General features: G+C 65.0%; 61 protein-coding genes, 3 tRNA genes and 2 pseudogenes (2 of these 66 cut by a window edge). 37 read left to right on the forward strand and 29 right to left on the reverse strand.

The features are described from left to right. Positions 1-131, forward strand: partial view of a histone deacetylase gene (locus SynWH8101_RS10455; protein ID WP_130129717.1) — the 3' end only. The gene continues 784 nt to the left of window position 1, outside the view; the window shows 131 of its 915 coding nt (coding positions 785-915); the start codon falls outside the window, past its left edge; its stop codon occupies positions 129-131. A 9-nt stretch (positions 132-140) separates the two neighbouring features. Here the strand turns inward: SynWH8101_RS10455 and SynWH8101_RS10460 are convergent, their stop codons facing one another. Then, positions 141-386, reverse strand: coding sequence for a hypothetical protein (locus tag SynWH8101_RS10460; RefSeq protein WP_130129718.1), 246 nt, complete (start codon positions 384-386; stop codon positions 141-143). A 56-nt stretch (positions 387-442) separates the two neighbouring features. On the opposite strand from SynWH8101_RS10460, the gene SynWH8101_RS10465 reads away from it, so the two are divergent. From SynWH8101_RS10465 to SynWH8101_RS10480, 5 genes are all read left to right on the forward strand, one after another. Next, positions 443-733, forward strand: coding sequence for a 4a-hydroxytetrahydrobiopterin dehydratase (locus tag SynWH8101_RS10465; protein WP_130129719.1), 291 nt, complete (start codon positions 443-445; stop codon positions 731-733). 47 nt (positions 734-780) lie between these two features. Next, positions 781-1,866 carry a GTP-binding protein gene (locus SynWH8101_RS10470; protein ID WP_254427946.1) on the forward strand — a complete coding sequence of 362 codons (1,086 nt, stop codon included), beginning with the start codon at positions 781-783 and terminating at the stop codon, positions 1,864-1,866. Between the two features lie 70 nt (positions 1,867-1,936). After that, positions 1,937-2,086 carry a hypothetical protein gene (locus SynWH8101_RS14185; protein ID WP_165380983.1) on the forward strand — a complete coding sequence of 50 codons (150 nt, stop codon included), beginning with the start codon at positions 1,937-1,939 and terminating at the stop codon, positions 2,084-2,086. A 104-nt stretch (positions 2,087-2,190) separates the two neighbouring features. Continuing rightward, entirely contained in the window at positions 2,191-3,228 is a 1,038-nt protein-coding gene (locus SynWH8101_RS10475) for an extracellular solute-binding protein (RefSeq protein ID WP_130129721.1), read from the forward strand. Further along, on the forward strand, positions 3,225-4,793 hold the full coding sequence (locus SynWH8101_RS10480) for an iron ABC transporter permease (protein WP_130129722.1): 1,569 nt from the start codon (positions 3,225-3,227) through the stop codon (positions 4,791-4,793). Before SynWH8101_RS10475 ends, SynWH8101_RS10480 begins: the two co-directional genes overlap by 4 nt. Here the strand turns inward: SynWH8101_RS10480 and SynWH8101_RS10485 are convergent. Both SynWH8101_RS10485 and SynWH8101_RS10490 read right to left on the reverse strand, forming a co-directional pair. After that, on the reverse strand, positions 4,772-6,913 hold the full coding sequence (locus SynWH8101_RS10485; RefSeq protein WP_130129723.1) for a PhoX family phosphatase: 2,142 nt from the start codon (positions 6,911-6,913) through the stop codon (positions 4,772-4,774). The two genes, SynWH8101_RS10480 and SynWH8101_RS10485, sit on opposite strands and share 22 nt — an antisense overlap. A 28-nt stretch (positions 6,914-6,941) precedes the next feature. Continuing rightward, positions 6,942-7,946 carry an esterase-like activity of phytase family protein gene (locus SynWH8101_RS10490; RefSeq protein ID WP_254427947.1) on the reverse strand — a complete coding sequence of 335 codons (1,005 nt, stop codon included), beginning with the start codon at positions 7,944-7,946 and terminating at the stop codon, positions 6,942-6,944. Between the two features lie 23 nt (positions 7,947-7,969). Between SynWH8101_RS10490 and SynWH8101_RS10495 the strand changes: the two genes are divergently transcribed. Next, entirely contained in the window at positions 7,970-8,830 is an 861-nt protein-coding gene (locus SynWH8101_RS10495) for a cation diffusion facilitator family transporter (RefSeq protein ID WP_130129725.1), read from the forward strand. A gap of 15 nt (positions 8,831-8,845) precedes the next feature. Here SynWH8101_RS10495 and SynWH8101_RS10500 read toward each other — a convergent pair whose 3' ends face one another. The 5 genes from SynWH8101_RS10500 to SynWH8101_RS10520 are packed head-to-tail and all read right to left on the reverse strand — an operon-like array spanning position 8,846 to position 13,785. Beyond that, positions 8,846-10,288 carry an MFS transporter gene (locus SynWH8101_RS10500; RefSeq protein WP_130129726.1) on the reverse strand — a complete coding sequence of 481 codons (1,443 nt, stop codon included), beginning with the start codon at positions 10,286-10,288 and terminating at the stop codon, positions 8,846-8,848. A gap of 30 nt (positions 10,289-10,318) precedes the next feature. Next, positions 10,319-11,293, reverse strand: coding sequence for a lysylphosphatidylglycerol synthase domain-containing protein (locus SynWH8101_RS10505; RefSeq protein WP_130129727.1), 975 nt, complete (start codon positions 11,291-11,293; stop codon positions 10,319-10,321). Further along, entirely contained in the window at positions 11,287-12,531 is a 1,245-nt protein-coding gene (larC, locus tag SynWH8101_RS10510) for a nickel pincer cofactor biosynthesis protein LarC (RefSeq protein ID WP_130129728.1), read from the reverse strand. The genes SynWH8101_RS10505 and larC overlap by 7 nt, the downstream gene beginning before the upstream one ends. Further along, the gene (locus SynWH8101_RS10515) at positions 12,524-13,156 is read right to left on the reverse strand and encodes a hypothetical protein (RefSeq protein ID WP_130129729.1); all 633 of its coding nucleotides are present in this window, start codon (positions 13,154-13,156) and stop codon (positions 12,524-12,526) included. Before SynWH8101_RS10515 ends, larC begins: the two co-directional genes overlap by 8 nt. After that, positions 13,156-13,785, reverse strand: coding sequence for a hypothetical protein (locus tag SynWH8101_RS10520; RefSeq protein ID WP_130130486.1), 630 nt, complete (start codon positions 13,783-13,785; stop codon positions 13,156-13,158). Before SynWH8101_RS10520 ends, SynWH8101_RS10515 begins: the two co-directional genes overlap by 1 nt. A gap of 94 nt (positions 13,786-13,879) precedes the next feature. Here SynWH8101_RS10520 and SynWH8101_RS10525 point away from each other — a divergent pair, with 94 nt between their 5' ends. After that, a complete protein-coding gene (locus SynWH8101_RS10525) occupies positions 13,880-14,725 on the forward strand; it encodes a hypothetical protein (RefSeq protein ID WP_130129730.1) in 846 nt (281 codons plus the stop codon). Here SynWH8101_RS10525 and SynWH8101_RS10530 read toward each other — a convergent pair. Next, complete coding sequence (locus tag SynWH8101_RS10530; protein WP_370586993.1) at positions 14,670-14,996, reverse strand: hypothetical protein; 327 nt, start codon at positions 14,994-14,996, stop codon at positions 14,670-14,672. The two genes, SynWH8101_RS10525 and SynWH8101_RS10530, sit on opposite strands and share 56 nt — an antisense overlap. 58 nt (positions 14,997-15,054) lie before the next feature. Between SynWH8101_RS10530 and xth the strand changes: the two genes are divergently transcribed. Next, entirely contained in the window at positions 15,055-15,885 is an 831-nt protein-coding gene (xth, locus tag SynWH8101_RS10535; protein ID WP_130129731.1) for an exodeoxyribonuclease III, read from the forward strand. An 11-nt stretch (positions 15,886-15,896) separates the two neighbouring features. Here the strand turns inward: xth and SynWH8101_RS10540 are convergent, their stop codons facing one another. Next, positions 15,897-17,357, reverse strand: coding sequence for an FAD-linked oxidase C-terminal domain-containing protein (locus SynWH8101_RS10540; protein WP_130130488.1), 1,461 nt, complete (start codon positions 17,355-17,357; stop codon positions 15,897-15,899). 136 nt (positions 17,358-17,493) lie between these two features. Between SynWH8101_RS10540 and hemL the strand changes: the two genes are divergently transcribed. Together hemL and SynWH8101_RS10550 are read left to right on the forward strand one after the other, a co-directional pair. Further along, positions 17,494-18,795 carry a glutamate-1-semialdehyde 2,1-aminomutase gene (gene hemL / locus SynWH8101_RS10545; RefSeq protein WP_130129732.1) on the forward strand — a complete coding sequence of 434 codons (1,302 nt, stop codon included), beginning with the start codon at positions 17,494-17,496 and terminating at the stop codon, positions 18,793-18,795. Positions 18,796-18,833: 38 nt separating this feature from the next. Further along, a complete protein-coding gene (locus SynWH8101_RS10550; RefSeq protein WP_130129733.1) occupies positions 18,834-20,087 on the forward strand; it encodes a carbohydrate porin in 1,254 nt (417 codons plus the stop codon). Between the two features lie 9 nt (positions 20,088-20,096). Here the strand turns inward: SynWH8101_RS10550 and SynWH8101_RS10555 are convergent, their stop codons facing one another. Then, a complete protein-coding gene (locus SynWH8101_RS10555; RefSeq protein WP_130129734.1) occupies positions 20,097-20,594 on the reverse strand; it encodes a YajQ family cyclic di-GMP-binding protein in 498 nt (165 codons plus the stop codon). 54 nt (positions 20,595-20,648) lie between these two features. On the opposite strand from SynWH8101_RS10555, the gene SynWH8101_RS10560 reads away from it, so the two are divergent. Beyond that, complete coding sequence (locus SynWH8101_RS10560; protein WP_130129735.1) at positions 20,649-21,101, forward strand: MAPEG family protein; 453 nt, start codon at positions 20,649-20,651, stop codon at positions 21,099-21,101. On the opposite strand, the gene SynWH8101_RS10565 is transcribed toward SynWH8101_RS10560, so the two are convergent. After that, positions 21,098-22,012, reverse strand: a complete 915-nt coding sequence (locus SynWH8101_RS10565) for an SPFH domain-containing protein (protein ID WP_130129736.1) — start codon at positions 22,010-22,012, stop codon at positions 21,098-21,100. The two genes, SynWH8101_RS10560 and SynWH8101_RS10565, sit on opposite strands and share 4 nt — an antisense overlap. A gap of 107 nt (positions 22,013-22,119) precedes the next feature. On the opposite strand from SynWH8101_RS10565, the gene SynWH8101_RS10570 reads away from it, so the two are divergent. Continuing rightward, on the forward strand, positions 22,120-22,572 hold the full coding sequence (locus tag SynWH8101_RS10570; RefSeq protein ID WP_130129737.1) for an NfeD family protein: 453 nt from the start codon (positions 22,120-22,122) through the stop codon (positions 22,570-22,572). A gap of 1 nt (position 22,573) precedes the next feature. Here the strand turns inward: SynWH8101_RS10570 and SynWH8101_RS10575 are convergent, their stop codons facing one another. The 3 genes from SynWH8101_RS10575 to ebsA are packed head-to-tail and all read right to left on the reverse strand — an operon-like array spanning position 22,574 to position 24,682. After that, entirely contained in the window at positions 22,574-23,086 is a 513-nt protein-coding gene (locus tag SynWH8101_RS10575) for a DNA recombination-mediator protein A (RefSeq protein ID WP_130129738.1), read from the reverse strand. Positions 23,087-23,122: 36 nt separating this feature from the next. Then, the gene (locus SynWH8101_RS10580; protein ID WP_130129739.1) at positions 23,123-24,217 is read right to left on the reverse strand and encodes a phosphotransacetylase family protein; all 1,095 of its coding nucleotides are present in this window, start codon (positions 24,215-24,217) and stop codon (positions 23,123-23,125) included. Positions 24,218-24,250: 33 nt separating this feature from the next. After that, positions 24,251-24,682, reverse strand: coding sequence for a type IV pilus biogenesis protein EbsA (gene ebsA, locus SynWH8101_RS10585; RefSeq protein WP_174719512.1), 432 nt, complete (start codon positions 24,680-24,682; stop codon positions 24,251-24,253). A gap of 11 nt (positions 24,683-24,693) precedes the next feature. On the opposite strand from ebsA, the gene SynWH8101_RS10590 reads away from it, so the two are divergent. Further along, positions 24,694-25,458 (forward strand): SDR family oxidoreductase, encoded by a 765-nt coding sequence (locus SynWH8101_RS10590; protein WP_130129740.1) that lies wholly within the window; start codon positions 24,694-24,696, stop codon positions 25,456-25,458. On the opposite strand, the gene map is transcribed toward SynWH8101_RS10590, so the two are convergent. Continuing rightward, entirely contained in the window at positions 25,436-26,296 is an 861-nt protein-coding gene (gene map / locus SynWH8101_RS10595) for a type I methionyl aminopeptidase (RefSeq protein WP_130130489.1), read from the reverse strand. The genes SynWH8101_RS10590 and map overlap by 23 nt on opposite strands. 77 nt (positions 26,297-26,373) lie before the next feature. Between map and SynWH8101_RS10600 the strand changes: the two genes are divergently transcribed. The 6 genes from SynWH8101_RS10600 to gltX all read left to right on the forward strand — a co-directional run bounded on the left by SynWH8101_RS10600 (position 26,374) and on the right by gltX (position 29,426). Continuing rightward, complete coding sequence (locus SynWH8101_RS10600) at positions 26,374-26,691, forward strand: PepSY domain-containing protein (protein ID WP_130129741.1); 318 nt, start codon at positions 26,374-26,376, stop codon at positions 26,689-26,691. 33 nt (positions 26,692-26,724) lie between these two features. Next, on the forward strand, positions 26,725-27,234 hold the full coding sequence (rplS, locus tag SynWH8101_RS10605) for a 50S ribosomal protein L19 (RefSeq protein ID WP_130129742.1): 510 nt from the start codon (positions 26,725-26,727) through the stop codon (positions 27,232-27,234). Between the two features lie 62 nt (positions 27,235-27,296). After that, positions 27,297-27,369: transfer RNA gene (locus tag SynWH8101_RS10610), tRNA-Trp, on the forward strand. 36 nt (positions 27,370-27,405) lie between these two features. Continuing rightward, on the forward strand, positions 27,406-27,594 hold the full coding sequence (locus SynWH8101_RS10615) for a hyperconserved protein Hcp (protein ID WP_006043540.1): 189 nt from the start codon (positions 27,406-27,408) through the stop codon (positions 27,592-27,594). A 301-nt stretch (positions 27,595-27,895) separates the two neighbouring features. Next, positions 27,896-27,969 (forward strand) — tRNA-Asp (locus SynWH8101_RS10620). 20 nt (positions 27,970-27,989) lie between these two features. After that, a complete protein-coding gene (gltX, locus tag SynWH8101_RS10625; protein ID WP_130129743.1) occupies positions 27,990-29,426 on the forward strand; it encodes a glutamate--tRNA ligase in 1,437 nt (478 codons plus the stop codon). On the opposite strand, the gene SynWH8101_RS10630 is transcribed toward gltX, so the two are convergent. Genes SynWH8101_RS10630 through wecB form a run of 3 tightly spaced genes read right to left on the reverse strand, consistent with a single transcriptional unit; the run spans position 29,376 to position 32,070 of the window. Further along, complete coding sequence (locus SynWH8101_RS10630; RefSeq protein ID WP_130129744.1) at positions 29,376-30,662, reverse strand: sodium:proton antiporter; 1,287 nt, start codon at positions 30,660-30,662, stop codon at positions 29,376-29,378. The two genes, gltX and SynWH8101_RS10630, sit on opposite strands and share 51 nt — an antisense overlap. Continuing rightward, entirely contained in the window at positions 30,652-30,897 is a 246-nt protein-coding gene (locus SynWH8101_RS10635) for a hypothetical protein (RefSeq protein WP_130129745.1), read from the reverse strand. Before SynWH8101_RS10635 ends, SynWH8101_RS10630 begins: the two co-directional genes overlap by 11 nt. Positions 30,898-30,957: 60 nt before the next feature. Continuing rightward, on the reverse strand, positions 30,958-32,070 hold the full coding sequence (gene wecB / locus SynWH8101_RS10640; protein WP_130129746.1) for a non-hydrolyzing UDP-N-acetylglucosamine 2-epimerase: 1,113 nt from the start codon (positions 32,068-32,070) through the stop codon (positions 30,958-30,960). Positions 32,071-32,190: 120 nt separating this feature from the next. Between wecB and SynWH8101_RS10645 the strand changes: the two genes are divergently transcribed. Continuing rightward, positions 32,191-33,363 carry a type IV pilus twitching motility protein PilT gene (locus SynWH8101_RS10645; RefSeq protein WP_370586994.1) on the forward strand — a complete coding sequence of 391 codons (1,173 nt, stop codon included), beginning with the start codon at positions 32,191-32,193 and terminating at the stop codon, positions 33,361-33,363. 15 nt (positions 33,364-33,378) lie between these two features. On the opposite strand, the gene SynWH8101_RS10650 is transcribed toward SynWH8101_RS10645, so the two are convergent. After that, positions 33,379-33,603, reverse strand: a complete 225-nt coding sequence (locus SynWH8101_RS10650; protein ID WP_130129747.1) for a high light inducible protein — start codon at positions 33,601-33,603, stop codon at positions 33,379-33,381. 41 nt (positions 33,604-33,644) lie between these two features. Beyond that, positions 33,645-34,730, reverse strand: a complete 1,086-nt coding sequence (gene tsaD, locus SynWH8101_RS10655; protein WP_130129748.1) for a tRNA (adenosine(37)-N6)-threonylcarbamoyltransferase complex transferase subunit TsaD — start codon at positions 34,728-34,730, stop codon at positions 33,645-33,647. 76 nt (positions 34,731-34,806) lie between these two features. On the opposite strand from tsaD, the gene SynWH8101_RS10660 reads away from it, so the two are divergent. Together SynWH8101_RS10660 and psaJ are read left to right on the forward strand one after the other, a co-directional pair. Continuing rightward, a complete protein-coding gene (locus SynWH8101_RS10660) occupies positions 34,807-35,286 on the forward strand; it encodes a Photosystem I reaction center subunit III (RefSeq protein ID WP_130129749.1) in 480 nt (159 codons plus the stop codon). 35 nt (positions 35,287-35,321) lie between these two features. Beyond that, complete coding sequence (gene psaJ / locus SynWH8101_RS10665) at positions 35,322-35,441, forward strand: photosystem I reaction center subunit IX (protein ID WP_007101790.1); 120 nt, start codon at positions 35,322-35,324, stop codon at positions 35,439-35,441. A 53-nt stretch (positions 35,442-35,494) separates the two neighbouring features. Here the strand turns inward: psaJ and gmk are convergent, their stop codons facing one another. Continuing rightward, the gene (gene gmk, locus SynWH8101_RS10670; protein ID WP_130129750.1) at positions 35,495-36,064 is read right to left on the reverse strand and encodes a guanylate kinase; all 570 of its coding nucleotides are present in this window, start codon (positions 36,062-36,064) and stop codon (positions 35,495-35,497) included. Between the two features lie 61 nt (positions 36,065-36,125). Here gmk and SynWH8101_RS14655 point away from each other — a divergent pair. Both SynWH8101_RS14655 and tatC read left to right on the forward strand, forming a co-directional pair. Then, positions 36,126-37,873, forward strand: a pseudogene (locus SynWH8101_RS14655) (NFACT family protein). 102 nt (positions 37,874-37,975) lie between these two features. Further along, the gene (gene tatC / locus SynWH8101_RS10680) at positions 37,976-38,710 is read left to right on the forward strand and encodes a twin-arginine translocase subunit TatC (RefSeq protein ID WP_130130491.1); all 735 of its coding nucleotides are present in this window, start codon (positions 37,976-37,978) and stop codon (positions 38,708-38,710) included. Here tatC and SynWH8101_RS10685 read toward each other — a convergent pair. Continuing rightward, the gene (locus tag SynWH8101_RS10685) at positions 38,661-38,981 is read right to left on the reverse strand and encodes a DUF3067 family protein (protein WP_370586995.1); all 321 of its coding nucleotides are present in this window, start codon (positions 38,979-38,981) and stop codon (positions 38,661-38,663) included. The two genes, tatC and SynWH8101_RS10685, sit on opposite strands and share 50 nt — an antisense overlap. A 126-nt stretch (positions 38,982-39,107) precedes the next feature. On the opposite strand from SynWH8101_RS10685, the gene petC reads away from it, so the two are divergent. The 6 genes from petC to SynWH8101_RS10715 all read left to right on the forward strand — a co-directional run bounded on the left by petC (position 39,108) and on the right by SynWH8101_RS10715 (position 43,312). After that, entirely contained in the window at positions 39,108-39,644 is a 537-nt protein-coding gene (petC, locus tag SynWH8101_RS10690) for a cytochrome b6-f complex iron-sulfur subunit (protein ID WP_130129751.1), read from the forward strand. Positions 39,645-39,688: 44 nt separating this feature from the next. Next, a complete protein-coding gene (petA, locus tag SynWH8101_RS10695) occupies positions 39,689-40,621 on the forward strand; it encodes a cytochrome f (protein WP_130129752.1) in 933 nt (310 codons plus the stop codon). 4 nt (positions 40,622-40,625) lie between these two features. Further along, a complete protein-coding gene (lgt, locus tag SynWH8101_RS10700) occupies positions 40,626-41,492 on the forward strand; it encodes a prolipoprotein diacylglyceryl transferase (protein ID WP_130129753.1) in 867 nt (288 codons plus the stop codon). Continuing rightward, entirely contained in the window at positions 41,489-42,256 is a 768-nt protein-coding gene (cobM, locus tag SynWH8101_RS10705; protein ID WP_130129754.1) for a precorrin-4 C(11)-methyltransferase, read from the forward strand. The genes lgt and cobM overlap by 4 nt, the downstream gene beginning before the upstream one ends. Positions 42,257-42,299: 43 nt before the next feature. Beyond that, positions 42,300-42,371: transfer RNA gene (locus SynWH8101_RS10710), tRNA-Val, on the forward strand. Positions 42,372-42,481: 110 nt separating this feature from the next. Beyond that, on the forward strand, positions 42,482-43,312 hold the full coding sequence (locus SynWH8101_RS10715) for a helix-turn-helix domain-containing protein (protein WP_254427948.1): 831 nt from the start codon (positions 42,482-42,484) through the stop codon (positions 43,310-43,312). Here SynWH8101_RS10715 and SynWH8101_RS10720 read toward each other — a convergent pair. Next, positions 43,275-44,936 carry a Ppx/GppA phosphatase family protein gene (locus tag SynWH8101_RS10720; RefSeq protein ID WP_130129755.1) on the reverse strand — a complete coding sequence of 554 codons (1,662 nt, stop codon included), beginning with the start codon at positions 44,934-44,936 and terminating at the stop codon, positions 43,275-43,277. The genes SynWH8101_RS10715 and SynWH8101_RS10720 overlap by 38 nt on opposite strands. Before the next feature lie 75 nt (positions 44,937-45,011). Here SynWH8101_RS10720 and SynWH8101_RS10725 point away from each other — a divergent pair, with 75 nt between their 5' ends. Together SynWH8101_RS10725 and SynWH8101_RS10730 are read left to right on the forward strand one after the other, a co-directional pair. Beyond that, positions 45,012-45,938, forward strand: coding sequence for a 4-hydroxybenzoate polyprenyltransferase (locus SynWH8101_RS10725; protein WP_254427949.1), 927 nt, complete (start codon positions 45,012-45,014; stop codon positions 45,936-45,938). 25 nt (positions 45,939-45,963) lie between these two features. Next, a pseudogene (locus SynWH8101_RS10730) lies at positions 45,964-46,869 on the forward strand (LD-carboxypeptidase). Here SynWH8101_RS10730 and ispD read toward each other — a convergent pair. Continuing rightward, positions 46,856-47,533 (reverse strand): 2-C-methyl-D-erythritol 4-phosphate cytidylyltransferase, encoded by a 678-nt coding sequence (ispD, locus tag SynWH8101_RS10735; protein ID WP_130130495.1) that lies wholly within the window; start codon positions 47,531-47,533, stop codon positions 46,856-46,858. The pseudogene SynWH8101_RS10730 and the gene ispD sit on opposite strands and share 14 nt — an antisense overlap. 73 nt (positions 47,534-47,606) lie before the next feature. Between ispD and SynWH8101_RS10740 the strand changes: the two genes are divergently transcribed. From SynWH8101_RS10740 to fabG, 3 genes are read left to right on the forward strand one after another with little or no spacing between them, the layout of a single operon-like run. Continuing rightward, the gene (locus SynWH8101_RS10740) at positions 47,607-48,443 is read left to right on the forward strand and encodes a glycosyltransferase family 9 protein (protein ID WP_130129756.1); all 837 of its coding nucleotides are present in this window, start codon (positions 47,607-47,609) and stop codon (positions 48,441-48,443) included. After that, positions 48,443-49,555 (forward strand): TrkA family potassium uptake protein, encoded by a 1,113-nt coding sequence (locus SynWH8101_RS10745; protein WP_130129757.1) that lies wholly within the window; start codon positions 48,443-48,445, stop codon positions 49,553-49,555. The genes SynWH8101_RS10740 and SynWH8101_RS10745 overlap by 1 nt, the downstream gene beginning before the upstream one ends. Positions 49,556-49,601: 46 nt before the next feature. Further along, positions 49,602-50,354, forward strand: a complete 753-nt coding sequence (gene fabG, locus SynWH8101_RS10750) for a 3-oxoacyl-[acyl-carrier-protein] reductase (protein WP_130129758.1) — start codon at positions 49,602-49,604, stop codon at positions 50,352-50,354. 16 nt (positions 50,355-50,370) lie between these two features. Here fabG and SynWH8101_RS10755 read toward each other — a convergent pair whose 3' ends face one another. After that, a complete protein-coding gene (locus tag SynWH8101_RS10755) occupies positions 50,371-50,547 on the reverse strand; it encodes a hypothetical protein (RefSeq protein ID WP_130129759.1) in 177 nt (58 codons plus the stop codon). A gap of 129 nt (positions 50,548-50,676) precedes the next feature. Between SynWH8101_RS10755 and groL the strand changes: the two genes are divergently transcribed. Then, positions 50,677-52,356, forward strand: coding sequence for a chaperonin GroEL (groL, locus tag SynWH8101_RS10760; protein ID WP_130129760.1), 1,680 nt, complete (start codon positions 50,677-50,679; stop codon positions 52,354-52,356). A gap of 29 nt (positions 52,357-52,385) precedes the next feature. On the opposite strand, the gene SynWH8101_RS10765 is transcribed toward groL, so the two are convergent. The 3 genes in view from SynWH8101_RS10765 to SynWH8101_RS10775 are tightly spaced (at most 48 nt apart) and all read right to left on the reverse strand, a layout consistent with a single transcriptional unit that may run on beyond the window. After that, positions 52,386-52,568, reverse strand: coding sequence for a hypothetical protein (locus SynWH8101_RS10765; protein ID WP_130129761.1), 183 nt, complete (start codon positions 52,566-52,568; stop codon positions 52,386-52,388). A gap of 48 nt (positions 52,569-52,616) precedes the next feature. Next, a complete protein-coding gene (locus SynWH8101_RS10770; protein ID WP_130129762.1) occupies positions 52,617-53,339 on the reverse strand; it encodes an N-acetylmannosamine-6-phosphate 2-epimerase in 723 nt (240 codons plus the stop codon). Between the two features lie 3 nt (positions 53,340-53,342). Continuing rightward, positions 53,343-53,367: the 3' portion of a hypothetical protein gene (locus SynWH8101_RS10775; protein ID WP_130129763.1), read on the reverse strand. It continues 302 nt past the right edge of the window; only the last 25 of its 327 coding nucleotides appear in the window; its start codon lies off the right edge, out of view; the stop codon is at positions 53,343-53,345.

The following is a 53,367-nucleotide window of genomic DNA, read 5'->3' on the forward strand; positions in this document are numbered from 1 at the left end:
CCTGCCTGCGCCGCAACATTCCAGTGGCGACGGTGATCGGTGGTGGATACGACGCACTCGAGCCTCTGGTGCAACGACACGCCCTGATCATTCGCGCCGCACTCGAGCAGGCCCGTTTGTATGGACTCTGAAGGCTGCGGTCATTTTTTGCGGCAATAGCCGCCTCCCACATTCATCCAGCCACTCGGACAGGCTTTGCCGTTGGTGGGCTGCACCGTGTAGCTCATCACACCCAGGGTGCTGCACTTGCCGTTGAAGGTGTCGACATACCCCATGGGGCAGAGGTCGGCGATCTTGGGAACCACCCGCTGCGCCCGCGCCGACGCAGGAACAGAGGCAAGGCCGACGCCGACCAGCACAAGAGCGAGACTGCTTGGGCTCTTCACACCAGGCTGGGCGCAACGGCTTCAAGATTAAGGCTGAGATCCCGACAGACACAGCCATGCCTGCCACCCTGCTGAGCCCCGAGGAGCGTGCGGCCCTGAGCACGGAGCTGCCCCTCTGGGCAGTGGTGGACGGACAGCTGGAACGGCGCTGGCAGTTCAAGGACTTCAATGAAGCCTGGGGCTTCATGAGCCGGGTGGCGCTCCTGGCTGAGGCGATGAACCACCACCCCGATTGGAGCAATGTGTATGCCACGGTGACCATTCGGCTCCAGACCCACGATCTGGGAGGGCTCTCAAACCTGGATCGCACACTGGCTCAGGCGATCGATCAAATCCAAAGGGAGTAATACCTGCCAGCATGGAGGGCTGTGGCCTGGCCTTCCCCAACGCGACCATGACAGTCTCAACGACCAGCGGCGTTCCGGTGACCATCCTCACCGGTTTTCTTGGGGCCGGCAAAACCACCCTTCTGAACCACATCCTCAGCAACCAGGACGGCGTCAAGACCGCCGTTCTCGTGAATGAATTCGGCGAGATCGGCATCGACAACGACCTGGTGGTGAGCACCGGTGACGACATGGTGGAGCTGAGCAACGGCTGCATCTGTTGCTCGATCAACGGAGAACTACTGGAGGCAGTGGACCGCATCCTGGAGCGTCCGGACCCCATCGATTACCTGGTTGTCGAAACCACGGGCCTGGCAGATCCACTCCCCGTGGCCATGACGTTTCTTGGCAGCGAGCTGCGGGATCAGACCCGGCTCGACTCAATCATCACGCTCATCGACGCCGAGAATTTCGGTGCAGAAGTGCTCGAGACCGAAGTGGGCCGCTCGCAGGTGATCTACGGCGACATCCTCCTGCTCAACAAAACCGATCTGGTAAGTGAAGACCGGCTGCAAGCGATTGAAGCCAGTTTGAAAGAGGTCAAAAATGATGCCCGCATTTTGCGCGCTGTGAAAGGTGGCGTGCCGCTGCCCCTGCTCCTGAGCGTGGGACTGTTCGAATCCGATCGAGTGGTGAACACTGCCGATGATCCAAGCCTCGATCACAGCGACTGCGACCACGACCATGGTCACTGCAGCCATGACCATGACAACGATCATGGGCACAGCCATCACCACGGGCACAGCCATGACCATGGACACAGCCATGACGCTGGTGACCATCTAGCAATCGAGGGATTCACCTCTTTGTCCTTCAGCAGTGATGGGCCCTTCGCCCTGCGCAAATTTCAGAATTTCCTCGACAACCAGCTGCCGGCCTCCGTATTTCGGGCCAAGGGCATCCTCTGGTTCAACGAAAGTGAACGCCGCCACGTGTTTCATCTGGCCGGCAAACGCTTCTCGATCGATGACAGTGACTGGCCTGGCGCCCGCAAGAATCAACTGGTGCTGATCGGCCGTGATCTGGATCACGCCACCCTGCGCCGGCAACTCCAGGCCTGCGTGGCCAAGGACGCCGGCAAAGGATTCGCCTGAGATTCCGATGCAACAGGCACAGGCGAAAGGGCTCGGACGTGATTAGGGTGACGGTTCAACGGGAGAGGGCATGGTTGAAGTTCTCGCGGCAAGCACGCTTCTAACCGTGCTGGGGCTTGCCCTTTGGTTCCTGGCAGATTCCGATGACGACAACAGCGGCGGCGGCCTGATGGAACCCGCCCTGGTGCCCATCCCCGTACGACACCAGCGTCGCTCCTGACCAGGCCTTCATGACTCCGCAACCCCGCGAAAGCGGGGTTTTTTCATGCCCGCCCACAGACGCCAAGCTATTGCGTATCATTCTCAGCCAGTCACCGCTCGCAAATGCGGATCACTCGCAAAACAGCCGGTCGGAATGCCGGCCTGCTCGCCCTGCTCCTGGCATCATCCGGGCTGCTCGCCGCCTGCAACACATCGGGCCGCCAAGAGATCGGCGTCTACTCCGGACGGCACTACAACACCGATCAGGAGCTCTACGACCGCTTCACTGCCGAGACCGGCATCAAGGTGAAACTCCTGGAGGCCAAGGATGATGCCCTGATTCAGCGTCTCCGCTCCGAAGGCTCCAACTCCCCCGCCGATGTGCTGATCCTGGCCGACGCCGCCCGCTTGGACCGCGCCGCCCATCTCGATCTGTTTCAGTCCGTGGATTCGGCCGCGCTTGAGGCCGCCGTTCCCGCCGATCTGCGCGATCCCAACAACCGCTGGTTCGGGCTGACGCGCCGGCTGCGTGCACCGATGGTCAATCCAGCCCAGGTGCAACCAACCGAGGTGAACAGCTACCGCAAGCTGGCGGATCCAGCCCTCAAGGGCCGGCTCTGCCTGCGCAATCGCCGCAGCGTTTACAACCAGTCACTGGTGGCGTTCATGCTCGACCGGGAAGGGGAGGCAGCGACCGCGGCCTGGATCCGCGGCATGGTCGCCAACCTGGCCCAGCCCGTCTACGGCAGCGACACGCCGATGATCCGTGCGGTCGCCCAGGGCCGTTGCGGTGTGGCGCTTGCCAACAGCTACTACCTCGGACGCCTACAGGCCGGCGACAAAGGCGCCGATGACCAGAAGCTGTCCGCTGCGGTGCAGGTGGTCTGGCCTGACCCCGTCCACGTCAACATCACGGGCGGCGGCATCACCCGCCACAGCCAGCACCCCAAAGAAGCGCGTCGCTTCCTCGAATTCCTCGCCTCCAACCAGGCCCAGGGTGGCTATGCGGCCGCCAACCATGAATACCCAATCCGCGGCTTCGGCAATGATCCGGTGTTGAGCGCCTGGGGGCCGTTCCGGCAAGCTGATGTGTCCGCCGCCCGGCTCGGCGAACTGAATGGCAAGGCCCTCGATCTGATGACAGCCAACGGCTGGCAATGAGTATGTCCCCCCTGGCCGCCGGCGACCGCCCGACCTGGCAACCGGGGCGCCGCCTGCTCAGCAGCGGCGCCCTGCTGCTCGCCCTGCTCGCTCTCTGGCCGATCGGAGGGCTTCTGGGCGAAGGCCTTCAGGGACTGCTGACTGGCTCTGCCCAACTGGGGCCTGACGGCGGTGCCCAGCTGCGCGGCACGACCCTGCTGCTGCTGGGCACCGCCCTACTCGGTGGTACACTCGGCACCGCCAACGGCTGGCTTCTGGCCAACTGCCGCTTCCCGGGCCGGCGCCTGCTCCGCGTTGCCCAGCTGCTACCCCTGGCCAGTCCCTCCTATCTGCTGGCCGCCACACTGGTCGACCTCGGCAGCCGTCAGGGGCTGCGCATTCACGGCCTGGGCTGGGGGGTGCTGGTGATGGCCGTGAGCACCTACCCCTATGTGTTCCTGTTGAGCACCGAAAGTTTCACCATTTGCGGCAGGCGGCAGCTGGAAGCGTGCCGCTGCCTCGGCGTGGGTCCCTGGAACAGCTTTCGGCGCATCGCCCTGCCCCTGGCTCTGCCTGCGATCGGTGCCGGCATCGCCCTGATGGGGATGGAAGTGGTGAATGAACTCGGCGCCGTGCAGTTGCTCGGCATCCCCAGTCTGTCGGCCGGCATCCTCCAGGCCTGGCAGGCCGAAGGCAATCCCGCCGGTGCCGTCGGCCTCGCCCTGATCACGCTGTGCATCGTGATGGTGCTGCTGGTGGGGGAACGCCGGCTGCGCCGGCGCAGCCGGCGCTGGACTGAGGGGGTAGCCGGGGGTGAATCGCCTGCCTGGCCGCTGCAGGGGCAACGGGCTCTTGGCGCCCAGGTCCTTGGCCTCGTGCCGCCTCTGCTCAGCCTCGGCATTCCCCTGCTCTGGACCGCCCGCAACTTGGATCAACTCCGGGCCGGATTCAGCGGGGAATTGCTGCAGCTCACCGGCCGCAGCCTCGGACTCGGCCTGGCGGCCGCGGGACTTGCGGTGGCCGCCGCACTTGTGCTGGCGATCGCCAAACGCTGGAGCAGCGCAGCCTGGTTGCGCAGCCTCACCTTTTTGGCCGGAATGGGCTATGCCGTTCCCGGCGCGGTACTCGCCCTGGCCCTGCTCTTGCTCGGCTCCCCCTGGCGGCTGGCCCCCTTGCTGCTGCTGCTTTGGGGCTACAGCGATCGCTTCCTCGCCGTGGCCAAGGGGGGCTTGGACGCCGCACTGGAGCGTTTGTCACCGAGCCTGGATGAGGCGGCCACCGGCCTGGGTTGCCGTTGGCCCGCCGTGCTGCAACGCATCCACCTTCCCCTGCTGCGCGGCCCCCTGGCGGTGGGCGCCCTGCTGGTGTTCGTCGACACCGTGAAGGAACTACCCCTCACCTTCGCCCTGCGTCCCTTCGACTTCGACACCCTGTCGGTTCGGGTGTTCCAGTACGCCAGTGATGAACGCCTGGCCGCCGCACTCTGGCCAGCGCTGATGATCCTGACGCTTGGACTGATCGCCGCCCTGGCCCTGATCCCTGGTCTGGAGCGACAGGGCCAGGATCAGGCACCCAGCAGGGGCTGACCATTGCGCCGCTGCACCGCCACCACACCCGGTCGTGGTGGCCGTCCTGGCGCCTGGGACGGCCAGTTCGACCCCAGCGGCACCCGGCGCAACTGCTCGATCGTGCCCCCCTGCCGATCCTGCAGACGATGGGCCTGAAACTCCTCGGAGCCCAGTTGGCGCCGGCCCTGCACCTCGCCGGGATGCTGCACCGCCAGGAACAGGGCCCGCTCCTGCTGATCGAGGCTCACCCCGCAGAGCTCGCATTCCATCGGACCGGTTGCAAAACAGGCGGCTGTCTCCCCATCCCCAGCACGGGGAACGAACCAGCAACTGTTGTTGCCGAACTGATCGCTGGCCGCTGACTTGGCGGAACGATCCGTGACGATCCAGAGGTTGCCCTGCCGGTCGATCGCCAGGTTGTCGGGATTGGTGAAACCGAGCCCTCCAGCCCAGGGCTCACCACCGGTGACAGCCATACGCCAACGAAAACCACGGCCTGGGGCTGGATCGTCACCCAGGCGCATGACCCAGCCGTGCTCCCAGCTGGCTTCACCCGTAGGGCCACGGAAAATCGCCGGATCCGCTCCCCCTCGGCTGCCAGGTGCCCCGGAGGTGAACGCCACCAAAAGGTCACCGCTCACCGGATCAATCTCAGTGTCCTCCGGTCGGGCCGTGGGAGTCGCGCCAGCGGCGGAGGCCGCCAGATGGGCATCGATCAGGATCGCCCCCTGCAACGCTTCTCCGTCTCCCCGATACAGGGCCGCCAAGGTTGGGAAGCGCTTGGCGTAGGCCATCACGGCCGCATCGTCGCGAAACAGTTCCCCTCCCGCCTGAAGTCGATCGGAATGGGGCAAATCCACCGGGCAGGTGAGCCCGGCCGCCTGATAGCGGCCAGGACGGAACGGCTGCACGGGGGTCTCAGGACGCAGGGGCAACCACTCACCCGTGCCATCGGCGGCGAAACGGGCCACCTGCAGCTCACCGACTTCGAGCAGCTGGGAATTGGCGGGATCTTCCGGCCGGCTCACCCGGCCGGAACTGACGAATCGATAGAGATGGCCGCCGCGACGGTCGCAGCCGGAATACACCACGAGGGGCTCACCAGCGACCGCGCGCACAGCCACCGCCTCATGGCGAAAACGGCCGAGGGCGCTGTGCTTCCGCACCGGGGCCGCCGGATCCTTCGGATCGATTTCCACCATCCAGCCGTATTTATTTCCGGCAAGCCCATAGGGATTGCCGAGACCGGCCAGGGTCGTGGCCCGGCAAACGAAGGGCATGGTCGAAGGTGGCGCAGCACTGCCATCGGCAAACACCGCCTCCGGCACCTGCGACTGGTAGTTCTCCTCGGCGCTGAGCACCGTGCCCCAGGGGGTGGTGCCGCCGGCACAGTTGGCGAATGTGCCCACCGCTGCCGCCCCCAGGCCATCGTCGTAGCCCAAACACTGCGGCGCCATGAACACCGCCGTGGCGGGACCTGTGATCGGCAGACGCGCCCCGGGGTCGCGCCAACCGGCCAGACCATCCACGCGACGCTCGCGCCGGTCGGGTGTCCGCTGCCAGATCCCGCCCTGGCGTTGCAGGTGAATCACACCAAGCCCGAGATCGGCCATGGCCTGATCGCTGACGGCCCGGATCGTTGCCAGCAGAGGATCGCTGGCCGCCAGGGTGCTGCAGTCGATCACGCCCTGGCGTGACGCCAGGGCCGCCACAAGCTCGCCCCAGGGCAGGGGCTGACCCACCACCTCCGCGAAACCGTCGCTCCAGGGGATCGGACTGATGTATTCGAAATTGACGCTGAGCAGAGCCTCGTTCAAGCCGAGGGGAACGAAGCCGAGGTAATCGTTGTTGAAGCCGAAACGCCCCGTCGCCAGGGGATCCCCCCAGGCGGCCAGCAGGTCACTGCGGAAGCCCTCCGGAACGACCAGCCGATCCTCCACCGCCACCTCCCGATAGGCACGCTGCTGCTGGGCCGCCGACAGGCCATCGCTGTTGACGGGCAGCGGTGTGGCCACGGGGTCAAACGGCCAGGGTCGTCCTGTCTCCTGGGCTGAAGCCGCCAGCCCATCGGCGGCGCGGCTGGCGATCCAACCGGCGCCGCCAAGACCGAGGAGGCTGAGCACAGAGCGGCGGCGCATGGGAAGCGAAGGAGCGGGGAGCGGAGGGTCAGGACGGGTTCGGAGCCGGAGTGGTCTGATCCCGGCACCTGGCTTGACGACGTGGCGCCAGCACCGCCACCCAGCTTCGCTGAAGCGGATTGAAGTTGTCGTCGCTCACGAGCACAAGCGTCGAACGTCCATCCGCCAGCCCTGGCCCCCAGGTCATGCCCTCCCAGTTGTCGGCCGGCAGCCCGACCTGAAGCAGATCCCAGCCGGCCAGAGGACGCAACGGCGGCTGCGCGCTTCCCTCGGGCCAGGGCAGCCACTGGAGTTGAGCCGTCCACTCCCCTGGCGGGGTATAGCTGCGGAGCAGCGCCAGCACACCGCGGGAGGGCGCCAGGCTGAGCAACTCGGTGAGGCCCTGGGAGCGGGCCAGGGCGCTACCAGCCGGACCGATCGCCAGCCGCCCGACCTCCCGGATCGTGCCATCGGCAGCCCGCAGGGCCAGCCTCACCAGATCACCATTGGCCCCGGAGGCGTCCTGACGCAGGGGCGCTTCCGCCGCCAACAGCAGACTGCCGGCAGGCCCGGCACTGAGCGATTCCGGCCCCTTGTTCGACTCCAGACCGCGACCGGGGCCAAAACGCCAAGCCGGAGGCAGCGGTTGCTCGGCCTGCTGACGACCACTGCGCAGCGAAAAGCGGAGCAGCTGGGGCGGCCGTTGGGATCCCAACCGCCGATTGCGCCGTCCTTCACTCACGATCCAGGCCTGATCGCCATTGAGCACCAGACCCTCGCCGTCGAAGCGAGCCGGCAGGAGCTGCCCGGCTCCATCCCGCAGGAGCAGCCGGGGCCCAGGCGCAAGCGGCGCCATTCCCCTCAGCCATGGCGTCACACCCGCTAGAGGCACGAGATGCCCCTGGGGAGAATCGCTGAGCAACCAGAGCCGGTCGGTCGACTGCTCATAGGCCACAGCCGAAAAGCCCCCGAGCGGACGGCCATCCTCGGCTCGGCGCGGCAGCTCCTGACGGCGGATCAGCTCCCAGCCGGCATCTGGCGGACAGGGAACCATCATGAAAGCAACGGCCGGCGAACGTGAGCCATCATCACCACCACTCCAGCCACGCCTTTCGCTGGACCGTGCTGCTCAACGCCGGCCTCAGCGGCCTGCAGATCGTCGTGGGAAGCGCCTTCGGATCGATCGCCCTGATTGGTGATGCCCTGCACAACCTCGGCGATGTGGCAGGACTGCTGCTCGGCTGGGGGGCGGACCATCTCAGCCGCAGGCCAGCCACGGCTCGCTTCACCTATGGCTTTGGCCGCTCCACCCAGCTGGCGGCCATCAGCAATGCGGTCTTGATCCTGATGGCCTCGGCCGTGGTGTGCGTGGAAGCACTGCAACGCTTCCAGCGGCCGGAACCCCTGGTGGCCGGACCGGTGGCCTGGGCGGCAGCGGCGGGGCTGGTGGTGAATCTGCTGTCGGCCCGGTTGTTCGGCCATGGGCATCAACACGACCTCAACCGCCGTGCTGCCGTGCTGCATCTGCTGAGCGATGCAGCAGTCTCGGCCGCGGTGCTGATCAGCGCCCTGCTGGCGGCCGCCACCGGTTGGCTCTGGCTCGATCCACTCACAGGCCTGGGGGTCGGGCTGAGCGTGGCCTGGCTTGGCGTGGAGCTCCTGAAGGACGGCCTGGCCGAAAGCCTCGATGCGATCCCCCAACGAATCGATCCCGATGCCGTGCGCTCGGGCTTGCTTGGCCTGGATGGAGTGGACGACGTGCATCACCTGCATGTGTGGTCGATGGGAACCTCCCGGGTGGCCCTGACCGTCCATCTGGTGCGGGCACCTGAAAGCGCGGACAACGACGCGACGCTGCTGATGGAAGCGAATCGGGCGATGGCCACCCTGGGCATCGATCACTGCACGTTCCAGCTGGAGTGCCGCTCCTGCGATTGACGAGCGGCGCTGAATTCAGATGCTCTCCATGTCGCGGCCCTTGGGCTCGATTCGGTAGATCCAGGTGACCACGGCACCCAATAGAGACGTCACCACCAGCACCATCAACAGCTTCTCCGTACCCCACACCTGCAGCAGAGTGGGGAAAAAGAAGGCGGTCAACACGGCTCCCACCTTGCCGCTGGCCGCGGCAAAACCAGCGCCGAGGCCACGGATCTTGGTGGGAAACACCTCGCCCGCCAACAGATAGGTGGTGGCGTTGGGGCCGAAGTTGGTCATGAACTGGAAGAGCAGGAAACCGGCGACCACCAGCGGCAGGTTGATGCTGGAGCCGCTGCCGCCAAGGCCGGCGATGAACAGTCCGGCCGCACAACCGATAAACCCTGTCACCTGCAGCGGGATGCGACCCCAGCGATCGGCCAGCACGATCGCCACGGCGATGCCCACCAGGAAGCCCACATCGATCAATGCGGTGCCCCGGGCCCCGATCATGTCGTTGTGGATCAGGGCCGCCACCGTGTGCTCATGGCTCTGGGCGCCGAAGGCGGTGGCGATGATCACCGGCGTGAAGATGCCGATCCCATAGGTGGAGAGATCCTGCAGGAACCAGGGCACCGAGGTGAGGATCGTGGAGCGGAGATATTTGCCACGAAACAGCTTCGACCAGTCATTGCTGCGCTGCTCAGCATCGATTTCCTGCAGCCGATCCACACCAGCCAAGGTCAGGTTCTGCCGGTTGAGCAGTTTGCGCAACTGCTTCTCCGCCTTCTCCGGCAGACCGCGACTCACCAACCAATGACTGCTTTCCGGCAGGAAGAGCCGTCCCCAGATCACGGCAGCCACCGGCACCACCGGCACTAGGAAGAAGATCCGCCAGGCATCGAGCGCATCCGGGGAGGAGGCCATGCTGCTCAACACCACCGAAGCAATCGCCGTGCCCAGCACGGCCCCGATCGCCTGGAAGCTGAAGGCACCCAACACCAGTCGGCCTCGGATCGCGGCCGGGATGCTCTCGGAGATCACCAAATGGGCCGTGGGGTAGTCGGCCCCCAGCGCCAGACCGATCACGAACAGGCTCACGATCAAGACCCCCTTGGAGGGGGCGGCTGCCGCCACCAGCAGAGCCACCAACAGCAGCACCATCTCGCCGATGAACACCGGCTTGCGTCCGAGCCGATCGGCCAGACCACCGAGAAAAAGGGCACCGAAGAGAATGCCGGCCAGGGTGGCCGCGGTCACCAGTCCTTTGTCGAAGTCGGTGAGGGAGAACTCGCGGGTGATGAGAGGGAGGCCCACCCCCTGCATGAACACGATCATGCCCTCGAAGAACTTGCCGGCGGTGGCCAGGCCCCACACCAACCACTGCATGCCCGACAGCGGTGGATTGGCGAGGGGAGAGCCGTCATCCCAGACCGGAACGTCTTCGATGTAGGCCTGGACGGAGTGCTTGTGCTTCACAAGGTGCGAAACAGATCACCCGAATCCTGATCACACACCGCCGGGCTGTCGGAAACGGACGGTTAAGGCTTGGCGTCGATCCAGAACCACGGCACCGGCGGCAAGGGCATCGGCGCCCGTGACGATCAACCGATAGGTGAGTGCCACCGCCAGCAGGGGCGCTTCCGGCACCAGCGCACCGAGCCGCAGGATCAGCACCGCTTCAAACACCCCGAGGCCTCCTGGCGCGGCGGGCACCACCAAACCAACGGCCCAGGCGAGCGCAAAGCCGGCCAACCAGAAGCCAGGCGCATGACTGAAGCCCAGACCGAAGGCCTGCACGCAACACCAGAAACCGGCGAAACGGCAAAACACAAACAGCATTTCCATGCCCAGGGGCGCCCAGGGGTAGCCACTGCGGCCACTGCCCAGATGCTCAGGATCAGGAGCCTCCAGGCCTTCAGCACCAAAAAAACGCTGCAACCGCTTCCACTTCCCCCGCTCCAGACGCTGGAGCAGCGGCTCCCGCCAACGGGGCAGCAGCAGCAGGGCGGGGAGGGGCGCCAGCAGGCCCAGTCCTGCCTGCCAGCCACCGGCGGGCAGCCAGAGCAGGGCGGCCACGGCCATCAGCAGGGGCTCCAGCAGCACCGAGACAAGAGCCCGATTCGTGCCGATCCGTGGCTGCAGCGCGCGCAGGCGATCCACGAAATGCCAGACACCGCCGGGGAGGTATTTGAGGAGGTTGCTGCGCAGATGCAAGGCCACCAGATCCACAGACTCGGCGCCATGGCCAAGCCAGGCGACCAGGACGCACCAGGCCAGGGCATTGACCACCAGGCTGGCCCAGCTGAGCCCCAGACCAAGCAGGAGCCACCACCAACCGCGCCCATCGATCGAAAGCTGCTGAAGCCCGCTGAGATGGCCCGCCAGCGCCCAGGTCACGAAGGTCAGGCTCGCCAGGGTGATCCACAGGCGCAGCCCGCCCGGAAGCGCCGGCTTCCAATCCCGCAGCTTCCACCTCACCATCGCCACGCCTCCGTGGCTTCAAACCGCGCCGCCTCAGCCAGCACGGTCAGGCGCACCTGATCGATCGACTGACCGGCTGTCTTGCTCAGGCGCTGCAACTCGTCGTGTTCCACCTTCACGGTGCACTCGCCCCCCGGGCGCCGCACCTGCTTGACGCGCACCGGGCCCCAGGGGGAAGGGCAATGCCCACCGCGGCGCGGCAGTACCCAACGGCCCTGGCGACGCTCCCGCATCCCAAGGGTGGGACTACGAGCCAGCCAGATTCTCCGCAGGGCCTCGGCATCCTGCGGCCAAAGCAAAGCCGCCAGTGCCAAGCCCGGACGCCCCTTCTGCATCAGCGCCGGGGTGGTGGTCACCTCCAGGGCCCCAGCCTGACGCAGCGACTCCGCCAGGGCAGCGACATCTTCGGGGCTGGCATCGTCGAGCCAGGCCTCTTGCAGCACCAACTCCTGCCACTGAGCCTCCGCAGCATCCATCAACGGCAGGGACGGCGGCTCCAGCCCAACGGCTCGATCGCTGCGGATCAGCCTCAACAGATTGGGGCGGTCGAGCTGCCGATGCCCGAGCCCGACCCCAAGACCATCCACCGCAAAGGACGGCCAAGGCTCAAAGCTGTCGGCAAGAACCGCCATCAGCGCCAGACCGGTGGGGGTGGTGAGCTCTCCCTCCGGCTGATCCTCACCCCCCCGGAAGGGCAGGCGACGCTGACGGGCGAGCTCCAGGACGGCGGGAACGGGCACTGGCAGGACGCCATGGGCGGTGGCCACCGTCCCCCGGCCGGCGGGTGGAGGCTGACACAGCAAGCGATCCGGAGCCAGATGGGTGATGGCCGCGCAGACACCCACCACGTCCACCAGGCTGTCGATCGCACCCACTTCGTGGAAATGCACCGCCTCTTCAGGCATGCCATGCACCCGCGCTTCTGCCGCCGCGAGGGCAGCGAAAACGCGCAACACCCGTTGCCGCAAGGGCTCCGCCAGGGCGGCCGCCTCAATCTGGGCGCGCAGGTCGCCCCAACGGCGATGGGGCTGGGGGTCGCGGCTGGCCGCCACCTGAAGGCGCAGACCGCGCAAGCCGCCACTGCTGGCCTCCTCCACCGTCAGTTGATACGCCCCCGCCAAGCCCAGCAAGGCCAGGGGCTCCTCCACCACCTCCCGGGGCACACCCAGGTCGAAACAGGCCGCCAGCAGCATGTCTCCAGCCAGGCCGGTCGGGCAATCGACCAGCAGATCAGCCATGGGCCGTCTCCGTCAGCAGCTGATCACGCAACTGCTCGAGCTGGTCACGCTCCCGCCGAAGCTGCTGATCCACCTCCCGCCTGGCGCGCCGCTGCTCTCGCTGGGCCGTAGGCACATCATGGCCGGAGAGTCCCCAGAGTCGGCCGAGCAGGGCCCGGTCATCGGCGCCACCGCGAGCCTGGCCGTACACCAGGGTCTCCGCCGCCATGCCCGCCTGGAGCACCCGGCTCCAGCGGCGCAGATCCTCGAGCGACAGGCGCACGGATTCGGGAAGTTCGAATTCCGTGGCACCGTTGCTGCGCAGCCCGGCCTGCAGACAAGCTTTCGTGCCCACCAGCACACGCCGGACGGGCATCGCTTCCGCCTGGGCCACCAGCAGGTGCCCCGCTTCATGGCAGGCGATTCGCTGCAGACGGGCCCGGCCACCCGGCAGGGTTTCCGCCAGAAGGTGGCCGCCCAGCCCTTGCCATTGATAGGCATCCAGGGTGAGCCCGAGCAATCCGGCCCCGAGCCCCAGGGCAATCCAGGCCGTTGACAGACCAAGCAAAGGCCCGAACACGGCCAGACCGGTGGCTCCGGCCACCGCCAGACCCGCACTGGTGGCAGACACGGGCGATGAGGCCATCAGGCGCGGGCCTGCGGGCGACTGCTGCGCCCTCCCCCTTTGCGAGCCCCACCCCGCCCCTTGCCACCGCGGGTAGGCATGGGGGCAATCAGCTCATGGGACTCCACGTGCAGCTCCTGCCCCTGACGCCGCACATCCAGGCTGACGAAATGACGCAGCTGATCCAGGGGGATCTCCCCTTTGAGCTGCAGCTTGAACGGCAGGGGGCGACTGCCATCCGCCCGTGGCTTCTGACGCACTTTCACCACCAGATCACCCGTTTCCGGGCGGGTGTAAATCAACTCGCCGCGAATCGAGAAATAGTTGTCGCCCTCAGGCAGCGCATCGTCCGAAGCCCCCGGCTGCAGGGTGCTCGGCTCCCAGATGCCGGTGATCTGCAGATGGAGATGGCCCGCATCGCGGCAGCGGGGGTACACCACCCACAGATGGGGTGCATCCATGGCGAGATGGCGACGCATGAGCGTGAGCATGCGCCCCAGCACCACCGCCTCCAGCTCCTGCCCTTCAGCGTCGACCAGCACACCACGGGTGAACTGGTCGGCATCCTCTGGCCTGTAGGTGCCGCGCACGACACCGATGGCCCGGTATTGGAGCGGCTCGGTGACCGGGGGAATCGGATGGTCGCGCATCAGGAAAAGGGGCATCCACAAGCCCGGATCAACTGTAGCCAGGCCGGGGTGACCATCCCACACTGGTTGGCGTCAGCGATGCGAATCAACTGTTGTGGCAGGAGGGAGTGGGCGGACGCGTGTATGGAGCCGCTGGATGCTGGTGGCGGGCCTGGCGATCACCGCTGGCGTTGGCTGGTTGCTCCTCCAGATGGTTCAACCCCCGTCCTTGCAATCCGCCACCCGGGCCCAGCTCGACCAGCAGGTGCAGGACCTGCTGCGACGTCGACGCCGCGACGCCCTGCCTCCGGACGAGGAACGGCGCTTGCTGGAACGCCTGATCGGGCTGGGCCGCAGCCGCGACGCCATCGCATTGGTGCAAGACCAGCTCAAGCAGCACCCAAAAGATTGGCGCTGGCGCCTGCTGCGCAGTGAACTGATGCGACGCTCCGGACAGCAGAACGCCGCCGACCGCGAACTGGCCCTGTTGCTGCGCCTGCATCCCGAGCAGGAGGAGGTTCTCAAGGTGGCGTCTCTGAACGATCTCAACCGCGGCCGCAGCAAGGTGGCGATCGAACGGGTGAAGAGCCGCTTCGACGCCCGCCCACCAGGGCAACGCCTCAAACTCGGCCTGCTGCTGGCAGATCTGCAGCGCCAATCTGGTCAGGTGAAGGACGCCACCACCACCTATCAGCAGTTAGCCAAAGAGAATGGTTCGGATCCACAGCCACTCCTGGCCCTGGCCTTGATACGCCAGGAGCAGGGCCAGGGCGCGGCAGCCCAGGAGCTGCTGGCTCAGGCACAACGGCGGCAGAGCCCCGAGCAAGCCTCCGAACGCCCCTTGGCCGGCTTGGCCGCGCGCTGGGCCTTGCTGTCGGCGCGGAGCACCACAAATCTGAAGACGCTCAAGGCTGGGGCAACGGGCCAGGCTGGGCAGGCGCCTCCGTCTGATACCCCTTGAGGGCAGCATCGATCGCGTCGGAGGGATCGGTGGCATCACTCATGGAGGTCGCCCGCCGCAGACGGTTGATCAGATCCATCGGATTGGTGGCATCCAGTGGACTGGTGCTGTCGTTCTGCCCGGGAACCGTGTTGTAGATCTCCCGTTCCTGCGGTGTCTGATAACCGCCCATGGGGCTCTGGGCACGAGCGGCCTCCACGGCCACAGTCAGTCCCGTCAGGGCGAGTCCCAGGAGCATGCCGGTCCTGGGCAGCATCTGAACCGCGCGCATTGTTCTCTGCTTCAGGGGCCGCGTAATGCTAGGGGTCACCCAACGAGCCTGAACCTCCGTGCGGATCGCCAGCTGGAACGTCAATTCCGTGCGCACCCGCCTCGATCATGTTTTGCACTGGTTGGACGCTGCCCAGCCCGATCTGCTCTGCCTGCAGGAAACCAAGGTGGACGACCCCCAGTTCCCGCTGGAGGCCTTCACCAGCCGAGGCTGGCAGGCGTCCATTCACGGCCAGAAGGCCTACAACGGTGTCGCCCTGGTGAGCCGGACGCCCCTCGAGGACGTGCGCCTTGGCTTTTCCGGTGAACTGGCTGACGAGGAAGCTCAGGAGCTCGGCGCGCAGAAACGGGTAATCAGCGCTCTGCTCGATGGCGTGCGCGTGGTGAATCTCTATGTGCCGAACGGATCAAGCCTCAAATCGGAGAAATACCCCTACAAACTGCGTTGGCTCGCCTGCCTGCAGCGCTATCTCCAGCAGCCGCAGCAGCGGGGTGAGCCCCTCTGCGTGGTGGGCGACTTCAACATCGCCCGCGAATCGCGCGACATCCACGACCCGGATCGGCTCACCGGCGGCATCATGGCGAGTGAGCCGGAGCGGGCCGCCCTCAACAGCGCCCTCTCCGGCAGCCTGCACGATGTTTTCCGGGTGTTTGAACCCGACACGGGGCACTGGAGCTGGTGGGATTACCGCAGCGGCGCCTGGGATCGGGACCGGGGCTGGCGCATCGATCACATCTACCTCTGCGAGGAGCTTCTCGCCCAGGCCCGGGGCTGCGTGATCCACAAACAGGAGCGGGGGCGGGATCAACCCAGTGACCATGCGCCAGTGGTGGTGGATCTCTGCTGGCCCCCAGAGGAGGACGGCGACAGCGACGACTGGGACCTCTAGATCGGAAATCTCTAGAAAGCGACGAGATTCGGATCAGTGATCGCTAGCTCCACTCGGCGACGGGCCGACTCCGCGCAGCTGGTGGGAGTGGGAAAGATCTTGCCAGGGTTGGCCAGTCCACAAGGATCGAAGGCCAGGCGCACCCGGCGCATTGTTGCCAGATCATCCGGACTGAACATCCAATCGAGGTAGCAGCGCTTGTCGGCGCCGACGCCATGTTCTCCGGTAATGCTGCCTCCGACATCCAGGCAGGCCCTCAGGATCGCCGCCGCCAGCTCCTTGACGCGGCCCCCGACACCGGGCTCATCCCGTTTGTAGAGGATCAACGGATGGAGATTGCCATCGCCGGCGTGGAACACGTTGGCCACCGGCAGGTCATGGTCACGACTGAGGGCGCCAATCGCCGCCAACACGGCGGGCAGGCTGCTGCGGGGCACGACGCCGTCCTGAACGTAATAGGTAGGAGAGATCTGGCCGACAGCGGCAAACGCTGATTTACGCCCCTTCCAGAGCTGGGCGCGATCGGCCGCGTCGTCAGCCCGACGCACGCCACGGGCCCCCGCCTGACGGCAGAGCGCGGAGGCTCGCTCCGCCGCCACGGCCACCTCGGCTGCCTGACCATCCAGCTCGATCAGGAGCACCGCCGCCGCATCGCGGGGGTATTCGTCATGGCCGAACAGGTCATTGACGGCCTGAATCATGAAGTTATCCATGATCTCCATCCCCGCCGGCAGAACGCCCGTCGCCGTCACCTGCCGCACTGCTTCCCCGGCCGCCTCGGTGGTGGGGAAGTCAGCCAACAGCACACACACCGTTTCCGGTGCCCGCAGCAGGCGCAGGGTGATGGCCGTGGCGATGCCAAGCGTGCCCTCACTGCCGATGAAGGCACCACGCAGATCCAACTCCGCCGCCTCCACCAGGCCATTGCCCAGATGGGTGAGCGTGCCATCGGGAAGGACCACCTCCAGCCCGAGCACGTGATTGCTGGTGACGCCGTATTTGAGGCAATGCACCCCACCGGAGTTCTCCGCCACATTGCCGCCGATGCTGCACACCACCTGGCTGGAGGGATCCGGCGCGTAGTAAAAGCCCTCGCCGGCCACTGCCCGGGTCACCCAGCTGTTGATCACCCCCGGTTCCACCGTGATCGTCTGATTGGCCAGATCCACCGCAAGGATGCGACGCATGCGGCTGGTGATCACCAGCAGCGCCTCCTCCTCCACGAGGGCGCCGCCGGAGAGACCGGTGCCACTGCCCCGGGCCACAAAAGGAATGCGGTGGCGATGGCAGCAGGCCAAGATCTCAGCCACCTCCTCCCGGGTGCGCGGCAAGACAGCCAGGGGCGGCGCATGGCGATCCAGCGTCAGCCCGTCGCAGTCGTAAGCGAGGAGCTCCTGCCGGCGTCGCACCACAGCATTGGCGGGGAGCCGACGGCTGAGATCACGGTCCAGGGCAGCCCAGTCGTGCGGCAAGGACGTCACCGATGTCTGGCTCAACTTAGGGAGAAGCGCGCCTGGAGAGCCAGGTCTCGGTCACAGATCGGACGCATCTGTCCGTTTTGGGTCAGGATGGCGCACGGTTTGCATCAGCCCTTTGGCTCCCGTCCCCGTGACAGCTCCCACCCTGAACACCTCCCGCTCCCAGGCCATCTTCAGTGCCGCCCAGGCCCTGATGCCCGGTGGTGTGAGCTCTCCGGTGCGGGCGTTCAAGTCGGTGGGCGGCCAGCCAATCGTGTTCGATCGGGTGAAGGGCTCCTACGCCTGGGACGTGGACGGCAATAAATACATCGACTACATCGGCAGTTGGGGACCTGCCATCTGCGGCCATGCCCACCCCGAGGTGATCAGCGCCCTGCAGGAAGCGATCGAGAAAGGCACCAGTTTCGGAGCCCCCTGCGAACTGGAGAACACCCTGGCCGCCATGGTGATCGACGCCGTACCCAGCGTTGAAATGGTGCGCTTCGTGAACAGCGGCACCGAGGCCTGCATGGCGGTGCTGCGACTGATCCGCGCCTTCACTGGACGCGACAAGGTGATCAAGTTTGAAGGCTGCTACCACGGCCATGCCGACATGTTCCTGGTGAAGGCCGGCTCAGGTGTGGCCACCCTGGGCCTTCCCGACTCCCCAGGGGTGCCGCGCAGCACCACAGCCAACACCCTCACCGCCCCTTACAACGACCTGGAAGCGGTCAAGCAGCTATTTGCAGAGAACCCTGAGGCCATTGCCGGCGTGATCCTTGAGCCGATCGTCGGCAATGCTGGCTTCATCACACCGGAGCCCGGTTTCCTGGAAGGTTTGCGCGAAATCACCAAGGAGCACGGTGCTCTGCTGGTGTTCGATGAAGTGATGACCGGCTTCCGCATCAGCTACGGCGGTGCCCAGGCCCACTTCGGCGTCACACCCGACCTCACGACCATGGGCAAAGTGATCGGCGGCGGCCTGCCTGTGGGTGCCTACGGCGGCCGCAAAGACATCATGGAGATGGTCGCCCCTGCCGGACCGATGTATCAAGCCGGCACACTCAGCGGCAACCCTCTGGCGATGACGGCCGGCATCAAGACCCTCGAGCTGTTGAAGCAACCCGGCAGCTACGAGAAGCTCGCTGCCACCACAGAGCGCCTGATCAGCGGGATCATCGAGGCCGCTGGTGCTGCTGGCCTACCGATCACCGGTGGCAGCGTCAGCGCCATGTTCGGGTTCTTCCTCTGTGAAGGCCCGGTGCGCAACTTCGAAGAAGCGAAAACCGCCGACACGGAGCGTTTCGGTCGCCTTCACCGGGCCATGCTCCAACGCGGTGTGTATCTGGCACCCAGTGCCTTTGAAGCCGGTTTCACCTCGCTGGCCCACAGCGAAGCCGACATCGATGCCACTCTGCAGGCCTTCCGGGACACCTTTGCCGAAATCGCCTGAGGGCTGACATTCTGGCGCTGCCGTTCGTCACCCACGGAATGCAGCGCCTGCTGACCCGCCTTTTGGCCTCCGCCTCAGCTGGCCTGCTCGGCATGTGCGGCCCGGCTCAGGCTGGGCCGATTCAGACCCTGCTCGGCCTGCCTGACTGGATGGATCTGAGTGTGGACTACACCACCGAGCCGATGGGGGGCATGCTCGGGGGCCTCAATCCCGCCGCCACCTCCTGGTTCCAGGAAACGGTGGTGGGCTTGTCGATGAGCAGCGGCCTCAACAAGGAGGAATCCACCTGGCAGGAGATTGACCATTGGCAGGTGAATCTGGAACTCACCAATGCTGCCGGTGACCCGAATCTGAACACGGAGCTGGGATCCGCCTTCACCCTGCAGACCCTGGTGATCCCGGTGGGAACCTGGATCACAGAAGCGAACATCAGCCGCAACCGTGGCGAGAGCTGGTGGGATGCCCAGGCCGGCCTGATGTCGATGGATCCGGAATTTCTGGTGGCACCGGCCTACAACAACTACATCAACTCCACCCTCAACAACACCCTCAATCTGCTGGTGGTGGGGCTGCCGATCAATCCCTTCGTGGCTCCGGGTGTGAAGCTCGGTGCCCACTCCGAGAACCTGGGGTCGATCAAATATGGCTACTTCTACCTCAATCCGGAAACCAGCATTGCCGCCAGCCTGGGCACTGACCCGGAACAGCCCGATGTTCAAGGAAGCCTGCAGGCGCTGCAATGGCAGATCAACCCGTTGCGCAAACGCAAGGATCTGTTTGAACCGATCCGGGTGCGAAACAGCCGAGTGACGGTGGCCCGCCAACTGCCCCTGCCCCTGATGCAGTTGGGCGGCTATTACGCCACCACCAAATTGTTGATTGAAGGCGCTGGCGAGATCGGGGATGGTGCCAACCGGGGCCTCTATGCCTCATTGACCTGGCCGATCGAGTTACCGGTGGGGCTCGACAATCGCATCTGGTTGGCGGGATCACTTGGCCTGGATCCCGACAACAACCCGGTTCCCACCTTTGGCGCCGGTGGCTGGCTCTCCCAGGGGGTGCTGCCCAACCGCCCCCTGGATGTGCTCGCCCTGGGCCTGACCCGTAGCAGCTTCAGCCCCACCCTCACACCCGGACTGACCTATGAAGGCGTGATCGAACTGAATTATTCGATCTACATCTCCGACGTGGTGCAGGTGCAGCCCGTGATGCAATGGCTGATCAATCCGTCAGGCACCGGAGAGGTTCCGGGAGTCTGGGCCGGCGGCGTGCAGGTGAATCTGAACCTCTAGAGGTTCAGATCAACGATAATTTTCAAACTGCAAGGGAACATCGAGTTCGTCTTCCTTTGTTTTGAGCAGCTGAATCGCCTGTTGCAGGTCGTCTTTGCTTTTACCGGTGATGCGCAGGCTTTCCCCCTGAATCGCCACCGTCACCTTCTTGAGCTCATCGCGCACGATCTTGCTGAGCTTCTTGGCAAGCTCCTGACTGAGCCCCTTGCGCAGCTTCACCACCTGCTTCACCCGGTTTCCACCCACGGCCTCCGGCGTCTGGAAATCAAAGATTTTGAGAGACAGATTTCGCTTCGTCGCTTTGGTACGCAGCACATCCTCCACCGCCTGCAGGGTCATGTCGCTGGCCGTGGTGATCACCACTTCGGTTTCCTCCAGCTCGATCTCCGTTCCGGAATCCTTGAGGTCGTAGCGCTGACTCACATCCCGCCGCACCTGATCCAGGGTGTTCACCAGCTCCTGACGGTCGAAATCCGAAACCACGTCGAAGGAGTAGGTGCTGGCCATGGCGTCTGTACTGGTTGCCCGCAGCTTAGAAAAGGGCACTTCAGCTGGCTGCCGATGGCTTTGATCAACCTGTTCACCGCGTCCGACGCGGCCCCTTTCGCCTGGTCTCTGGTGCTCGCCGGAGCCGTGGTGGTGCTGAGCATCGTGCCCCTGGGCGCCGCCCGCTCCCAGGCGGATTTCACCATGGCCGACATGGGCGCTCCCCGGGCGATGTTTGATCGCCTCCCCGCCTGGGGCCAACGGGCCAGCTGGGCCCATCAGAACAGCTTCGAAGCCTTCAGCCTCCACGCCCCCGCTGCCCTGCTCGCCCTGATCGCCGCCCTGCACACCGGCCCACTTCCGGCCATCGCCATCGGCGCTGCATTGCTGCAACCGCTGCTGCGCTTCCTTTACATCGGCGCCTACGTGGGCAACGTGCCACCCCTGCGGGGGCTCTGCTGGGCCAGCGCCCTGTTCTGCTCAGGTTTGCTCTATGTGGAAGGGCTCAGGGCTCTGATCCGGGCCTAAACCTGGCCTTGCTGGAACTGCTTCAGGGCAGCCAGCAAGGACGCCGGCGACTGGGGGTCGACCATCAACACACTGCCGGCCGGGGCATCAACCAGCTGCTCGCCCATCTGCATCCAGTCTTTGGCGAGCATCAGACGCATCGCCTCAGCCGCCTTGGGATTCGCCTCCAGGGCGCTGGCGAGCTCCAATGCCGCCTCCGCCTTGGCCTTGGCTAGCAATTCCTGCTGTTTCACCTGGGCCTCCGCCTCCAGAAGCAACGCCTCCTTCTGGGCCCTGGCATCCAACACCAGCGCCTCCGCCCGGCCGCGCGCTTCGTTCAACTGGGCTTCCTTTTCACCCTCCGAGCGCAGAATCGCCGCCCGTTTCTCCCGCTCCGCCGTCATCTGTGCCTCCATCGCCTGCTGCACTCCTGAAGACGGATTGATATCGCGCATCTCCACCCGGGTGACCTTCACCCCCCAGGGATCGGTCGCTTCATCCAGCTCCTTCAGCAGCAGCTCGTTCACCTCACTGCGCGTTGTGAAGGTCTGATCGAGATCGAGCTTGCCCATCTCGGCACGGATCTGGGTCAGCACCAGATTCACCATGGCCGCCTGCAGATTGTCCACGGCGTAGTACGCCCGAGAGTGCTCTAGGAGCTGCCAATACACCACGGCATCCACTTCGATCGAGACGTTGTCGCGGGTGATGCAGAGCTGGGGAGGGATGTCCAGCACCCGCTCCTTGAGCGATTCATGGCTCACCACCTTCTCCACCACAGGCAACACGAAGGAGAGACCCGGTTGCAGCTCGCGGTCGTACTTGCCCAACCGCTCCACCAACCTGGAGCGACCGCCGCTGGTGACCTTCACACTGCCGCCACCCAGCAGGGCGAGCAGCACCAAGGCAGGCAGTCCAAAAAACACTTCCATGACGCACTCCATCCGTATCCGGACCCTACGGATGGCATCGCACAGGGGCAACTGCCTGCCGATCGCTGCCCCAGGCAGCAGAGTGTGAAGGCCTGGCTCCCCTCCCAATGGCTGCGTTCTGGGTGCCCCTGATCTGGCTCCTGCTAGCCGGCGTGCTGCTCATCCTGGAACTGGTGCAACCCAGCTTCGATGGGCTGATGTTTGCCGCCCTAGCAGCACTGCTGCTCTCGCTGCTCACCGCACTGGCCTCCGTGCCCATCGGGATCCAGATCGGGCTGTTCGTGCTGTTCACCGTGATCGGCACCGTGTGGCTGAGCCGCTGGTCGGCCCGGCGCAATCCTCGTCCGGGACAGGCGCGGCAACGGGAGGATCTGGCTGAAGTGATCACGCCGTTTCCAGCCGGCGGTGAAGGGCGGGTGCGCTGGCATGGCCAGAGCTGGGCCGCCAGCTCCCTCGACCTCGACCGACCGATTGCCGTGGGCGATCACGTGGTGGTGGCCGGCCGCGACGGCAACCGACTGCAGGTGATGGCCCGTCTGCCGAGGCCCTCAGACCCCTGAATCAGTCGAAGAAGAGAAGACTCACCACCTTGCCCATGTCCTCCGCACTGCGGCAGCTGTTGAGCAGGGTCTCGCTGTCATGAAACGCCAGGCAGATCAACTGATCACAGCGGCTGATGATGTCTTGATTGCAGCGGCTGCTCGCCATCGGCAGAGGCAGGTCATCGTATTCAGGTTTCTCAATGAGATGCAACACCCGGTCGAGCTGATCACGGATCTCGGGGGCTTGCCTCTCCAGGCTCTGGGGCAGCAGCACGGTGAGACGGGCTGGATCCACTTCGAGAACACCGCGGATCACGGCCGCATTCACCCCCTGGGCCCCGGAGGTAATCAAGGAATGGCCTTCTTGCGCCAGGGAACGGGCGATCAATTCGATCAGATGGATCGCCACCACCGGCACATGGCGGCTGCCAAGGATGGCGATCCGTCGTTTGCCCTTGTCCTGAAGCAGGGCCAGTTCCTGGGCGAGGGTGTCAACCCGATCGAGGGCAGGAAGGTCTAAGGAGCGGCTCAATGACTTCCCGCCGATGTGAATCTGAAGCTAGCAGTGTCAGCGGGATGGCAAGCCAAGGGCGGAGCACATCTGCTCAAGCTGACAGTGCTCTTCCACGAGTCGGAAGGCATAGGTGGCCTTGACCGCCTCATGCAGACGCACATGTCCAAAGGCCTGCTCGATCACCTCCACAGTGGCCAGGGTGTCGTGGTCGACCTTCAGCAACGGCACCTCGAGCTCATCGGCACGACTGATCAACTGGGGCAGGGGTTCGCCCGCACCGGTGAGGATCAGGCACTGAGTGGAGGCCTCTAAGGCCGCCAACTGAATATCGGTGCGATCAGCGCCGGTCACCACTGCCATGTTGCGGCGACGCCGGAAAAACTCCATCGCCGAATTCACGTTCATGGCGCCGATGCTCAGGGTCTCGACCAGCAGCTCCAGGCGCTCCTCACAACAGATCACCCGCGCATCAAGGCGGCGCACCAACTCGCCCACCGTGACACTGCGCAGCAGAGGTGATCGGGGCATCACCCCGAACACCACGAGCCCTAAGGCTTCCAGTGCTGGCACCACATGACGCTGCAGCTCGTCCACCTCATCGGGGGTCACCGCATTGAGCACGATGCCCACCAGGCGCTCACCCAATTGATCCCGGGCGGCGAGCAGCGCCTCCACACTGCGGCTGTCTTGCCAGAGATGCACCAGCACCACCGGAGCGTCAAGGCCATGGGCCAGCTGCACAAGGCTGAGCCCGTAGAGCAGGCCCTCGTGAAGGCTGCCGGCCGCTTCGAGCAAGGTCACACCCTCTCCGCCTTGAGCCAGATCCTGTCGGAGCCGCTGGAACCCATCGCCCGCATCGAGCTCGGCCTGAGCGAGGCGGGACTCAGCGGTGATGGGTGAGAGCAGGTGGAGCGAGGGAATGAGCTGATGCTCCGCCAAACCAAGCGTGCTGCCTACGAAGCGGACGTCGTCGTCAATCAAGGGGTCGGGCAGAGCCCCATCGGCCGGAGTCCAGTCGAAGCTGGTGGCCAGTGGCTTGCCGAAACGGACGGAATGGCCGCCAGCGGCCAGGTGTCGGGCCAAGCCCAGAACCAAGGCTGACTTGCCGCTGAAGGGTTCACAGGATCCGATCAGCAAGGTGTTGCCCATGACCGGCCCCAGATGCGCGTTCAGCCCGTCAATTTAATGGCCCTCTGCGTCCCCATTCCGTTCAAGAGCACTGGAATCAGCCAAGCAGCGTTCCACCGAAGCCTCCAGAAGCAGCCACTGCCAGAAGCGATCCGAGAGATCGGGCGCTCCGTCGCCTTCGGAGTGGAGCTCCATCAACCAGACCATGAGCTGATGGGCCGCCAGGCTGAAGCGAAAACAACATGTTGGCTCGACCTGCAGCGTCAGGGTGCAGGCGCTGACCAGCAGGGGAGCCTCCACCACCTGCCACTGAAGCCGAAAGTGATGGCCGGGCGCCCCCGCCAGCGGCCGAACCCCGTTGATATGACCACTGGGCCACAGCTCCAGGGCCCTACGCAACTCGCCTTCCACACGGCGACCGCCGCAGTAGGGCGCATACAGCGCCACCTGGGCATCGATCGAAGGGGTGAGCAAGGATTCCGCCAATCCCACAAAGCATGCCCCAAGCTGGAGTGATGGCCCAGAGCGATTCCGCCCCAATCTCCCAACACCAGCAGCGCTGGCAGGGCCGAAGGGTGGGCATCACCGGCGCCCGCGGCGCCCTCGGTCAGGCCCTGGCCCGGCGCTTCCGCTCCCGGGGCGCCCATGTGGTGGGCCTCACCCACGGTGAACCACCCTCCCAGCCTGAGCAGGAATGGGTGCGCTGGCAATGCGGCCAGGAGGAGGCACTCCTACCTGTACTGCGCGACCTGGACGTGCTGGTGCTCAACCACGGGATCAATCCCGGGGGCGACCAGAGCAAGGCCAGCCTGAACAGGAGCCTGGAGATCAATGCCCTCAGCAGCTGGAGACTGTTGGAGCTCTTCGAAGCGAGTGCCGCTGAAGGTGGTGCCACACCAATGCCGCGGGAGCTCTGGGTGAACACCTCGGAGGCTGAGATCCAGCCGGCCCTCAGCCCAGCCTATGAACTGAGCAAACGCCTGATCGGACAGTTGGTCAGCCTGCGTTGGAGTGAGTATCGGCGCCAGCGCCAGTCGAACCTGATTCTGCGCAAGTTGGTGCTCGGTCCATTCCGATCCGAGCTCAATCCGATCGGCGTGATGTCGGCCGACTGGGTCGCCGGCCAGATCCTCACCCAGTCCGAGCTGGGCCTACGACTGGTGATCGTGACCCCCAATCCCCTTACCTACCTGGTCATGCCCCTCAGTGAACTGGGGCGGGCGATCTACAACCGCCTGATCAGCCCTCCCCCCGATCGGTGAGGATCTCGCAGCCGTCGGAGGTCACCACGATGGTGTGCTCCCACTGGGCAGAGAGGCTGCCGTCCCGGGTGACCACGGTCCAACGATCCTTGAGGGTGCGGCACCGCTTGCTGCCGGCATTGAGGATCGGCTCCACCGCGAGGGTCATGCCGGGTCGCAGGGTGACATTGGGCAGATCATTGGTGCGGAAATTGAACACCGACGGTTCTTCGTGGAGATTACGACCGACGCCATGGCCGGTGTAGTCCTCCACAACGCTGTAGCCATGTGCTTTGACGTGATCTTCAACAGCGCCGGCGATATCCAGCAGCGTGTTGCCCGCTTTGATCTGTCCCAGGCCGGCCATCAGAGACTCCTGCGCCACCCGGCTCAGGGTGCGGGCCTCTTCAGGCACTTCGCCCACGCAGATCGTGACGCAACTGTCGCCGTGATAACCGTCGAAGTAGGCACCCGTATCGACCTTGAGCAGATCACCAGAGCGGATGACGCGCTTGGCACTGGGGATGCCATGCACCACCTCGTCGTTGATGCTGGCGCAGATGCTCGCGGGGAAACCGTGATACCCCTTGAAGCTGGGTGTGGCTCCCATGGCGCGAATACGACTCTCGGCGATGGCATCGAGGTCGGCGGTGGTCTGCCCTGGCTCCACTGCCGCCATGATCTCCCGGAGCACCGTGGCGACGATCTTGCTGGCCTGGGCCATGATCTTGAGCTCCCTGGCCGACTTCACCTCCACGCCGCGACGTTGCTGAATGCGAGGACCGGTGGCTGTGGCTTTCGCACGGGCGGGTGCTTGCGCTCCGTTGGACGCCGCCAGTAGGTCTGCAAACAGATTCATCAAGACGCAGGTGGTGGGGTCAGGGCGGAATCGCCTTGGCGTCACGCTATCAATGTCGACAACCAACGTGACTGGTGATGGCCTGGCTCAAGCACGTGCGTCAGTGGCACCGCTGGCTGGCCCCGTTCGTGCTGCTGCCCCTGCTGCTCACCCTCAGCTCGGGGATGGCGTATCGGCTCGCGCGCGATTGGGGTGGGGTGAGCAGGGATCAGGTGCACTGGCTGATGGCCTTGCACGAGGGAGAGTGGCTCGGCACCGATCTGGAGCCCTTTGTGGTGCTGCTCAACGCCCTCGGCCTGCTCTGGATGCTCGTCACTGGCACCACCCTTCTGATTCAGAGCTGGAAGCGAAAGTCATCAGCGCGAGCCACCGGGGCAGGAGGCGCGAAAGGGTAAGCTGTTTGTTTGGCGTGATTACCCGGAGCTGGGATGGCAGCGGACCCTAACGACACCACCGCACAGGAGACAGCCGCCGAGGTGGCAACAGCAGAAAGCGAAGCAAACGCGACTGCAGGGGATCAGAGCGGGACTCAATCCCCTGCTCCGAAGGCTGAAACGCCAGCAGCTGCAGCGGTCGCCAAGCTGGGCCCTGAAGCCCTGATTCGTGAATTTGAAGCCGCGCAGCTCAAATCCGATCTTCCCGAAATTTATGTGGGCGACACCGTCCGCGTCGGAGTGCGCATCAGCGAGGGCAACAAAGAACGCGTCCAGCCCTATGAGGGTGTGGTGATCGCCAAGCGTCACGGTGGCATCAACGCCACAATCACTGTGCGCCGCATCTTCCAAGGGATTGGCGTGGAGCGGGTGTTCATGTTGCATAGCCCTCAGGTGGCCTCCATCAAGGTGGAGCGCCGGGGTAAAGTGCGCAGGGCGAAGCTTTTTTATCTGCGGGAACGGGTGGGCAAGGCCACCCGCGTGAAGCAGCGCTTCGATCGCTGAGGTTTCGGCCTCGTTCAATCCAGTGCCATCACCTCGATGATGGTCGAGGGGTCCATCGCCTTGCGCCGTTAGTTCAGTTGGTAGAACGCAGGTCTCCAAAACCTGATGTCGGGGGTTCGAGTCCTCCACGGCGCGTCCGATGCCCCCTCATGCAGTTTCCCGGTTTTGAGCATGGAGTTGGATCTTCAACCTGGTGATGTCGTCAAAGTGCTCGAGTCAGCCGCCCTCGGCTGGGTTCGTGCCCGTGTGATCCGTGTCAAATCCGGAGGTCGTGTGGTGGTGCAAAGCGACCAAGGTCGTGAGTTCACAGCCCGTGGCAATCAGGTGCGTTTGATTGAACCGGCAGGGTTTCGTCCCTGAAGTTTCGGTTGAGCGTCATTGCGATGCATCCTGCCCTTTAGGGGCAGGATTTTTTATGCCGAGGTGTCGGCCGTCGCTGCCTGGGCCAAGCGGCACCAGCTCCGCATGCCGTTCCGACAGGTCCAGGCTTCGCTGCCGCAGCCTGAGCAACCAAGCCTCTTCGCGATCCGGCTCTCCACCCAACCCGGCACCTCACAGCCCATCAGTTGACGGAGGGCAGGGCGGAGGTTGATACTTACTTGGTCGCGCAGGCGACACAGGTCAGCCGCTCGAAGCCAGACGCTTTGCTGTTGGTCAGCCTGGGACCGTAGTTCAATTGGTTAGAGCACCGCCCTGTCACGGCGGAAGTTGCGGGTTCGAGCCCCGTCGGTCCCGTTCCAGTTCCTGTTCCAGCCGTGTCGGTTCGCGTTCGCCTCGCCCCGAGTCCGACAGGAACCCTCCACATTGGCACGGCCCGCACGGCCGTCTTCAACTGGCTCTTCGCCAGGCGCATGGGTGGAGCCTTTCTCCTGCGCATTGAAGACACCGATCGGGAGCGGTCAAAACCGGAATTCACCGCCAACATTCTTGAGGGGCTGCGCTGGCTGGGTCTCGAATGGGATGAAGAACCAGTAGTACAGAGCGAACGACTGGACGCCCACCGTGAAGCGATCCAGACCCTGCTCGACCGCGGCCTGGCCTATCGCTGTTACACCAGCGAGGACGAACTCAACGCCCTGCGCGATCAACAACGCGCCTCGGGCCTGGCTCCCCGTTATGACAACCGTCACCGCGATCTGAGTCCTGAGCAGGAGGCCGCCTTCCAAGCAGAGGGTCGTACGGCGGTGATCCGTTTTCGCATCGACGATGAGGAAAGCATCACCTGGTCTGACATGGTGCGCGGAGCCATGCGCTGGAGTGGGTCCGATCTGGGGGGCGACATGGTGATCGCCCGCCGGGCCGCCGCTGATGCCATCGGCGACCCCCTCTACAACCTGGTGGTGGTGGTGGACGATGCGGCCATGGCCATCACCCACGTGATCCGCGGCGAGGACCACATCGCCAACACGGCCAAACAATTGCTGCTCTACGAAGCCCTCGGCCTCGGCGCACCCCAGTTCGCCCACACCCCGCTGATCCTCAATGCCGAAGGGCGCAAACTTTCCAAACGCGATGGCGTCACCTCGATCAGCGACTTTCGCGCCATGGGCTACACCGCAGAAGCGCTCGCCAATTACATGACCCTGCTCGGCTGGTCGGTGCCCGAGGGGATGGAGGAGCGCTTCAGCCTCACCGAAGCGGCAGCCGTATTCAGCTTTGAGCGGGTGAACAAGGCCGGCGCCCGTTTCGACTGGGACAAACTCAACTGGCTGAACGCCCAGGTCTTGCACGGCTGGGATGCCGACCAGCTGCTGACGGCACTCCAGCCCCTCTGGCAACAGGAAGGATGGGGCCTGCCTGGCGACGACCGCAGCTGGGCCAGGGATCTGGCCACTCTGCTGGGTCCTTCCCTCACCCTGGTGAACGATGGCGTGGAGCAGGCGCGTCCGTTCTTTGAGGAACCGGCGCTGGAAAGCGATGGTCTGCAGCAACTGGACCAGGACGGTGCCAAGGCAGCCCTTCAGGCCCTCAACAGCCTGCTGGAGTCGTCTCCCTGGGATGGCACCGACAACGGGCGCGGCCAGGAGCTACTGAAACAGGCGGTGGAGCAGGCCGGTGTGAAAAAAGGTCTGATGATGAAAAGTCTCCGTGCCGCCCTGCTCGGTCGCCTGCAGGGGCCCGACCTGATGACCACCTGGGGCTTACTGGCTCGAATCGGCCACGACCGGCAACGGATCCAACGCTGTTGCTGACCCATCAGGCGCTTCCTCAGCCCCTGGGGCGTCATCGCCCTCGTCGGCAGCGATCAAACCGAGCCAGTGAGCCAGGGGCTGGGCCGTCAATCCCTGCAGGCCCACCGTCATCAAAATTGTGAGAAACACCAGGCCCTGAAGGCGGCCAGCCCCGAGCACACCCGCCTGCTCCAGACGAATCGCGAAGAGCGAAGCCACCGCAGCTGTGACGATGCCCCGTGGCGCCAACCAACCGAGAAACAGGCGCTGACGCCAGTCCAGGGGCAAGCCAATCGTGGCGACACTCACCGCCACCGGTCGCACGAACACCATCAGCACCAACACACAACTGATCCCACCCCAACCGAGCGGGCTCAGTTCCGCCCAGGACACATCGGCCGCCAACAGGGGGAAGAGCATGGTGATCGCCAGACGAGCCAGTTCCCTGATCAACTCATCCAGCTGCGCCGCATCGGTGGAGGGGCGACGGCCCACCACCACGCCAGCTGCCACCGACGCCGGCAACCCCGACTCGGGCAACAACCACTCACAGGCGCCGAACATCAGGAACAACACCCCAAGGGTGAGCTGCAACCGCAACCCGACCGATGGATCGGGCTTGAGGCGTCGCAGGGCCTCGGAAAGCAGCCAGCCGCAGGCCAGTCCAATCAGCACCCCGCCGCCGAGGCGCGAGAGCAGACCGATCGCCAGACCCCGCCAGCCATGCAGATCGCCCAGCAGCAATTCGAGCAGCAACAAGGCGAGCACCGCCCCCACGGGCTCCAGCACCAGCCCCTCCGCTTCCAGCACATCCCCCAGCGGTGGTGCCAGACGGATCTGCTGCACCAGAGGGGTGACCACCGTGGGCCCTGTCGCGAGCACGATGGCGCTGTAGACCGCCGCCACTGACCAGCCCAGCCCGGCAAGCCAATGGGCCGCCAACAGACCGGCGGCGAGAGACAGCAACAAGCGGATCAGCGAAATCCGCAGCACCGTCGCCTTGATCGTGTCACCCGGCAGGCGCAGATTCAGGCCACCATCGAAGAGCACCAGGCTCACGAGCAGCCCCACCACCGTCTCCAGGCCCTGGCCGAGATCCAGGGGCTCCACCAGTCCCAGGCCGGAGCGGCCGATCAATAAGCCCGCGAGCAGCAGCAGCACCACCCCCGGCAAACCGGACAGGGCCGCCAGCAAACGCGCACTGGCGCCGGCAAACACGGTGACGCCCCAGAGCAGTCCCAGCCGCTCAGGTGTCATCGAGAGAGGCGAATTGAGGTTCCACCCGCAGACCGGTCACCGCATCGGGGCGCACCACCAGATATTCCCCGTCGAGATCACCAAGGGGAACATTAATGAAACCGCCCTGGCTCGGCGCATTGACCAATCCCTGATACCACTGCTGGAACTGATCCAATGTGGAGAAGTGCACCTGTTCCGTCTGTCCGCCCACTAAGTGGAGCGACACGGCATAACGGCGGGGTTGGCGAGTCATGGGCGAACCGTACTTCCCGGGGGCATCCCGTCAGGATGACGGTTCAAAGCGGCCGTGTCTTCAGACCTCCAGCAGGGTCAATGACGCCTCCAGGATCCGCTGACTGGCCTGGCCATCACCGAAGGGGTTCACGGCGCGGGCCATGGCGTCATAGGCCTGGGGCTCATCCAACAGGCGCGAAGCCTCGGCCGCGATGGTGGCGGGGTCGGTGCCGACCAAACGGGCGGTCCCCGCATCGACCGCCTCCGGTCGCTCCGTCGTCCGTCGCAACACGAGCACGGGTTTTCCGAGGGCGGGCGCCTCTTCCTGAAGGCCGCCGGAGTCGGTGAGCAAGAGGGTGCACCCCTTCATCGCCGCCACGAGGCGGTCGTAATCGAGGGGCTCGGTGAGTACAACCCGGGGGTGGCCGCCCAGCAAGGCCTGCAGGGGTTCGCGCACGGTGGGATTGCGATGCAGCGGCAGCAGCAGCGCGGTGTCGGGGTGGGAGTCGAGCACCCGCAGCATGCCATCGGCGATCAGGGCCAGACGCTCACCCCAGTTCTCACGCCGATGCACCGTGGCCAGGATCACCCTCTGGCCCGACCAATCGAGGGGCAGGTCCGTGAGCGGTGCCGCCTGTTCTGCCATGTGCAGCAGGGCGTCAATCACCGTGTTGCCGGTGACCATCACCCGGCCCACCACACCAGACGCCTGAAGATTGGCCTCCGAACGCGCCGTGGGAGCGAAATGCAGCTGGGCGACCTGGGAGATGAGGCGACGGTTGGCCTCCTCCGGGAAGGGGTCGTAGAGGTTGTCGGTCCTCAGACCGGCCTCTACGTGGCCCACCGGAATCTGCTCGTAGAACGCGGCCAGAGCGGCGGCAAAGGCTGTGGTGGTATCGCCCTGCACCAGCACCAGAGAGGGCGGAAAGGCCTGAAAGTCTTCACGCAGGCCTTGGAGTGCGGCACAGGTGACATGGGTGAGGGTCTGGCGCGGCGCCATCAGGTTGAGATCCTGGTCAGCGCGGAGCCCGAACAGCTCCATCACCTGCTGCACCATCTCCCGGTGCTGTCCGGTCAGCACCACACGGGTCTGCAGCCGATCACAGGCCTGGAAGGCCTGAATCACCGGTGCCAACTTGATGGCCTCCGGTCGGGTTCCCAGAACGATCGTGACCCGCGGCTGGCCAGACATACAGCGAGAGAGGGGCTGATCTGGCCGGATCCTAGGGGTGATCTCATCGCGCTCCCTCGCTCACCCTTGCCAGATCCCCGCCTATGGCGAAGCTGATGGAAGATTGCCTGCCGTCGCCCTGTGACCGATTCGGTTCTGCCGCCGGGATTGTCCCGGTCGCTACCCACGGCTCGCCGCCCCGAGCCTGCACCCTCGCCCGTGGGCAATCCCACTCCAGAGACCGGCAGCGCCCCGTCGTTGCAGGAGATTGTGAAATGCGCCCACGACAATGGCCACTCCGACGTGCACCTAGGGGTGGGGGAGAAGCCCCGCTTCCGGGCCCGCGGCGAGATGGTCCTCACCGACTGGCCCCGCACCGACAGTGCCGTGTTCCAGGGCTGGCTCCGCGAAATCCTCACGCCCCATCAGATCGATTCGTTTCAACGCAGCAAGGAATTGGATGGCTCCCACGCCTTTCCCTTCGTGCGGGTGCGCATCAATCTGCTCGACAGCCTCCACGGGCCGGCCATGGTGCTGCGCCTGATCCCCCAGACGATCCTCACCCTGGACGACCTGCAACTGCCCCCGGTGCTGCGGGAGCTGGCATCGCGACCGAAAGGCCTGGTGCTGGTGACCGGCCCAACCGGATCCGGCAAGAGCACCACCCTGGCCGCCATGATCGACTGGATCAATCGGAACCAGGCGCGACACATCCTCACAATTGAGGATCCTGTTGAATTCGTGCACACGAGCCAACGATCCCTTGTTCGCCACAGGGAAGTGGGGCAGCACACACTGAAATTCCACAACGCCCTGAGGGCGGCCCTGCGCGAAGATCCCGATGTGATTCTCGTAGGAGAAATTCGCGATCGGGAAACGCTGGGCACGGCCATGGAAGCCTCCCAGACCGGTCACCTGGTGTTCGGGACCCTGCACACCAACTCAGCCGTGAAAACGGTGGAGCGGGTGCTCGGCATGTACCCCCCCGACGAGCAGGACAGCGTGCGTCGTGCGCTCTCCGAAGCCCTGCTGGGCGTGATCGCTCAGGGGCTAATCCGCACCACCGACGGCAAGCGCGCCGCGTATCACGACATCCTGATCAATTCTGATGCTTGCCGTGATTACATCCAGCGGGGAGCTCTTGATGAGGTGGAAGAGATCATGAGCCGCAGTGGCTTCGAGGGCATGCTCACCATCAACCAGTCATTGCAGACCCTGGTGGAGGCAGGCCGTGTGGAAGCAGATCAGGCCGTCGGCGTGAGCCTGAAACCAAATGAGCTAGCCCAGGCTCTGCGCGGCCGAGATGGAACGTGACGGGTCAGCGTCTGATCAGGAAGGGCTGCCACCGAACAGGCGCACCAGCAGAAGGGTGGCGAGACCCACGGAGAGGCCCAGCATCGCCAAGCGTCCATTCCAGATTTCCGCTTGGGGGGTGAAGCCGCGTCGCCAGGCGTTCAGTTCACCATTCGCAACAGGTTGCCGCGCTGCACGGTCCGAACCGGGCTCAGCTGAGGACGCCGCCGCAGCGGTTGTGGTTCCAGACTCGGAGGCCATGCCGTTGCGACGAAGGAAACTCGATCTTAAGAATTTCAGTCTCAGAACGGCGCCTCAGTCGACACCAAAGCCTCGGCCTGCTCCAGGGGCCAACGGGCTGACACGCCCAGGCGCAGCGAACTGAAGTCCTGCGCCCCACGGAGACGCTGCAGTGCAGCCGCACCCACCATGGCGGCATTGTCGGTACAAAATTCCAGCGGTGCGATCTGAACCTGCACCCCACAAGCGGCGGCCCGATCGCTCATCTGTCGGCGCAAGCGGAGATTGGCCGCCACGCCACCCACAAGCACCAATTGGTTCAGTCCCTCATCGCGGCAGCAGCGCAGGCTCCGCTCCACCAGCACATCCGCCACCACCTGCTCAAAACTGGCGGCAAGATCGGCCCAGACGGCGGCTGCGGCGTCTCCATCCACCAGCTCAGCCTTGCAGGCTTCCACCTGGCGCAACATCGCTGTTTTCAAGCCACTGAACGAGAAGTCGTAGGGGTGGAAGCCCCCCTCTCGCCGCGACACCCGCCCCTTCGGCAGGGAGAACCGGGACGCATCACCCTGGGCAGCCAGAGCCTGGATCGCCGGACCGCCCGGATAAGGAAGGCCAAGCAACCGCGCCACTTTGTCGAAAGCCTCTCCCGCCGCGTCGTCGTGGCTGCGCCCAAGCCGGGTCATCGCACTATCCGCGGCCACCCGGATCAGCTCCGTGTGGCCGCCGCTGACGAGAAGCACCAGGTAGGGAGGCGTTGGTGGGGTGTCGCCCAACGACACCGAGGCGAGATGTCCCTCCAGGTGGTGCACCCCCAGAAAAGGCTTGCCATGCAGAGCCGCCAGCGTGCGGGCGCTCACCGAGCCCACCATCAGGGCACCCACCAGGCCAGGCGCCACGGTGGCGGCCACAGCATCAAGCGCATCGATGCCGAGCTCGGAGTGTTCGAGAACCTCATCCACCAGCGTGGGCAACGCCTCCACATGGCGGCGGGAAGCGATCTCCGGCACAACCCCACCCCACTGGGCATGCTCCTCCACCTGGGAAGCAATGCGGTGAGCGAGCACTTCAAGGCGGCGGCCGTTCTGCCGCACGACGGCCGCCGCCGACTCGTCACAACTTGTTTCGAGCGCCAGCACTGTCGGCATCGCTTTCCACAGCCTCCCCTACTGTCCGTTTGTGACATCCTGCCGTCCGGGGCAGGCCTAATCAGGAATCGATCCGATGCGTCGTCTCTTCGCCCTTGCGCTTTCGGCCCTGCTCATCGTCGGCTTCGCTCCCGTTGCCAAAGCGGACGTGGCCGGCCTGACCCCCTGCGCTGAAAGTGCTCGCTTTCAGCAGCGTGCCGCTGCTGCCACCACACCTCAGGCCAAAGCGCGTTTCGAGATGTACAGCGAAGCTGTGTGTGGCGACGACGGTCTGCCCCACCTGATCGTGGATGGTCGCTGGAGCCATGCCGGTGATTTCGTGTATCCCGGTCTGATGTTCCTCTATGTGGCTGGTTGCATTGGCTGGGCCGGTCGTGAGTACCTCAAGGCCACCCGCGGCACCAAAGAGCAATACTCCAAGGAAATTCAGATCGATCTCCCCCTCGCCCTGAAGAGCTGCATCGCAGCAGCCACCTGGCCCCTGGCAGCATTCGGTGAATTCACGAGCGGCAAGCTTCTTGAGAGCGACAACAAAATCACCGTGTCGCCTCGCTGAGACTTTTTCACCCTCCACGTTTCTTCTCACCTCCCATGCAGAAATTCCTAACTACCGCCCCTGTGGTTGCCGCGATCTGGTTCACCCTCACCGCCGGCATTCTCATCGAGTGGAATCGTTTTTTCCCCGATCTGCTCTTTCACCCGATGGGTTGATTCCTTCGCCATCAATGAAGAAAAAAGAGGGCTGAGGCCCTCTTTTTTTGTTGTCAGGCCGCCAGACCCATCAAGTGCTCCACCTCGGCGAGGGCGCGATCGAGATGATCATTGATCACCACAGCGTCGAATTCCGACTGGGCCGCCAGCTCGATGCGCGCCCGCTCGAGACGACGCTGAATCGCCGCCTCTGCATCCGTGCCCCGGCCACGGATCCGACGCTCCAACTCCTCAACACTGGGCGGCGCCAGGAAAATCTGCTTCGCCGTGGGGAAAGTGCGACGCACCTGACGGGCACCTTCAAGCTCGATCTCCAGCAACACCGGCGTGTCAGCGGCGAGACGCTCCTGCACGGGCTGCCGCGGCGTGCCGTAGCAGTTACCGGCGAATTCAGCCCACTCGAGCAGACCCCCTTGCCGCACCAGGGCGTCGAACTGATCGCGACCGTGAAAGAAGTAATGCTCTCCGTCTCTCTCCCCGGCGCGGGGGGCACGGGTCGTAGCAGACACCGAGAGCCAGACCCTGGGATGGCGCTCCAGCAGTCGGGCCACCAGCGTGCCTTTGCCCACACCGCTTGGGCCGGTGAGCACCGTGAGTCCGGCGGTGGCTGGGGAAGAACCCATGCATTGCGTCCGATTGATCTGCAGGGTAGGAAGACACCTCGCCTACCAAGCCATCCCCGCCATGGACCTGCCCCCCCGGGATCGTCCCTCAGCCCAGGGGATGGATGTCACCACCGTGCGGGCGGTGGTCAGCGATCTACGTCGTCGCCTGCTGCCCAGCCGTTTTGAAAAGGCACAACAACCGGATCCCCACAGCCTGCAGCTGGGATTCCGCACCCTGACGGGAATGGTGTGGCTGGAATTGAGCTGGCAAGCCGATCTGCCACGGCTGGTTCTGATCCCCCCACCACGACGGCAAGGGGGGGCAGCACGCTGGCGCAACAGGTCCAGCACAGTCTGCGACAACTGGCTCTCGTGCAGATCGAGCAGCAGGGCTTCGAGCGGGTGGTGAGTTTCGCTCTCGCCAAGCGACCGGGTGACCCGATCCAGCGCCGTCTGGTGCTGGAACTGATGGGGCGACACAGCAACCTGATGCTGCTGGATCCGGACCAGAGGATCATCGCCATCGGACGTCAGGTGCGGGACCACCAGTCGCGCATTCGACCGATCAGCACCGGCGATCTCTACGTGGATCCCCCTGGCCTGCAGGGACAGATCCCCAGCCTGGAGGAGTCGTTCGATCGCTGGAGACAACGACTGACACTCCTGCCAATTCCCCTCGGCAAAGCTCTGAGGCAGACCTATCAAGGCATCAGCCCCAGCCTGAGCCTGCAGCTGGCCCATGAGGAACGCAGCCCAGCCGAGCAACTGCTCAGCACACCGGTCGAGGCGCTGCAAACCCCCGACTGGCTGGCGCTGCATGCGCGCTGGCAACTTTGGTTGCAGCAGCTTGAGGCTGAGGGCTTCCGACTCCGTTATAACGGCCCCACCCCTTATCGGGTCTGGGGCCCCGACATTGACGGCGAAGCGCCGGAAGCCGACTCCCTCAGCCTCAGCCTTGGTCTCCACTACCGGCACCACAACAGCCAACGCCGGATCGAGCGCCAGGCGAGGGAGCTGCGTCTCAGCCTGGAGCACTGGCGGCAACGGGAACAGCGCCACCTGGAGGATCAGGAGCGCCGACTGCACGACACCGACCAAGCGCAGGCCCTGCAGCAGGAAGCCGATGGGCTGCTGTGCCACGCCTCCCCTAGCCGCGAGCAGATCGATCGCGCCCAGAAGCTGTATCAGCGGGCTCGCAAGCTGCGGCGAGCCGAGCCGCTTCTTGAGGAACGCCGGCGCTATCACCAACAGCGTCTGCAACTGATCGAAGGAAGCGAAGCCTTTCTGGACAACCTGCTCGACGCCCCGGCCGCTGCAGCAGGTGATGACCTGGATGACACACCCGAGCGCCTTCAGGAACTGCGCGGCGAACTGGATGAGCTGTTGATGCCGCACCGGCGGCGCAACCGAGCGGACGAACGACGACAACGCCAGGAGGGACCGCAACCCCTGCAGCTGCGCAGCCCCAACGGACTGATGATTCAGGTCGGTCGGAACCATCGCCAGAACGACTGGATCAGCCTGCGCCAGGCACGCCCCGGCGATCTCTGGTTCCACGCACAGGAATGCCCGGGGAGTCATGTGGTGCTCAAGGCCTCCAGCGGTCTGGCCTCCGAGGAAGACCTGGTGCTGGCCGCCGATCTCGCGGCTCACTTCAGCCGTGCGCGCCGGAATCGCAAGGTGGCCGTGGTGATGGTGCCGGTGGAGCAGCTGCAACGGATCGCGGGCGCGGCTCCAGGCACGGTGCGCCACCGCGGCGGCGACGTGCGCTGGGCCGAACCGGAACGGATCGCCCAACAACTGCACAGCGGAGGGCTCCTAGCCTGAGCATTGCTTAGTCACAGCCCCCTGGAACCGCCGCCGCCGATTCGCATCCCCAGACCCACGGCCTCCCAGCCGCCGGTTGATGCACCGCCGGCCGACCGGGACATGCCCCTGGTGGATCACCTGGAGGAGCTGCGCCAACGGGTGTTGCGCAGCCTGCTGGCCGTTGTACTGGCCGCCCTCGGCTGCCTCCTGGCTGTGAAACCCCTGGTGACCCTGCTGGAACGCCCCGCCGGCTCGATTCATTTCCTGCAGCTGGCACCAGGTGAATTTCTGTTTGTGTCGTTCAAGGTGGCCGGCTATGCCGGCCTCACCCTGGCCTTGCCCTATGTGCTCTACGAGGGCCTTGCCTTCGTGATACCCGGCCTCACCCGAAGGGAACGGCGCCTGATCGCGCCCGCCGTGGCCGGATCGGCCTGCCTGTTTCTTGCCGGGCTCGCCTTCGCCTGGTGGGCCCTCGTGCCTGCGGCCCTCCGCTTTCTGGTGAGCTATGGCGCCGATGTGGTCGAACCGCTCTGGTCGATCGAGCGCTACCTGGATTTCGTGCTCCTGCTGATGCTGGCCACCGGCCTGGCCTTCCAACTGCCGGTGCTGCAGCTGCTTCTGGGGCTGTTCGGACTGATCACCTGGCGACGGATGCTGGCGGCCTGGCGCTGGGTGGTGCTGGCCGCAGCCCTCGCAGGGGCCGTGCTCACCCCCTCGACGGATCCGATCACCATGCTGCTGCTGGCTGGAGCGATCACCGCCCTGTTTCTGATTGGTGTGGGCCTGGTCGCCCTCACCCAGGGGTTCAAAGCAGAAACTCCTCCAGACGCTCCGCCCCCTGCAGCTGCAGGCTGAGAGCCTTGCCGAGCCGGGGCCGATCCCGGGTGGAGGCCAGCCACTGCCGCACCACATCAGCCTGAGCCAAGCGGTTCACCACCTCGAGCACCTCGGCGAGGTGATGCCGATACGCCGTCGCATCCATGGGGAAGGACTGCTGCTCCAGATAGGCCCACATCACCTGCAGGTACAAACGGCCTTGTCTGACGACGAGCTGAAGGTCGTAACTCGCCTGCCAACGCTGCTGAAGACAGGCGATCACCTCCTCCACAGTCAGGGGCTCAGGCACGTTGGCGGGTGGATCAACAAGCACGAAAACAGGCTGTGGCGGGAGGTTAAAGCCCAGTCGTTGCAAAGCGTGATGGGCCCTTCAACGTCCATAATGGTCGCCATTCAGTGACGGTTGCCCTCCGCCATGACCCAAGCCTCCTCGAGCGATGTGCCCGGAATGGGTCGTCGGCAGTTCATGAATCTGCTGACCTTCGGATCCGTAACCGGCGTCGCCCTCGGTGCGCTCTATCCGGTTGTGAACTACTTCATCCCCCCGCGGGCCGCCGGCAGTGGCGGCGGCACCGCAGCCAAGGATGAGCTGGGCAATCCCATCACCGCCACCGGCTGGCTGAGCAGCCACCCCAGTGGTGACCGCAGCCTGGTGCAGGGTCTCAAGGGTGACCCCACTTATCTGATCGTCGATGGCGACGACGCCATCGGCAGCTATGGCATCAACGCCATCTGCACCCACCTGGGTTGCGTGGTGCCTTGGAACAGTGGTGCCAACAAGTTCATGTGCCCCTGCCACGGCAGCCAGTACGACGCCACGGGCAAGGTGGTGCGTGGTCCTGCACCCCTGTCCCTTGCACTTGCCAACGTCAGCGTTGAAAACGACAACGTGTTTGTGAGTCAGTGGACCGACACCGACTTCCGGACGGGCGAGAAGCCTTGGTGGGTCTGATCTTCAGAGCCTTCCCGACAGTCCCACCCGTTTTCCCGACTCCGATGCGCCGCCTTCTCTCCCCTCTCCTCGCCGCCCTCATCGTCGGCGTTTCCGTGTTCACCGCTCCGGCAGCCAGCTGGGCCTATCCCTTCTGGGCCCAGCAGAACTACGACTCACCCCGTGAGGCCACCGGCAAGATTGTGTGCGCCAACTGCCATCTGGCCAAGAAACTCACCCAGGCGGAGGTGCCCCAATCGGTTCTTCCCGACAGCGTCTTCAAGGCTGTGGTGAAGATCCCCTATGACACCAGCGTTCCGGAGATTGGTGCCGACGGCAGCGACGTGCCCCTGCAGGTGGGTGCGGTGGTGATGCTTCCCGATGGCTTCAGCCTCGCCCCCCAGGACCGCTGGACTGATGACATCAAAGAAGAAACCGAAGGGGTGTATTTCACCCAGTACAGCGACGATCAGCCCAATGTGATCCTCGTCGGCCCGATCCCAGGTGATCAGCATCAGGAGATTGTCTTCCCGATCCTTTCACCCGATCCCGCCTCAGACAGCAACATCCACTTCGGCAAATATTCCATCCACGTGGGCGGCAATCGGGGCCGTGGCCAGGTCTATCCCACCGGCGAAAAGAGCAACAACACCGTGTTCACGGCGCCTGGAGCCGGCCGGATTAGCGCCATCGAGGCTGGCGACAATGGTGCCAGCGTCGTGACGATCACGGCGGCCGATGGCAGCGAAGCCAGCGAAACCATTCCGGTCGGTCCCCAACTTCTTGTCTCCGTTGGCGACGAGGTGGAGGCTGGTGCTGCACTCACCAATGATCCCAATGTGGGTGGTTTTGGCCAGCTCGATACGGAAGTGGTTCTTCAGAACCCGGTGCGGATCTATGGCCTTCTCGCCTTCTTCGCTGCGGTGGCCCTGGCCCAGATCATGCTTGTGCTGAAGAAAAAGCAGGTCGAGAAAGTGCAGGCAGCTGAAGGCGTCTGATCCCGTGTCCCTCTTCGCGATATTCACATCTCCCGGGCCCGAGCTTGTTCAGCTCGGGCCTTTTGTCTTGCGGTGGTATGGGCTGCTGATCGCCCTGGCGGTGCTAATCGGCCTCAACCTCTCCAGCTGGCTTGCCAAACAACGCCACCTGGAGCAGGGGCTGATCAGTGATCTGCTGCCGATCCTGGTGCTGGCGGCCGTGGTGGGCGCTCGCCTGTATTACGTCGCCTTTGAATGGCGCAACTATCAGGGGGCCTGGTGGGAAGCCTTCGCCATCTGGCGCGGCGGCATCGCGATCCACGGTGCCCTGCTGGCCGGCACTATCGCGGTGATCCTGTTCTGCCGCTGGCGGCGCCAACCACTCTGGGATGTGCTGGATGTGCTCGTGCCGTCGGTGGCCCTCGGGCAGGCGATCGGTCGCTGGGGCAACTTCTTCAACTCCGAAGCCTTCGGCGTGCCCACCGATCTTCCCTGGAAACTGTTCATTGCCTACCCCAACCGGCCGGCCGTCTTTGCCGATGCCGAGTTCTTCCACCCCACTTTCCTGTATGAGTCGGTCTGGAATCTGGGGGTGTTCGGCCTTTTGATGGTCCTGTTCGTGCGTGGCCAACGCGGTCGTCTCGTGCTGCCCGCCGGTGCTCTTAGTTGCCTTTATCTGCTCACCTACAGCCTTGGCCGCTTCTGGATCGAAGGCCTTCGCATCGACCCCCTCTGCCTCAAAGGCCTTCCCCCTTTTTGCGATGGAGGCCTGCGGATGGCGCAATTGATGAGCCTCGCCCTGATCGCTCTGGCCGGAGTCGGGCTGTGGTGGCTATACGGGCGTAAGCGTCCCTTACCTGATCCCTGCGGACATCGACGAGAAGCTGCATGACCCAACCCGATGCTCTGGTTTCCATTGTGGGAGCCGGTCCAGGTGCTCCCGACCTGCTCACCAGACGCGCCGAAGACCGCATCCGCTCCGCCGATGTACTGATCTGGACGGATTCACTGATTTCCCCCGAGATCGCCGCCCTGGCCAGGCCTGAGTGCGAACGAATCCGCAGCAGCACCTTGACCCTCGAAGAAGTGGTGCCCCTGATGATCGATCGCGTGCGGCAGGGCCTTCGCGTGGTTCGACTTCACGATGGTGATCCCTGTTTGTATGGCGCCCTCACCGAACAGATCTGCGGGCTGGCCGATGCCGGCATCGACACGGAGGTGGTTCCTGGCCTCAGCGCCTACCAGGCGACGGCCTCCGCGCTGAAGGCGGAACTGACCATCCCCGGCCTGGTGCAAACGATCGTGCTCAGCCGCGCCGGGGGGCGCACCGGTGTGCCGGAGACCGAGACTCTCGAGCAGCTGGCACGGTTAAGAGCCTCGCTCTGCCTTTATCTAAGTGCTCGCCATGTCGAAGAGGTGCAGGCGACCCTTCTGGAGCACTATCCGGCCGACACCCCCGTCGCCATCGGCTACAGGGTCAGCTGGCCCGACCAATGGCTGCAGGTGGTGCCGCTGGAGCGCATGGCGCAGGCTTCACAGGAACGTGGACTGATCCGAACAACCCTGTACGTGATCAGCCCAGCGCTGACGGCCCAGGGCCATCGCTCCAAGCTCTATTCACCGGAGCACGACCACCTGTTCCGTCCGCAGCGCTGACGGCTCGGAGGACTGCCGGTGGTGGTTTAAGATTCTTTTGTGCGGGCGATTAGCACAGTGGTAGCGCACTTCCTTCACACGGAAGGGGTCACTGGTTCGAATCCAGTATCGCCCATGTCTTCATCAATGACCGACTGATCGGTCCATCAAGATCTCATCGTCATCTTTGACGATGACAGAACAGGGCACTGCATTTAAGGTTTAAGGCCATTGTTTGGGGTCTTCATGGGAGCGGGTCATGGCCGTGATTCCTCCATGCTCACCTCCGCTGAGGAGGCTGATTCGACAGCCACAGCGACGGGTCTCGCCGCTGCTGGTCTGGCCCTGCGGCAAGCTCGCGAGGCCCAGGGCCTGAGCCTCCACGAGCTGGCAGGCAGCCTGCGCATGGGCGAAGAGCAGCTGGCAGCCCTTGAGGCCGGCGACCGCGCCAACCTGCCTGAAGCGGTGTTCGTCAAGGCGATGGTGCGTCGGGTCGCCGGCAAAGTTGGACTGGAGGCCAACGCACTCGTCACGGGCCTGGGTGATCTGGATCAGGAGCGCCCCCAGCCCCAAAGGAACTCCGGCAGATCGAGCGCAACGCCACGCAGCAAGAGCCAGGCGCGCCCGACGCCACAAGGCCGGCCCGGATGGCTGGGGCTCGCGACTCTGTCGGGGTTGATCGCCATCGCGGCCGTGATCGCCGGGCTGTTCAGCCTGAGCAGGATCACCCCGGAACCCTCCACCGCCGCCCAACCAACCGAAGCCTCTGCGGTCTCCCCGCCGACGCCCCCCCAGCCTCCGGCAGCTGCCTCCACTGTCACAATCACATCCCAGGAGCCCAGCTGGCTGGTCATCCGCAACGCCAAGGGCGCCATCCTCTTTGAGGGCATGCTGAAAACCAGCACCACCCTGCGCGGGGAGCGGGTATTGGAGATCTATGCCGGACGGCCTGATCTGGTCAAGGTCAGCACCGGAGAGGGAGACAACGCCACCGCCGCACGGACCCTCGGGAGGATCGATGATGTGCGCTGGTATCAGGTCACTGCTGAACCGTCACCGTCAGATTCAGCCCTGTGATGTCACGGAGCACCGAGGCACAGCTCTCCAGACTCCACTGCTCCAGGCTGATGTTCTGATTCACGCGCTCTGGAATCAGGCCGAGCTGGAGCTCGTGGCCCGTGACTTTGGCCTGAATCGAGGCCACCACAGGCTCCGGGCGACGGTCGAGCGCTGCAGCCAGGCGCAGCAACAGGGCCATCTCCGACACCGTGGCGCGATTGGCACGAGACTGGAGCGCCTGCCAAGCTTCATGCCGTTTTTTCGGCAGGCTGCGGCGGTGATATCGGGCGATGGCCGCCACCATCAGATGCTCCGCCTCTGAGTAGCCCAGCAATTCGCCATGGCGAATCAGATACCAGGAATGCTTGTGATAAGCACTGAGATTGATGTGTTGGCCACAGGTGTGGAGCATGGCGGCCGCCCAGAGCAAATCACGGCCAGGCCCCTCATCACGATGCAGGCGACCACGGGTGGCGTCGTAGAGGCTGAGGGCATGGGAAGCGACCCGTTCGGCCCGCAGCTGATTCACAGCGAACCGCTGCACCTGATGAATGACGGTGCGCTGGCGGATACTGCTCTGAAAACTGAAGCGATCCTCCAGCAATCCATGCCGGAGCATCCAATCGACGATCAACCCCTCCCGGAGCGCCCGCTCGCTGAGCACCAACTCCTGGACGGCGAGCATCTGCATGGTGGTCTGCAGGATCAGCGCACCAGGCACGATGATTTCGGCGCGGCGGTCGTTGATCGGAGCCAGGGAGCGGCGCTGCTCCGGTGACATCTCAACCAGTTTCTCGACGACGCGATCCAGCCGTTGCCTGGAGATGCGATACCCGTGCAGCTTCAGAGGTGGGCGCTCCTCCTCACTGGCAGCGAGCGCCCCGATGGCCATGGCGGTGCCACTGGTGGCCACCATCACAGGGGTCTCACCGGGCTTGATCCGCCGCCGCACCTTGTCGACCGCCGGCTCCAGTGATCCCTGAATGAACGCCTGCAGGAAAGCCCGCCTCTGGGCCGGCATCGGATCATGCTTCACGAAATCCCGCTGCAGGCGCACGGCACCCACCCGGGTGCTGGTGAGCGCCCGGGCATCGCGGCCATCGGCAAGGATCAGCTCCGTGGAACCACCGCCGATATCCAGGAGCAGGTGGGGGCGATCCCCGAATGGCATTCCCGACAGCACACCCAGGTAGATCAGCCGCGCTTCCTCTGGGCCACTGACCAGATCCACCTCCAGATCAAGCTCATCCTTCACTTTCTGAAGAAACTCCCGACCGTTGGGTGCTTCCCGCACGGCACTGGTGGCGGCTGTCACCACCTGCTCCACCTGATGGCTGGAGGCGAGGTCACGGAAGCGCCGCAGCGTCTCTAGGGCCCTGGCCATCGCCGCATCGGTGAGCTTGCCGCTTTCGGGATCACGCTCGCCCAGGCGGGTGGTGGATTTCTCCGCCAGCTCGATACTGAAGGTGCGCAGGCTGGGATCAACGGCAGCCACCAGAAGGTGGGTGGAATTGGTGCCGATATCGATCGCCGCCACCTGACGAAGCCGTCGGCCATTGCGCAGGACACCCCTGGAGGAGGGGGCTGGCTCCGTCTCGGCCGTCACTGGCTCGCGCAGCGCGGAGGGGTCGGCACCCGCCATGGAGCAGCAGTCGTCAGTCCGCCCCACTCTGCCACCGCTTCCCCAACCGCTCCCGACTGCGGCCCAGGTCACACCATGCCTAGGGTTCCGCAGTTGCAGAGCGTCGTGAGCAGCGCGTTGTCCCGTTCCGACCTCACCGCCTGGATCCAGCTGCTGCGCTGGAACAAACCCACGGGTCGCCTGATCCTGCTGATTCCGGCGGGCTGGAGTTTGTGGCTGGCACCCACCGCCCCACCGTCTCCCTCCCTGGTGTTGTGGATCGCGCTGGGGGGCGTGGCCATCAGTGGCGCCGGCTGCATTGCCAACGACCTCTGGGATCGGCGCTTCGATCGAGAGGTCGCCCGCACCCGCAACCGCCCCCTGGCCCAGGGAAAGCTCTCGCTCACCTCGGCATTTGCCGCCCTGGTGCTTCTGCTGCTGCTCGGCCTGGCGGTGGTGCTGGCGTTGCCGGCGACCAGCCGACTGACCTGTCTACTGCTGGCGATTCTGGCCTTACCCCCGATCCTTCTCTATCCATCAGCGAAACGCTGGCTGGCCTATCCCCAGGCGGTTCTGGCCCTCTGCTGGGGATTCGCCGTCCTGATTCCCTGGGCCGCCAGCGGCGCCAGCCTGCAGGCGTCCTGGCCTTTGCTCGGCTGCTGGATGGCCACCCTGCTCTGGACCTTCGGGTTCGACACCGTCTATGCCATGGCAGACAGACCTGACGATGCCCGTCTGGGCCTGAACAGCAGCGCCCTGAGCCTGGGCCATCGCGCCGTGCGCGTGGTGCGCATCAGCTACGCCCTCACCAGCCTCTGCCTGGCGATCGCCGCCTGGCAAGGTGGCCTGGGCTGGCTGTTCTGGCCCTGCTGGCTCCTCGCAAGCGTCGGCATGCAGCGCGCTACGGGCGAGCTGCGCGGCGATCAGTCCCAGCCGATGGCTCTCTTCGGACGCCATTTCCAGCAGCAGGTCTGGCTCGGATCCCTGCTGCTCTTGGGTCTGATTCTGGGCAGGATTCTCTGAGCCACGACCCACCGCCGCACCCCCCTTGGCTCCTCGCCCCGATCACCGGGCTGTCCTTCCGCCCCCTCAGCCCTTGCAACAGGGTGATGGCGTCGCCGTGGTGGCCGCCAGTTCCGCCCTTGAAGATGCCAGTGCCCTTCAGGCCGGCCTCGATCTGCTGAGGTCCTGGGGATTGGAGGTGAAACCGAGCGAGGCAAGCGGGCGACGCTGGGGCTATCTGGCCGGGACGGATCGAGAGCGCCGCGCCGATCTCATGCCCACACCCCCAGCCCGGCTCCTGGCCTGTGCCCGTGGCGGCTGGGGGGCCGCCCGGCTGCTGGAGGAGCCACTGCACTGGAGCCCTGGATGGTTGTTGGGCTTCTCCGATGTGACCGCCCTGCTCTGGGCCCGCTTAGCCGCCGGCGTCCCCGGCGGCTAAGCGGGCCCTCTGCTCACCACGCTGGCCAGCGAGCCGGGCTGGAGTCAGCAACGCCTGCACGATCTGTTGTTTGGCCAGCCCATTCCCCCCCTGCAGGGCTGCAGCTGGCGAGGGGGCCGCAGCCACGGCCCCCTGGTGGTGGCGAATCTCACGGTGGCCAGTCACCTGCTCGGCAGCAGCCACGTTCCCAACCTCGATGGGGCGATTCTGGTGCTGGAAGACGTCGGCGAAGCGCCCTACCGGCTCGATCGCATGCTCACCCACTGGCGCCTGCTTGGACTGCTGCAGAACCTGGCTGGCCTCGGCTTCGGTCGCTTCAGCGGATGCGAGGAACGGGACGGGGAGCGCTCCGGCTTCCAGGTGGAGGATGTGTTGCGGGAGCGGACGGCCGACCTGGCCATCCCGCTGCTGGGCGAGCTACCCCTGGGCCACGGTGCAGGCGGCAATGCGGCGCTGCCCCTGGGCCGAATGGCGGAACTCGATGGCGATCGGGGCCTACTCAGCCTGCTCTGAGCGCCAGCACCGCCTCCGCCACGATGAGATCAAAGGGCGTCGTGACCTTGATGTTGGCGGGGCCGGCCTCCAGCACGCGCACCTGCCATCCCAGCCGCTCATACAGCGAGGCATCGTCGGTGACACTCCAGCCCTGCTCGAGCGCTTGACGGTGCCCCTGCCGCAGCTGCTCCACAGCAAACCCCTGGGGAGTCTGCGCTGCCCAGAGGCTGGAGCGATCCGGCGTTGCGGTGATCCGCCCCGCCTCATCCACACGCTTAATGGTGTCGGTCACGGGTGTGGCGGCAATGACCGCTTCTCCCGCCTCCACCGCTGAGGCACAGCGATTGAACAGCTCCGGCTCCACCAGGCAACGCGCTCCGTCGTGAATGAGCACATGCAGGGCCTCCGCCGGCAGGGCTGCCAGACCTCGCTCCACAGACTGCTGGCGGGTGCTGCCGCCTTCGATCCAGATCACCGGCTTGGCCGTGTCGCTCATCAGCGGAGCGATGGCGGCCTGATCCACCGGTTGGCCAACGATGCCGATCCAGGAAATGGACGAGGCCTTCAACGCCGCCTCCAGGGTCCAGGCCAGCACCGGCCTCCCGGCCAGGGGGAGGAGCAGCTTGTTGCACTCGGCACCCATGCGACGTCCACTGCCAGCGGCGGCGATCAACAGATGCACAAGCGACTCCTCGGACCAGCGGGTGGAAACGGCCTCCATACAATCAGCTCGCACCGTTCTGTGCTGCTGGTTCATGCGTGTTCTTGCCCTCAGTCCGGGGAGTGTTCAGCAGCAACTCCAACGCCTACCGGCCCTGGCGGCGGTGGCGGATCAACTGGGCGGCACGCTGCAGGTGGCGGCACCCGCCGCCACACGCGAGGTGTGGACGCTGCTTCCCGCAATGGAGAAGCTGATTCCCTTTCCTTTCGATGCAGCGCCCACGCTCGCCGACTGGGCCAACCTCCTGGGCTCCGTGCGCGAGCCAGATTTTCAGGTGTGTCTCAATTTCGCGGAAGGGCGTCAGGTGAATCTGATGCTGTCGATGAGCCACATCCCCACCCGCATCGCCAGCAGCGGCTTCGCCAGCACGGCCATCGCCACGCCCACGGAGGGCTGGTCCGCCCAACAGCCGCAAGGCTTCCTCAGCGCCATCGGGCTGTCGCTTGATGCCAACAGCTTTCGCCTCACCCTTCCAGCCACAGCGCTGAACGAGGCCCGAGCCCAGCAACCAGCCGGCGAGGGGCCGATGCTTCTGCTCGCCCCAGGCGGCGGCAGCCACGACTGGCCGGCAGAGCGTTGGCACAGCCTTCCCGACGCGATCCGCACCCGGCTGGCCACCCTGCGCTGCAGCGAACTACCACCGGGCGGGTCTCTGCTCAGCCGTGCGGCTTCGATCGCCAGCGCTGATGTGGTGCTCAGCAGCTGCCCGATCAGCCAGCTGCTGGCTGTTTACAGCGGCGTGCCTTTGGTGGCCCTTGGCGCCGACCTACAGCAGCTGCCTGCCCGAGAAGGGCTCAAGGCCGTTCCAGCCCCTGCCTGCGGGCTGCCATCCCTCGATCCCCAGGATGTTCTGAGCGCGCTGGGCTTCTGATGCCAAGCCCGGCGCCACGCCTGCCCCAGCGTTCCCACGGCAGGGGCCGTCGTCGCAGCAGCCGGCCCCAGCTCAAGCGCCTGGCCAGACCGTGGCTGCTGCCGCTGCTCGCTCTGGCGGCGGTGATCTGTGGCGGCGCCCTGGGCTACCGCATCACCGAAGGCTGGGACTGGGGAGATTGTCTCTGGATGGTGTTGATCACCATCAGCACGATCGGCTACGGCGAAGTCGAGCCGCTTTCCCAGGCCGGACGGTTGGTGACGGTGTTGATCATTGCCGGTGGCCTGGTGGTGGTGCAGCTCTCGATTCAGCGCATCCTGGGGCTGACAGAGTCCGGCTATTTCCGTCAGTTGCGCGATCTGCGCTTCCGGCGGATCCTCAGGCGCATGCACAACCACGTCATTCTCTGCGGCTACGGCCGCATGGGCCGTGAGATCGGTGCCCAGCTGCAATTGGAGAACGTGCCTGTTCTCGTGGTGGAACTGGATCCGGAACGGCGACAAGCCGCGGAAGAGAGTGGCCTGCGGGTGCTTCAGGCGGATGCCACCCTCGATGAAACCCTTTTGGAGGCCGGTCTTGAGCGCTGCCGCAGCCTTGTCGCCGCCCTGCCAAGCAATGCAGCCAATCTCTATGTGGTGCTGAGTGCCCGCGGCCTCGAACCACGCTGCCGGCTGATCGCCAGGGCCGACAGTGAGGAATCAGCCGCCAAATTGCGCCTGGCGGGAGCGAGTGTGGTGGTGAGTCCCTACGTGGCCGGAGGTCGAATGATGGCCGCCACCGCCCTGCGGCCCCTGGCCGTGGATTTCATGGATCTGCTGGCGGGGTCGGATTGCGAAATCGAGGAGTTTCAGCTCAGCGCTGATCCGCTGTTGCTGCACAACCTGCCCGGGCGCAGCCTGTCGGAACTGCAGCTGGGGCGCCGCACCGGAGCCATGGTGCTGGCCATTCGCGACCGAGGCCGCCTGATCGCCAACCCGGGCGGCGATGTGGTGCTGGCACCCGGTCAATTGCTGGTGGTGCTGGGCAGCAAAGGCCAACTGCGGTTGTTGCGGGATCTGCTCGGTTCCGCCGTCGACATGGTGGAAACGATGGGTCGCACGGGGGGCGGCTGATCCCTGCTTACGATCCCGGGCGACCGATCACCGTTGCCGTTCTGCCATGACCACATCCGCCCCCATGACTGGCCAGACGGCGATCGTGACCGGTGCCAGCCGCGGCATCGGCCGTTGCGTGGCTCTGGCGCTGGCAGAGGCGGGGGCTGAGGTCGTGGTCAACTACGCCCGCTCCGCCGACGCAGCTGAGGCCGTGGTGGCGGAGATCCTCGAGGCCGGCGGCCAGGCCTATGCCCTCAAGGCCGACGTGGCCGAGGAACACGCGGTGGAGGCCATGGTCAACACCGTGCTCGAGCGAAGCGGCCGCATCGATGTGCTGATCAACAACGCCGGTATCACCCGCGACGGCCTTCTGATGCGCATGAAGACGGACGACTGGCAGGCCGTGATCAACCTCAATCTCACCGGCGTCTTCCTCTGCACCCGCGCGGTGACGCGCACCATGCTGAAGCAGAAAAGCGGCCGGATCATCAACATCACCTCGGTGGTGGGACTGATGGGCAATGCGGGCCAGGCGAACTACGCCGCCGCCAAAGCGGGCGTGGTGGGCCTCACCCGCAGTGCCGCCAAGGAGATGGCGAGCCGCGGCATCACCGTCAATGCCGTGGCACCGGGCTTCATCACCACCGACATGACCAAGGATCTCGACGCCGAGGGCATCCTTGCGGCCATACCCCTGGGGCGGTTCGGCAATCCAGAACAGGTGGCGGGCGCCGTGCGCTTTCTCGCGGCTGATCCAGCTGCTGCTTACATCACGGGCCAGGTGCTGCAGGTGGATGGGGGCATGGTGATGGGCTGATCAGGCCGCCCGTTTGTCATGACTCCAGCGGTTGGCCCAGTTCATCCCGCAATCGCCGGATCCTCTGGAGCAGCCGCAGCCGTCGGCTGCGTGCCGTGGCCGTGAGAAATATGCGCAGGGGCACGTAGACGAGCGTCATGGCTCCGGCCAGAGCCGCGATCAGCACAAAGAACAGGGTGCCGGAATCACTCATGAGTCGACGTTAACGAGTGTGTTCGGCACACACACGCTGAAGCGGCCCTTGATTCGGCTTTCCCCACCGAAGCGTTGATCCAGGAGACCGCCTCTCTGTGGGACATTGATCGGCGGGATTCAGACCATCATGGCCAAACTTCTTAGTTTTTCGGATGATTCGCGCGCCGCTCTCGAGCGGGGCATGAATGCCCTCGCCGATGCCGTGCGCGTGACGATCGGCCCGCGCGGTCGCAACGTTGTGCTGGAGAAAAGCTTCGGCGCACCCGACATCGTGAACGACGGCGACACGATCGCCAAGGAGATCAGCCTGGATGATCCTTTTGAGAATCTGGGAGCCAAGCTGATTCAGCAGGTGGCCGCCAAAACCAAAGACAAGGCCGGCGATGGCACCACCACCGCCACCGTTCTCGCCCAGGCCATGGTGGAGGAGGGTCTGCGCAACACCGCCGCCGGTGCCAGCCCGATCGAACTGCGTCGCGGCATGGAGAAGGCCGTGGCCCAAGTGGTGGCTGGGCTCGACCAGCGCAGCCAGAGCGTCAGCGGTGATGCCATCCGTCAGGTGGCCACGGTGAGCTCCGGCGGCGATGAAGAAGTGGGCCGAATGGTGGCCGAAGCGATGGACCGGGTCAGCGTGGATGGGGTGATCACGGTTGAGGAATCAAAATCCCTGGCCACCGAACTGGAAGTCACTGAAGGCATGGCCTTCGACCGTGGCTATTCCTCCCCCTACTTCGTTACCGATGGGGACCGCCAGGTTTGTGAATTTGAGAATGCCCTGCTGCTGCTCACCGACCGCAAGGTCAGTGCTGTGGCCGACCTCGTGCCTGTTCTCGAAAGCGTCCAGTCGTCTGGCTCACCCCTGGTGATCCTGGCGGAAGAAGTTGACGGGGAAGCCCTGGCCACGCTGGTGGTGAACAAGAACCGCGGTGTGCTTCAGGTGGCAGCGGTGCGCGCTCCTTCCTTCGGAGAACGGCGGAAAGCTGCCCTGGCTGACATCGCCGTGCTCACCGGTGGCACAGTGATCAGCGAAGACAGAGCGATGACCCTCGACAAGGTGACGCTGGCCGACCTGGGCCGCGCCCGTCGGATCACGATCACGAAAGACAGCACCACGATCGTGGCCAATGATGATCACCGGGATGCTGTGTCAGCTCGGGTGGCTTCGATCCGCCGTGAGCTGGAGAACACCGACTCCGACTATGACCGTGAAAAGCTGAATGAGCGGATCGCCAAGCTGGCCGGTGGCGTTGCGGTGATCAAGGTGGGAGCGCCCACCGAAACCGAACTGAAGAACCGCAAACTGCGGATCGAAGATGCCCTCAATGCCACACGTGCCGCCGTGGAAGAGGGGATCGTTGCAGGTGGCGGCTGCACCCTGCTGCAGCTTTCGACCGAGCTGGAGGGCCTCGCCAACACTCTTCAGGGTGATCAACGCACTGGCGTGGCGATTGTGCAGCGGGCCCTGGCAGCGCCCCTGCGCCAGATTGCGATCAACGCTGGCGCCAACGGCGATGTGGTGATCGACGAAGTGCGTCGCAGCGGCAAAGGCTTCAATGCCATGACCGGTGGTTACGAGGATCTGCTTCAGGCCGGCATTCTCGATGCCGCCAAGGTGGTGCGCCTCGCCCTTCAGGATGCAGTGTCCATCGCCTCCCTGCTGATCACTACCGAAGTGGTGATTGCCGACAAGCCTGAGCCTCCAGCCCCGGCGGCTCCTGGCGGTGGTGATCCCATGGGTGGCATGGGAGGAATGGGTGGCATGGGCATGCCTGGCATGGGCGGCATGGGAATGCCCGGCATGATGTGACGCACCTGCCCCCTGGTGTTTCAGGCGCTTCAGAGCGCACGCACCAGGCGGGCATGCAAGCGACAAACCGTAAGAGCCTCGCGGGGTGGGCGTCGGCACAGACGCCCCAACTCCGCATTTAGAGCCTGCAATTCACCCATCGGCAGCCCGGCGATCGGCATGCCGAGGAAGAGGCCACCGAGTAGAAGCGGCGCAAAGAAACGATGGGCCACAGATCTTATGCGTCTCAACCCATTCTGAACACGCGACGTTCGCGCGGATCATGCGCTTGACGCTGCTTGACGTCGACGCTGGTCCTCCAAAGCACGGCCGTAGGCCTGCACCTGAAGGTCCACGCCGGTGATGGCCGTCCCAACAACCACCAGGTCGGCGCCTTTGGCGACCGCGTCCACCGCCGCAGGGGCCGAAGCGATGCCTCCCTCGCAGATCAACGCCACGGATGGCGGCAGCTGCTGCCGCAGGGGTTGAAGCAGATCCAGGGCCGGCGGACTGTCTCCGGATGTGGCTTCTGTATAGCCGTAGAGGGTGGTGCCGACCCAGGCGCATCCGAGCGCTGCCGCCCTCAACCCGTTGGCCACACTGTCGATGTCGGCCATCAGTGGAGCACCGAGCTCCTCCCCGGCACGTTTCACTAACGCCTCAAGAGACTCGCCATCCGGTCGTGAACGCGCAGTGGCATCGATCGCGACCACATCGGCTCCTGCGGCCCACACAGCGCGAATCTCCTGCCAACGCGGCGTGATGTACACACTGCTGCCGGGGAAGGTTCGCTTCCACAAACCGATAATCAACGCCTCCGGGCAACGACGACGCACAGCGCCGATATGCTCCGGGCTCTCCAGGCGCACCCCCACCGCACCATTGCGCAGACTCGCTTCCGCCATCGCCGCGATCACCTCCGGATGGCGCATCGGCGATGCTTCCGGAGCCTGCACCGACACAATCAGGCCTCCGCGCAAAGCCCCCAGATCAAGGCGCTCCATCGATCAGGAGGCCTGAGGGAACTCGACG

Source organism: Synechococcus sp. WH 8101, from assembly GCF_004209775.1.
Lineage (GTDB): Bacteria > Cyanobacteriota > Cyanobacteriia > PCC-6307 > Cyanobiaceae > Synechococcus_C.

Bases quoted from the DNA above. Each gene is read 5' to 3' on its own strand.
- SynWH8101_RS10465 (WP_130129719.1), top strand. From the start codon at position 443: ATGCCTGCCACCCTGCTGAGCCCCGAGGAGCGTGCGGCCCTGAGCACG.
- SynWH8101_RS10470 (WP_254427946.1), top strand. From the start codon at position 781: ATGACAGTCTCAACGACCAGCGGCGTTCCGGTGACCATCCTCACCGGT.
- SynWH8101_RS14185 (WP_165380983.1), top strand. From the start codon at position 1,937: ATGGTTGAAGTTCTCGCGGCAAGCACGCTTCTAACCGTGCTGGGGCTT.
- SynWH8101_RS10475 (WP_130129721.1), top strand. From the start codon at position 2,191: ATGCGGATCACTCGCAAAACAGCCGGTCGGAATGCCGGCCTGCTCGCC.
- SynWH8101_RS10480 (WP_130129722.1), top strand. From the start codon at position 3,225: ATGAGTATGTCCCCCCTGGCCGCCGGCGACCGCCCGACCTGGCAACCG.
- SynWH8101_RS10485 (WP_130129723.1), bottom strand. From the start codon at position 6,913: ATGCGCCGCCGCTCTGTGCTCAGCCTCCTCGGTCTTGGCGGCGCCGGT.
- SynWH8101_RS10490 (WP_254427947.1), bottom strand. From the start codon at position 7,946: ATGGTTCCCTGTCCGCCAGATGCCGGCTGGGAGCTGATCCGCCGTCAG.
- SynWH8101_RS10505 (WP_130129727.1), bottom strand. From the start codon at position 11,293: ATGGTGAGGTGGAAGCTGCGGGATTGGAAGCCGGCGCTTCCGGGCGGG.
- larC (WP_130129728.1), bottom strand. From the start codon at position 12,531: ATGGCTGATCTGCTGGTCGATTGCCCGACCGGCCTGGCTGGAGACATG.
- SynWH8101_RS10515 (WP_130129729.1), bottom strand. From the start codon at position 13,156: ATGGCCTCATCGCCCGTGTCTGCCACCAGTGCGGGTCTGGCGGTGGCC.
- SynWH8101_RS10520 (WP_130130486.1), bottom strand. From the start codon at position 13,785: ATGCGCGACCATCCGATTCCCCCGGTCACCGAGCCGCTCCAATACCGG.
- SynWH8101_RS10530 (WP_370586993.1), bottom strand. From the start codon at position 14,996: ATGCGCGCGGTTCAGATGCTGCCCAGGACCGGCATGCTCCTGGGACTC.
- SynWH8101_RS10550 (WP_130129733.1), top strand. From the start codon at position 18,834: ATGCAGCGCCTGCTGACCCGCCTTTTGGCCTCCGCCTCAGCTGGCCTG.
- SynWH8101_RS10555 (WP_130129734.1), bottom strand. From the start codon at position 20,594: ATGGCCAGCACCTACTCCTTCGACGTGGTTTCGGATTTCGACCGTCAG.
- SynWH8101_RS10560 (WP_130129735.1), top strand. From the start codon at position 20,649: ATGGCTTTGATCAACCTGTTCACCGCGTCCGACGCGGCCCCTTTCGCC.
- SynWH8101_RS10565 (WP_130129736.1), bottom strand. From the start codon at position 22,012: ATGGAAGTGTTTTTTGGACTGCCTGCCTTGGTGCTGCTCGCCCTGCTG.
- SynWH8101_RS10570 (WP_130129737.1), top strand. From the start codon at position 22,120: ATGGCTGCGTTCTGGGTGCCCCTGATCTGGCTCCTGCTAGCCGGCGTG.
- SynWH8101_RS10580 (WP_130129739.1), bottom strand. From the start codon at position 24,217: ATGGGCAACACCTTGCTGATCGGATCCTGTGAACCCTTCAGCGGCAAG.
- SynWH8101_RS10590 (WP_130129740.1), top strand. From the start codon at position 24,694: ATGCCCCAAGCTGGAGTGATGGCCCAGAGCGATTCCGCCCCAATCTCC.
- map (WP_130130489.1), bottom strand. From the start codon at position 26,296: ATGAATCTGTTTGCAGACCTACTGGCGGCGTCCAACGGAGCGCAAGCA.
- SynWH8101_RS10600 (WP_130129741.1), top strand. From the start codon at position 26,374: ATGGCCTGGCTCAAGCACGTGCGTCAGTGGCACCGCTGGCTGGCCCCG.
- rplS (WP_130129742.1), top strand. From the start codon at position 26,725: ATGGCAGCGGACCCTAACGACACCACCGCACAGGAGACAGCCGCCGAG.
- SynWH8101_RS10615 (WP_006043540.1), top strand. From the start codon at position 27,406: ATGGAGTTGGATCTTCAACCTGGTGATGTCGTCAAAGTGCTCGAGTCA.
- SynWH8101_RS10630 (WP_130129744.1), bottom strand. From the start codon at position 30,662: ATGACACCTGAGCGGCTGGGACTGCTCTGGGGCGTCACCGTGTTTGCC.
- SynWH8101_RS10635 (WP_130129745.1), bottom strand. From the start codon at position 30,897: ATGACTCGCCAACCCCGCCGTTATGCCGTGTCGCTCCACTTAGTGGGC.
- wecB (WP_130129746.1), bottom strand. From the start codon at position 32,070: ATGTCTGGCCAGCCGCGGGTCACGATCGTTCTGGGAACCCGACCGGAG.
- SynWH8101_RS10650 (WP_130129747.1), bottom strand. From the start codon at position 33,603: ATGGCCTCCGAGTCTGGAACCACAACCGCTGCGGCGGCGTCCTCAGCT.
- tsaD (WP_130129748.1), bottom strand. From the start codon at position 34,730: ATGCCGACAGTGCTGGCGCTCGAAACAAGTTGTGACGAGTCGGCGGCG.
- SynWH8101_RS10660 (WP_130129749.1), top strand. From the start codon at position 34,807: ATGCGTCGTCTCTTCGCCCTTGCGCTTTCGGCCCTGCTCATCGTCGGC.
- psaJ (WP_007101790.1), top strand. From the start codon at position 35,322: ATGCAGAAATTCCTAACTACCGCCCCTGTGGTTGCCGCGATCTGGTTC.
- gmk (WP_130129750.1), bottom strand. From the start codon at position 36,064: ATGGGTTCTTCCCCAGCCACCGCCGGACTCACGGTGCTCACCGGCCCA.
- tatC (WP_130130491.1), top strand. From the start codon at position 37,976: ATGCCCCTGGTGGATCACCTGGAGGAGCTGCGCCAACGGGTGTTGCGC.
- petC (WP_130129751.1), top strand. From the start codon at position 39,108: ATGACCCAAGCCTCCTCGAGCGATGTGCCCGGAATGGGTCGTCGGCAG.
- petA (WP_130129752.1), top strand. From the start codon at position 39,689: ATGCGCCGCCTTCTCTCCCCTCTCCTCGCCGCCCTCATCGTCGGCGTT.
- cobM (WP_130129754.1), top strand. From the start codon at position 41,489: ATGACCCAACCCGATGCTCTGGTTTCCATTGTGGGAGCCGGTCCAGGT.
- SynWH8101_RS10715 (WP_254427948.1), top strand. From the start codon at position 42,482: ATGGGAGCGGGTCATGGCCGTGATTCCTCCATGCTCACCTCCGCTGAG.
- SynWH8101_RS10720 (WP_130129755.1), bottom strand. From the start codon at position 44,936: ATGGCGGGTGCCGACCCCTCCGCGCTGCGCGAGCCAGTGACGGCCGAG.
- SynWH8101_RS10725 (WP_254427949.1), top strand. From the start codon at position 45,012: ATGCCTAGGGTTCCGCAGTTGCAGAGCGTCGTGAGCAGCGCGTTGTCC.
- SynWH8101_RS10740 (WP_130129756.1), top strand. From the start codon at position 47,607: ATGCGTGTTCTTGCCCTCAGTCCGGGGAGTGTTCAGCAGCAACTCCAA.
- SynWH8101_RS10745 (WP_130129757.1), top strand. From the start codon at position 48,443: ATGCCAAGCCCGGCGCCACGCCTGCCCCAGCGTTCCCACGGCAGGGGC.
- fabG (WP_130129758.1), top strand. From the start codon at position 49,602: ATGACCACATCCGCCCCCATGACTGGCCAGACGGCGATCGTGACCGGT.
- SynWH8101_RS10755 (WP_130129759.1), bottom strand. From the start codon at position 50,547: ATGAGTGATTCCGGCACCCTGTTCTTTGTGCTGATCGCGGCTCTGGCC.
- groL (WP_130129760.1), top strand. From the start codon at position 50,677: ATGGCCAAACTTCTTAGTTTTTCGGATGATTCGCGCGCCGCTCTCGAG.
- SynWH8101_RS10770 (WP_130129762.1), bottom strand. From the start codon at position 53,339: ATGGAGCGCCTTGATCTGGGGGCTTTGCGCGGAGGCCTGATTGTGTCG.